This window comes from Streptosporangium sp. NPDC002544, assembly GCF_040295965.1.
GTDB lineage: Bacteria > Actinomycetota > Actinomycetes > Streptosporangiales > Streptosporangiaceae > Streptosporangium.
The window spans coordinates 115,344-173,014 of sequence record NZ_JBEOWJ010000012.1 but is presented as its reverse complement, the minus strand read 5'-3'; the positions used below and the strand labels follow the sequence as shown (position 1 = coordinate 173,014).

At 69.9% G+C, this 57,671-nt stretch carries 51 protein-coding genes and 3 tRNA genes (2 of these 54 cut by a window edge); 26 read left to right on the top strand and 28 right to left on the bottom strand.

Going from position 1 to position 57,671, the window contains the following annotated elements; genetic code table 11:
• Positions 1-1,240: the 5' portion of a transposase family protein gene (locus tag ABT061_RS20455; RefSeq protein WP_350919865.1), read on the bottom strand. It extends 20 nt beyond the left edge of the window; only the first 1,240 of its 1,260 coding nucleotides appear in the window; its start codon is at positions 1,238-1,240; its stop codon lies off the left edge, out of view.
• 265 nt (positions 1,241-1,505) lie between these two features.
• On the opposite strand from ABT061_RS20455, the gene ABT061_RS20450 reads away from it, so the two are divergent.
• The 5 genes from ABT061_RS20450 (at position 1,506) to ABT061_RS20430 (ending at position 4,587) form a co-directional block, all read left to right on the top strand.
• Positions 1,506-2,285, top strand: coding sequence for a helix-turn-helix domain-containing protein (locus ABT061_RS20450; protein ID WP_350919862.1), 780 nt, complete (start codon positions 1,506-1,508; stop codon positions 2,283-2,285).
• Positions 2,276-2,515, top strand: a complete 240-nt coding sequence (locus tag ABT061_RS20445) for a DUF397 domain-containing protein (RefSeq protein WP_350919859.1) — start codon at positions 2,276-2,278, stop codon at positions 2,513-2,515. The genes ABT061_RS20450 and ABT061_RS20445 overlap by 10 nt, the downstream gene beginning before the upstream one ends.
• A gap of 307 nt (positions 2,516-2,822) precedes the next feature.
• Positions 2,823-3,185 (top strand): arsenate reductase family protein, encoded by a 363-nt coding sequence (locus ABT061_RS20440; RefSeq protein WP_350919856.1) that lies wholly within the window; start codon positions 2,823-2,825, stop codon positions 3,183-3,185.
• Positions 3,186-3,403: 218 nt separating this feature from the next.
• Positions 3,404-3,967, top strand: coding sequence for an RNA polymerase sigma factor (locus ABT061_RS20435; protein WP_350919853.1), 564 nt, complete (start codon positions 3,404-3,406; stop codon positions 3,965-3,967).
• A 2-nt stretch (positions 3,968-3,969) separates the two neighbouring features.
• Complete coding sequence (locus ABT061_RS20430) at positions 3,970-4,587, top strand: hypothetical protein (protein ID WP_350919850.1); 618 nt, start codon at positions 3,970-3,972, stop codon at positions 4,585-4,587.
• A gap of 29 nt (positions 4,588-4,616) precedes the next feature.
• Here the strand turns inward: ABT061_RS20430 and ABT061_RS20425 are convergent, their stop codons facing one another.
• From ABT061_RS20425 to ABT061_RS20415, 3 genes are all read right to left on the bottom strand, one after another.
• Positions 4,617-5,402, bottom strand: coding sequence for a nickel/cobalt transporter (locus ABT061_RS20425; protein WP_350919847.1), 786 nt, complete (start codon positions 5,400-5,402; stop codon positions 4,617-4,619).
• Positions 5,399-6,064 carry a hypothetical protein gene (locus tag ABT061_RS20420; RefSeq protein WP_350919844.1) on the bottom strand — a complete coding sequence of 222 codons (666 nt, stop codon included), beginning with the start codon at positions 6,062-6,064 and terminating at the stop codon, positions 5,399-5,401. Before ABT061_RS20420 ends, ABT061_RS20425 begins: the two co-directional genes overlap by 4 nt.
• A gap of 79 nt (positions 6,065-6,143) precedes the next feature.
• Positions 6,144-7,820 carry a purple acid phosphatase family protein gene (locus ABT061_RS20415; RefSeq protein ID WP_350919841.1) on the bottom strand — a complete coding sequence of 559 codons (1,677 nt, stop codon included), beginning with the start codon at positions 7,818-7,820 and terminating at the stop codon, positions 6,144-6,146.
• Positions 7,821-8,173: 353 nt separating this feature from the next.
• Here ABT061_RS20415 and ABT061_RS20410 point away from each other — a divergent pair, with 353 nt between their 5' ends.
• Complete coding sequence (locus tag ABT061_RS20410; protein ID WP_350919838.1) at positions 8,174-8,698, top strand: hypothetical protein; 525 nt, start codon at positions 8,174-8,176, stop codon at positions 8,696-8,698.
• Positions 8,699-8,709: 11 nt separating this feature from the next.
• On the opposite strand, the gene ABT061_RS20405 is transcribed toward ABT061_RS20410, so the two are convergent.
• From ABT061_RS20405 to ABT061_RS20355, 11 genes are all read right to left on the bottom strand, one after another.
• The gene (locus tag ABT061_RS20405; protein WP_350919835.1) at positions 8,710-9,954 is read right to left on the bottom strand and encodes a four-carbon acid sugar kinase family protein; all 1,245 of its coding nucleotides are present in this window, start codon (positions 9,952-9,954) and stop codon (positions 8,710-8,712) included.
• Entirely contained in the window at positions 9,951-11,312 is a 1,362-nt protein-coding gene (gene iscB, locus ABT061_RS20400; RefSeq protein ID WP_350919832.1) for an RNA-guided endonuclease IscB, read from the bottom strand. Before iscB ends, ABT061_RS20405 begins: the two co-directional genes overlap by 4 nt.
• A gap of 327 nt (positions 11,313-11,639) precedes the next feature.
• Positions 11,640-12,650, bottom strand: a complete 1,011-nt coding sequence (locus ABT061_RS20395) for a transketolase family protein (RefSeq protein WP_350919829.1) — start codon at positions 12,648-12,650, stop codon at positions 11,640-11,642.
• The gene (locus tag ABT061_RS20390; RefSeq protein ID WP_350919826.1) at positions 12,647-13,537 is read right to left on the bottom strand and encodes a transketolase; all 891 of its coding nucleotides are present in this window, start codon (positions 13,535-13,537) and stop codon (positions 12,647-12,649) included. The genes ABT061_RS20395 and ABT061_RS20390 overlap by 4 nt, the downstream gene beginning before the upstream one ends.
• Before the next feature lie 19 nt (positions 13,538-13,556).
• Complete coding sequence (locus tag ABT061_RS20385) at positions 13,557-14,876, bottom strand: MFS transporter (protein WP_350919823.1); 1,320 nt, start codon at positions 14,874-14,876, stop codon at positions 13,557-13,559.
• Positions 14,877-14,907: 31 nt separating this feature from the next.
• Complete coding sequence (locus tag ABT061_RS20380) at positions 14,908-15,900, bottom strand: NAD(P)-dependent oxidoreductase (RefSeq protein WP_350919820.1); 993 nt, start codon at positions 15,898-15,900, stop codon at positions 14,908-14,910.
• The gene (locus tag ABT061_RS20375; RefSeq protein ID WP_350919817.1) at positions 15,873-16,565 is read right to left on the bottom strand and encodes a FadR/GntR family transcriptional regulator; all 693 of its coding nucleotides are present in this window, start codon (positions 16,563-16,565) and stop codon (positions 15,873-15,875) included. Before ABT061_RS20375 ends, ABT061_RS20380 begins: the two co-directional genes overlap by 28 nt.
• A 305-nt stretch (positions 16,566-16,870) precedes the next feature.
• Positions 16,871-16,945, bottom strand: a tRNA-Val gene (locus ABT061_RS20370).
• Positions 16,946-16,962: 17 nt separating this feature from the next.
• Positions 16,963-17,033 (bottom strand) — tRNA-Cys (locus tag ABT061_RS20365).
• Between the two features lie 25 nt (positions 17,034-17,058).
• Positions 17,059-17,130 (bottom strand) — tRNA-Gly (locus tag ABT061_RS20360).
• A 113-nt stretch (positions 17,131-17,243) separates the two neighbouring features.
• Positions 17,244-17,897, bottom strand: a complete 654-nt coding sequence (locus tag ABT061_RS20355; RefSeq protein ID WP_350919814.1) for an ACT domain-containing protein — start codon at positions 17,895-17,897, stop codon at positions 17,244-17,246.
• A 92-nt stretch (positions 17,898-17,989) separates the two neighbouring features.
• Between ABT061_RS20355 and dusB the strand changes: the two genes are divergently transcribed.
• The 3 genes from dusB to ABT061_RS20340 all read left to right on the top strand — a co-directional run bounded on the left by dusB (position 17,990) and on the right by ABT061_RS20340 (position 22,204).
• Positions 17,990-19,111 carry a tRNA dihydrouridine synthase DusB gene (dusB, locus tag ABT061_RS20350; RefSeq protein WP_350919811.1) on the top strand — a complete coding sequence of 374 codons (1,122 nt, stop codon included), beginning with the start codon at positions 17,990-17,992 and terminating at the stop codon, positions 19,109-19,111.
• A gap of 217 nt (positions 19,112-19,328) precedes the next feature.
• Complete coding sequence (locus ABT061_RS20345) at positions 19,329-21,251, top strand: TRAP transporter permease (protein WP_350919808.1); 1,923 nt, start codon at positions 19,329-19,331, stop codon at positions 21,249-21,251.
• Complete coding sequence (locus ABT061_RS20340) at positions 21,248-22,204, top strand: TAXI family TRAP transporter solute-binding subunit (protein ID WP_350919805.1); 957 nt, start codon at positions 21,248-21,250, stop codon at positions 22,202-22,204. The genes ABT061_RS20345 and ABT061_RS20340 overlap by 4 nt, the downstream gene beginning before the upstream one ends.
• A gap of 1 nt (position 22,205) precedes the next feature.
• On the opposite strand, the gene ABT061_RS20335 is transcribed toward ABT061_RS20340, so the two are convergent.
• From ABT061_RS20335 to ABT061_RS20325, 3 genes are all read right to left on the bottom strand, one after another.
• Entirely contained in the window at positions 22,206-22,724 is a 519-nt protein-coding gene (locus tag ABT061_RS20335; RefSeq protein ID WP_350919802.1) for a DUF2087 domain-containing protein, read from the bottom strand.
• A 103-nt stretch (positions 22,725-22,827) separates the two neighbouring features.
• Entirely contained in the window at positions 22,828-25,320 is a 2,493-nt protein-coding gene (locus ABT061_RS20330) for a DEAD/DEAH box helicase (RefSeq protein WP_350919799.1), read from the bottom strand.
• A 159-nt stretch (positions 25,321-25,479) separates the two neighbouring features.
• Positions 25,480-26,775, bottom strand: a complete 1,296-nt coding sequence (locus tag ABT061_RS20325) for an acyltransferase family protein (protein WP_350919796.1) — start codon at positions 26,773-26,775, stop codon at positions 25,480-25,482.
• 258 nt (positions 26,776-27,033) lie between these two features.
• Between ABT061_RS20325 and ABT061_RS20320 the strand changes: the two genes are divergently transcribed.
• The 11 genes from ABT061_RS20320 (at position 27,034) to rbsK (ending at position 38,789) form a co-directional block, all read left to right on the top strand.
• On the top strand, positions 27,034-28,284 hold the full coding sequence (locus tag ABT061_RS20320) for a sensor histidine kinase (RefSeq protein ID WP_350919793.1): 1,251 nt from the start codon (positions 27,034-27,036) through the stop codon (positions 28,282-28,284).
• Positions 28,275-28,922, top strand: a complete 648-nt coding sequence (locus tag ABT061_RS20315; protein ID WP_350919790.1) for a response regulator — start codon at positions 28,275-28,277, stop codon at positions 28,920-28,922. The genes ABT061_RS20320 and ABT061_RS20315 overlap by 10 nt, the downstream gene beginning before the upstream one ends.
• Positions 28,923-29,346: 424 nt before the next feature.
• Positions 29,347-30,360, top strand: a complete 1,014-nt coding sequence (locus ABT061_RS20310) for a LacI family DNA-binding transcriptional regulator (RefSeq protein WP_350919788.1) — start codon at positions 29,347-29,349, stop codon at positions 30,358-30,360.
• A complete protein-coding gene (locus ABT061_RS20305) occupies positions 30,357-31,268 on the top strand; it encodes a carbohydrate ABC transporter permease (RefSeq protein ID WP_350919785.1) in 912 nt (303 codons plus the stop codon). The genes ABT061_RS20310 and ABT061_RS20305 overlap by 4 nt, the downstream gene beginning before the upstream one ends.
• A 1-nt stretch (position 31,269) precedes the next feature.
• The gene (locus tag ABT061_RS20300) at positions 31,270-32,088 is read left to right on the top strand and encodes a carbohydrate ABC transporter permease (protein WP_350919783.1); all 819 of its coding nucleotides are present in this window, start codon (positions 31,270-31,272) and stop codon (positions 32,086-32,088) included.
• 26 nt (positions 32,089-32,114) lie between these two features.
• Entirely contained in the window at positions 32,115-33,410 is a 1,296-nt protein-coding gene (locus tag ABT061_RS20295; protein WP_350919780.1) for an ABC transporter substrate-binding protein, read from the top strand.
• The gene (locus ABT061_RS20290; protein ID WP_350919777.1) at positions 33,407-34,369 is read left to right on the top strand and encodes an ADP-ribosylglycohydrolase family protein; all 963 of its coding nucleotides are present in this window, start codon (positions 33,407-33,409) and stop codon (positions 34,367-34,369) included. Before ABT061_RS20295 ends, ABT061_RS20290 begins: the two co-directional genes overlap by 4 nt.
• A 4-nt stretch (positions 34,370-34,373) precedes the next feature.
• The gene (locus ABT061_RS20285) at positions 34,374-35,339 is read left to right on the top strand and encodes an ADP-ribosylglycohydrolase family protein (RefSeq protein ID WP_350919774.1); all 966 of its coding nucleotides are present in this window, start codon (positions 34,374-34,376) and stop codon (positions 35,337-35,339) included.
• Complete coding sequence (locus ABT061_RS20280; RefSeq protein ID WP_350919771.1) at positions 35,336-36,523, top strand: ADP-ribosylglycohydrolase family protein; 1,188 nt, start codon at positions 35,336-35,338, stop codon at positions 36,521-36,523. The genes ABT061_RS20285 and ABT061_RS20280 overlap by 4 nt, the downstream gene beginning before the upstream one ends.
• On the top strand, positions 36,520-37,896 hold the full coding sequence (locus ABT061_RS20275) for an ADP-ribosylglycohydrolase family protein (protein ID WP_350919768.1): 1,377 nt from the start codon (positions 36,520-36,522) through the stop codon (positions 37,894-37,896). The genes ABT061_RS20280 and ABT061_RS20275 overlap by 4 nt, the downstream gene beginning before the upstream one ends.
• Entirely contained in the window at positions 37,893-38,789 is an 897-nt protein-coding gene (gene rbsK, locus ABT061_RS20270; RefSeq protein ID WP_350919765.1) for a ribokinase, read from the top strand. The genes ABT061_RS20275 and rbsK overlap by 4 nt, the downstream gene beginning before the upstream one ends.
• 79 nt (positions 38,790-38,868) lie before the next feature.
• Here rbsK and ABT061_RS20265 read toward each other — a convergent pair whose 3' ends face one another.
• A complete protein-coding gene (locus ABT061_RS20265) occupies positions 38,869-39,270 on the bottom strand; it encodes a GlcG/HbpS family heme-binding protein (RefSeq protein ID WP_350919762.1) in 402 nt (133 codons plus the stop codon).
• Positions 39,271-39,538: 268 nt separating this feature from the next.
• Between ABT061_RS20265 and ABT061_RS20260 the strand changes: the two genes are divergently transcribed.
• Both ABT061_RS20260 and ABT061_RS20255 read left to right on the top strand, forming a co-directional pair.
• A complete protein-coding gene (locus tag ABT061_RS20260) occupies positions 39,539-40,390 on the top strand; it encodes a class I SAM-dependent DNA methyltransferase (RefSeq protein WP_350919759.1) in 852 nt (283 codons plus the stop codon).
• Positions 40,391-40,426: 36 nt separating this feature from the next.
• The gene (locus tag ABT061_RS20255; protein WP_350919756.1) at positions 40,427-41,428 is read left to right on the top strand and encodes a phosphotransferase enzyme family protein; all 1,002 of its coding nucleotides are present in this window, start codon (positions 40,427-40,429) and stop codon (positions 41,426-41,428) included.
• Between the two features lie 294 nt (positions 41,429-41,722).
• Here the strand turns inward: ABT061_RS20255 and ABT061_RS20250 are convergent, their stop codons facing one another.
• Positions 41,723-43,519, bottom strand: coding sequence for a tetratricopeptide repeat protein (locus ABT061_RS20250; RefSeq protein WP_350919753.1), 1,797 nt, complete (start codon positions 43,517-43,519; stop codon positions 41,723-41,725).
• Positions 43,520-43,937: 418 nt separating this feature from the next.
• On the opposite strand from ABT061_RS20250, the gene ABT061_RS20245 reads away from it, so the two are divergent.
• The 4 genes from ABT061_RS20245 (at position 43,938) to ABT061_RS20230 (ending at position 47,031) form a co-directional block, all read left to right on the top strand.
• Positions 43,938-44,624: a class I SAM-dependent methyltransferase gene (locus ABT061_RS20245; protein WP_350919750.1), complete on the top strand. Its 687-nt coding sequence runs from the start codon at positions 43,938-43,940 to the stop codon at positions 44,622-44,624.
• Between the two features lie 12 nt (positions 44,625-44,636).
• On the top strand, positions 44,637-45,569 hold the full coding sequence (locus ABT061_RS20240) for a Ppx/GppA family phosphatase (protein WP_350919747.1): 933 nt from the start codon (positions 44,637-44,639) through the stop codon (positions 45,567-45,569).
• A gap of 37 nt (positions 45,570-45,606) precedes the next feature.
• Positions 45,607-46,425, top strand: a complete 819-nt coding sequence (locus ABT061_RS20235) for a DUF1206 domain-containing protein (RefSeq protein ID WP_350919744.1) — start codon at positions 45,607-45,609, stop codon at positions 46,423-46,425.
• Between the two features lie 165 nt (positions 46,426-46,590).
• Entirely contained in the window at positions 46,591-47,031 is a 441-nt protein-coding gene (locus ABT061_RS20230; RefSeq protein ID WP_350919741.1) for an ATP-binding protein, read from the top strand.
• A gap of 41 nt (positions 47,032-47,072) precedes the next feature.
• On the opposite strand, the gene ABT061_RS20225 is transcribed toward ABT061_RS20230, so the two are convergent.
• The 8 genes from ABT061_RS20225 to ABT061_RS20190 form a co-directional block, all read right to left on the bottom strand.
• A complete protein-coding gene (locus tag ABT061_RS20225; RefSeq protein ID WP_350919738.1) occupies positions 47,073-48,263 on the bottom strand; it encodes a DegT/DnrJ/EryC1/StrS family aminotransferase in 1,191 nt (396 codons plus the stop codon).
• On the bottom strand, positions 48,260-49,351 hold the full coding sequence (locus ABT061_RS20220) for a GNAT family N-acetyltransferase (protein WP_350919735.1): 1,092 nt from the start codon (positions 49,349-49,351) through the stop codon (positions 48,260-48,262). Before ABT061_RS20220 ends, ABT061_RS20225 begins: the two co-directional genes overlap by 4 nt.
• 260 nt (positions 49,352-49,611) lie before the next feature.
• A complete protein-coding gene (locus tag ABT061_RS20215) occupies positions 49,612-50,772 on the bottom strand; it encodes a DegT/DnrJ/EryC1/StrS family aminotransferase (RefSeq protein ID WP_350919732.1) in 1,161 nt (386 codons plus the stop codon).
• A 72-nt stretch (positions 50,773-50,844) separates the two neighbouring features.
• Positions 50,845-52,371, bottom strand: a complete 1,527-nt coding sequence (locus ABT061_RS20210) for a lipopolysaccharide biosynthesis protein (RefSeq protein ID WP_350919729.1) — start codon at positions 52,369-52,371, stop codon at positions 50,845-50,847.
• A gap of 262 nt (positions 52,372-52,633) precedes the next feature.
• Positions 52,634-53,926 (bottom strand): M20/M25/M40 family metallo-hydrolase, encoded by a 1,293-nt coding sequence (locus ABT061_RS20205; RefSeq protein ID WP_350919727.1) that lies wholly within the window; start codon positions 53,924-53,926, stop codon positions 52,634-52,636.
• A gap of 147 nt (positions 53,927-54,073) precedes the next feature.
• The gene (locus ABT061_RS20200; protein ID WP_350919724.1) at positions 54,074-54,457 is read right to left on the bottom strand and encodes a histone-like nucleoid-structuring protein Lsr2; all 384 of its coding nucleotides are present in this window, start codon (positions 54,455-54,457) and stop codon (positions 54,074-54,076) included.
• A 1,173-nt stretch (positions 54,458-55,630) separates the two neighbouring features.
• Entirely contained in the window at positions 55,631-56,743 is a 1,113-nt protein-coding gene (locus ABT061_RS20195) for a DUF5925 domain-containing protein (RefSeq protein WP_350919721.1), read from the bottom strand.
• A 60-nt stretch (positions 56,744-56,803) separates the two neighbouring features.
• On the bottom strand, positions 56,804-57,671 hold the 3' portion of the coding sequence (locus ABT061_RS20190) for a LysR family transcriptional regulator (protein WP_350919718.1). The gene runs 17 nt beyond the window's last position; the window shows 868 of its 885 coding nt (coding positions 18-885); its start codon lies off the right edge, out of view; it ends in the stop codon at positions 56,804-56,806.

Genomic DNA, 57,671 nt, shown 5'->3' with positions numbered 1-57,671 from the left:
CACTCATCTCCTTGAATGCCCTCATTGGACATCGCTCCCGCCGCGAAGGATGACCAGGGCGAACCAGTACGCCCCGACCACGGCGGGCACCGGTTTCAGGTGCCGTTCCGGTCGCAGTAAAGTGCTGCCGCTGGAGATTGGGGTTCAAGCAGTCAAGCCTTCGCCATACCGCGCGGGTCCCCCGACGCGCCGTCCCAGGCACCTGAACCCGGCCGCCGGTTTCCTGGCATGCTCTGGTCCCTTTCGCCTTTCGGCTCCGGGTAAGCCATCGGACCCAGCAGACCTCCCTTCGAGTCTGTCCCGCCCCTGGCGGGGATGCGTCAGAGCGCCTCGTGGCGCACTGGTTACCCTTCACAATGAGGATGTAGTGGGCGTCCAGATGCTGGGTGATCAGGCGGGCGGTGGCCTTGGTGGTGTGCAGCGCGTCCAGGGTCAAGACCGTCCCGGCCACGTTCAGCCGGGCCGGCAGAGCACGGGCGGCGGGTCCCTCCCCGCGCTTGTCGGCGACCTGGCATTGGCCCAGGATTACGCCGTGCTCGTGGCTGATCGCCCCGACCAGGAAGACCCGCCCGCCCTGCTCGGTCCGGGCGCCGCGACAGGCCTTGCCATCCAGGGCGGCGCCGGGCAGCAGCCCGGCCGGGGCAGGATGGGTGACCTGTCGCTGAACTGCGCGCCGCTGCTCACGCTCGACCGGCCCAGGGGTGTGGGGAATCCGCGGCGCCGGCGCCGCCCGGCGCACCACCTCGGCCACATAGCCGCTGATCGCCGTGTCCAGCGCATCGGAGTCCAGGTCGGCCAGGACCCGACGGAAGGTCCGCTCACTGGGCACGACGAACAGGCCGGTGAACGGATCGGGATAGGCGCCCAGCCGCTCCAGCACCGCTTGCGAGGTCCGGGCGGCCCACTGCCAGATCGCCGCGACGCTGTCACCACCGACCACGAGCGTTGCGCACGCCGTCAACGTCAAGATGACCACCAGCGGATGCCGCAGCCCGCAGGCCGAGCGCCGCTCAGGCACGGCCGCCAACCGGCGCATCAACGCTGATTCCACCACGGCCGGATCAGTCGCCAACTCGGTTTCCCGCAACGCCAGGTCGGCGAACTGGTCAAGGCACGGGACGAGACGAGAGCTGGCCAGGGAAGATGGGGACACGAGCGCGACTCCTGCGGCGATCTTCGGATTCGAGACCTGAAAGATCAGCAGAAGTCGCGCTCTTTCGTCTTCCGCCTGGCCAAACACTCAACGTCGGCATACCGCATCAGAACCCGGGAACGCCGGGGCCCTGGGCCTCGTGCGATACCCAATTATTTCCAGCACGAATAGCGAGGGGCTGATGAGTGGTGATACTCGGTCGGCTCCTCGTGCGTCTTGGGAATCTCTTCTTGTTCTCTGAATTCGTATGGCCAGCATGCCGGGAAATGGTTACGCTTGGTAGTCGAATGGTTACCAGATTCGATGGTTGGGGTTCGCGCCGTTGTCGTTGAACTCCGGCAAGGAGGGCATCGTGGTCAACCTCTACACGCCTCAGGCGATATGGGGCCGGGAGTTGAAGCACTACCGGAAGGCGGCGGGCCTCACCCAGGGGCAGCTGGCCGAGATAATCCACTTCAGCGAGTCCCTGATCAGCGGCGTCGAGACCGGCCTGCTCCCGGCCAGCCCGGAATTCGCCGACGCCTGCGACACGGCCCTCGACACTGGCGGCGCCCTCCGCCGCCTCCTTGACTGGAGGAAGGGGCAGCAGATTCCTTCGTGGTTCGGAAAATGGCGAGACAAGGAGCAGGAGGCAATCGCGCTGCGTGCTTACGAACCCCTGGTGTTCCCGGGCCTGCTCCAAACGGAGGGCTATGCTCGCGTGCTGCTGCGCGATGATGAGGCGGCTGTGGAGGCCCGCCTGGATCGCCAGGCCATCCTCGTTCGCGAAGACCCTCAGCCGCCGACATTCCGATGCGTGATCGACGAGGCGGTTCTCTACCGTCCGATCGGTGGTCCCAAGGTGATGCGGGATCAGCTGGAGCATCTCGTGTCGGCGATAACCCACCGGCTGAGCATTCAGGTGGTTCCGCACGGAATGCACTCGGGCTTGATGGGTGGGTTCGCAATCGCCACGCTGGATGGAGGAAACGACATACTGTATGCGGAGACGGCCGTACGAGGTCTCACCACGAATGACCAGGAAGACGTCGCCGTAGCCGTGGAGCGTTTCGAGGCTCTTCGGAGCGAAGCGTTGCCACTGAGTATGTCTATCGATCTCATTCAGAAGGCGGTAGCGGAAAGATGGACCTGAGTAGCGCCAAGTGGTTCAAATCAAGTTTTTCCGGGGACAACGGCGGAAACTGCGTTGAGGTCGCGGAACTCAAGGACATCGCCGACGGCCCTGATCACAAGGCCGAGCACGCTGCCCTGATCGCCGTACGCGATTCCAAGGACCCCGACGGCCCGAAGCTCTTCTTCACCCCCGCCGAGTGGGACGCCTTCGTCAACGGCGTGAAGGCCAGCGAGTTCGACCTCGGCTGAGAGGTCCCCTCCCGGCCGCCTGGACATTCCCTCCTGGCGGCCGGTTGCCTCCCGGAGACGATCCGCGAGGTCAGACGGGTCTCGTACATGCCTGTCACACGTCGCGTTCCAGGTCCGGGCAGGTCACTCGTGCTTGTCCGCGTTCTGGGCGGCGAGTACTTCGATGGTGGTCGTCAGGCCATGCTGCGGCGGAGGTCGCAGCCAGAGAAAGCCTCACACCCGCGTACCCGGTCCGAGGTATCGCTCCACTACGTTTTCCGCGATGGGTTCCTCTTTTCGCCCGCTGTCCGAGCGCAAAGGAAGACGTATGGAAATCTGGATCAACCCCGACTGTTCCAAGTGCCGCTCCGCGCTGTCCGTCCTGGATGCGGAGAAGGCCGAGTACACGGTCCGCCGCTACCTGGAGGACCCGCCCGACGAGCGGGAGCTTCGCGAAGTGCTGACCAGGCTCGGCCTCGAACCCTGGGACATCACCCGGACGGGTGAGAGCGCGGCCATCGAACTCGGCCTGGCCGACTGGCCCCGCACCCCCGAGAGCCGTGACCGCTGGATCCAGGCGCTGGCCACCCATCCGATCCTCATCCAGCGCCCCATCATCACCGCCGACGACGGACCGGCCGTCGTCGCCCGAACCGAGGAGGCCGTCCGTTCGCTGCTTCCACCCCGGTAGGCGCCGGCGGCAGGCCGGTGCGATCGAACACCTCCGGTGACTCAGGGAAGTACGGCCGGGGCGGCATGCCGCCGATGAGCGTGCGCGGACTGGGCGTAGGGCGCGGTCACGCGGGGCGACAGGCCGGGTCGTCAATGGCGTGATGGTCTTCGGGTGAAGCATTTCGGCCTGGCGCGGTAAGTACAGGTGACCGCATACGCCAAGAAAGGCCGACATGCATGACAATCACCCGCGAAGTCATCGAGGCCGATGACGCGACCCTCATCGAGAGGTCGCTGAACGAGCCGGAGGTCTTCGCCGTCCTGTTCGACCGGCATGCGCCGCTCCTGCACCGCTACGTGACCAGGCGCCTGGGACCCGGCGAGGCGGAGGACGTCGTGGCCGACACCTTTCTGGCCGCCTTCCAACGTCGGGGCGATTACGACAGGGGCCGCCCCGACGCCCGCCCGTGGCTGTACGGCATCGCCTCCAACGTGATCGGCAAGCGGCGGCGTACCGAGACGAGCCTCTACCGCGCGTACATCCGCAGCGGCGTGCACCCGGCGGAGATACCAGGCACGCAGGTCGAGGACGGGATCAACACCCTGGCCGTCAACCGACCGCTGGCGCGGGCCCTGCTGGGGCTCAAACGGGCCGATCGCGACGTGCTGCTGCTCGTCGCCTGGGCCGAACTGAGCTACCAGGAGGTCGCCGATGCGCTCGCCATCCCGCTGGGCACCGTCGCTTCGCGACTCAATCGGGCCCGTACCCAGATCCGCCGAACCCTGGAACAAGGAGAATGACGATGGACGCACTGAAAACCATGTGGGAGACCGTTCCGCCGGCCACCCCAGAGGATCTCGCCGGAGCGAGGCGGCGGCTGCTGAACGGGATGCACACCCGGCGGCGCGTCGTCACCGCCCCCCGGCTGCTGGTCGCGGCCGGTGTCGCGGCGGCGGCCACCATCACACCGCTGATCATCGGAACCGGGACCTCCGCGTACGCGGTGACCAAGAGCCCCGACGGCACGATCACGGTGACCGTCAACGAACTGCGCGACCCCACGGGGCTGCAGGCCGATCTGGGCGCGGCCGGCATCAAGGCCGACGTGACGTTCCTGGCCCCGGGCACGCGGTGCACGGACGGTCGATTCGCCAGCGTGGACCCGGCCTACGGCGGGCCGCCCGTCACCGGACCGGACGAGTTGCGTTCGCTCATGAACGAGTTGCGTTCGCCCAAGGTCACCCGGCCGATCTCCATACGGGAGTTCCGGATCTCCCCGAAGTACATCGAGCCGGACGAGACGCTCGTGCTGGAGTTCCGCGACAACCATGACGCACGCGTGCCCTGGCGACTCGGCGCCTGGCTGGCCCAGGCGGGCACGTCCGTGAAGCCGTGCACACCCATCGAGGACGCCGGCTGAGGGGCCGGATGAGGCTCCCCGGCCGGAGGTCAGCCGGTCAAGGTGCCTACCGCCGCGACGAGGTAGAGGCCGCCGGCGGAGGAGACCGCGAGGCCGGCGGCGGCCGGGGCCCAGGCCATCACCGTGGAAGCCAGTGACCACCTGTGGGTTCCGTGGGCCAGCAGGGTGTAGCCCCGGATCGTCACGACGCCCACGCCGGTCAGGGTGAGGGCCATCCCCACGCCGAAGGCGGCGACGAGCGCGACGGCGTCGAAGGCCCGGCCGGTGAGCAGCCCGCTCATCAGGACGACGAACGCCGACGGGGAGGGCAGCAGGCCGCCGGAGAGGGCGAGTGCGACGAGGCCCCGGCGCGACCAGGGATCCGGCCCGTCCTCGACCTGATGCCCGTGCCCGTGGCCGTGCCCGTGGCCATGTCCATGTCCATGTCCATGCTGCGCCTGGCGCCGGCGTCCTCGGAGGTGGCGGTAGGTCAGGTGGATGCCGACGCAGATGGTGACCAGTCCGGCCAGCACCTGCATCCAGGCGGTGACACTCTCCGTGCCGAAACTCGCGGCGCTGCTGAGTCCCACCCAGGCGAACGCCAGCACCAGCACCGAGAAGGTGTGCATCAACGCGACGATGACTCCCAGGCGCAGCGCGTCACGGTAGTTGCCCCGGGTACCGACCAGGTAGGCCGCGGTGACGCTCTTGCCGTGGCCGGGGGCGACCGCGTGCATCGCTCCGGCGACGAGGGCGACGGCGAGGACCGCCCAGAAGACGCCCCTGTTGTCGAAGAGCGAGATGAACCGGCTCTCGAAGCCGCTGAGCTCCGTCATGATCGCGTACCCGTCGTACTCACCCTGCGCCGGGTGCGCAGCATGACGAACGCGCCCGAGCCGGCCAGCAGCACGGCGGCGCCGACGGCGACGCTCGTCGTCTGCCAGGACATGCCGTTCCCCGCCGTGCCGGAGAAGCTCAGACGCTGGGTGCTGACCGCCTCGGTGAAGAGCGTCTGCTTGGGGGTGGCGGGCGTGTCCGCGATGAGCATCGTCCGGTAGGCCGTGTTGAGATCGGTCAGGGCGGCGACCGTCACCTCCACCTCGGTCACCGGGCTCTGGCAGTCGAAGACGAACCGGGCGCCGTCGACGAGCAGCGCCCGGAGTTCCTCCAGCCGGCTCTCGCACGGCCGGCCGGCCTGGGCGACCGTGATCCTCTCCAGCAGGTAGTCACGGAGAGCCGTTGAGCGCTCCAGCTTCTGCTCACCGGTCAGCTCCGTCGAGACGGTGCCGGTGGACGGGTCCTCGAACGCGCCGAGCGACTGGCCGAGCGCGACCCAGTCGTCCTCGGCCGGGAGCCACGAGATGGTCACGTGCGAGCCGTCGACCCCGATCCGTGCGGTGGACGGCGGTCCGAAGGGATGGGCGGCGGCTGGGGTGGCCCAGCCGGCCAGGGCGCCGACGAGCAGCGCGCCCACCAGCGTACGGGCATGGATTTTCAATGCGTTTCCTGTCCGACAAGGCTCCGGCACGTCCTCAAGGACGGGGCCGCCGTGACGGCGGCCCCGTCCCCTGGCGGGTTTACTTCTCGTCGACCGTGACGGCCGGGCTGGTGATCTTCTGGTTGGCGCTGTCCAGGTAGACCACGTAGGTCTCGCCCTTCTTCAGGTTGCTCGGCACCCTGAAGGTGTAGGTCAGACGGCCCAGCTCATCGGCCTCCTGCGTGCCGATCGAGATGTTGTCGTTCCCCTTTCCAGGGTTGCCGTCGCCCGCCTTCTTCATGAAGACGGACACCTGCTCGGCCGGGTCGTAGCCGTACGCGGAGATCGTGAGCTCGCCGCGGTGCTCGACGGCGGTCTTGTCGACGGTGACCTGCTCACCGACGGTGTTCTCCGCGGTACGGACCTCGTTGACGGTGCGCTCGCCCTTGTTGTTCTTCCGGACGACGAAGCCGTCGTGGTGCTCGCCGTTGGCGTACCGGGCCTCGAACGTGATCTTGTCGGCCTCGATGTCGATCAGCTGGTAGAGCTGGGTGTTCTGGCTCTTGCTGACGACCTCGGCGCCGTTTCCGGTCCAGTTCTCGCCGTTGTTGAGGGCGTACATCTTGCCGCCGGAGACGGACACGACGTAGGCGACGCCGTTGTTGACCGTGACCGACTTGCGGGCGGTCGCCACGTTGCCGCGGCCGTAGGAGTGGTCGTGGCCCTGGAGGACCAGGTCCACGCCGTACTTCTCGAACAGCGGGCCCCACTGGCCGCGTACGGCGGGGTTGTTGCGGGTGCCGGTGGTGGAGTAGACGGGGTGGTGGAAGGTCACCACGGTCCACTTGTTCGGGTTGTCCTTGAGCAGACCCTCCAGCCAGGTGGTCTGCGCGGCCATCAGGGTGGTGTTGCTCTGCACGTTGGAGTCCAGGCCGATGAAGCGCACGCCCTGGTAGTCGACGGTGTAGACGGTCTGCTTCAGCTCCGGGTTACCCGGTCCGTTGTCCGGATAGGGGAACTGCGGACGCCAGAAGGTGGACAGGCCGCCGCTGTACTCGTGGTTGCCGGGGATCGAGAGGTTGTTGACCTGGCTGTCGATGAAACCCGCGGCCTTGTACCACTGACCCCACTGCTCCTCGCTGTTCGCGGAGTCGATGAGGTCACCGGCGTTGACGATCATCTTGGCCTGCGGGCGCTCGGCGAACGCCTGGCGGAAGACGCGCGGCACCGCGGAGTCGATGTAGTTCTGCGCGTCGCCGTAGTAGATGAACGAGAACGGCTGGAGGTCGGCCGCCGCGGTGGTGAAGTCGCTCCACTCGGCCCAGTTGGTGCCGTCGCCGACCCGGTAGCTGTAGCGGGTGTTCGGCTTCAGGCCGGTGAACTCAACGGTGTGGTAGATGGAGGCGTACCCCAGCGTGGTGTTGACCGGGGTGGTGCTGATCGCCTTGACGTTGGTGACCGCGCCCGCGGGCGGTACGACCCCGCCGAGCGCGCGCGGGGCCTCGAGGATCTCGGCCTGCGCGGACCCGGCGTCGGTCACGGCCCGCCAGGTGACCTTCTGGCTGGCCGACGGCGTGGTGGTCGGGGTGAGGATGACCCGGTCGGGCATGGGGGAGGGCTTGTGGATATCGGCGGCGGGGTACTTCGGCGGCGCGGCCGCGCCGAACGCCACCGGGCTGAACGCGAGGCCGCTGGCGATCAGCACGCCCGCGCTCACCGCCGTCAGCCTGGTACGCCGGGATCCGGCGGATCGGGGCAGTTTGGCTTTGCCCATCATGAACTCTTCTCCAAGGAGGGATCACATTCCACCGAGGGAGTGCGGTGGACGTCGGTATTGATCCAGAAAAGAAGGACAAAAGCCCATATAGGGCATTACGCCCGGATGAACACCTCATCTCTGGTATCTCTGGCCCCAATCGCACCATTGATGTCGCCGGAAGGCCGTGCGCCCGACATCTTCCGTTGCCCTCGCGTTCGGTGGCGCGCGCCTAACATCGTGCGAGCGGGCTCGGGTGGAAAGGGAACACGTACGCCTGCTTCGCGACCTGCGCCACATGGCACGCGGTTTCGCTGAGGGTTCCTCCTCCCGGACCGAGGCCGAGGCCGAGGCCGCCGAACGGGAGGTATTTGATGACGGGCCCCCGGCAGGCCGGTGACCGGCGGTCCGCCCGCCGCTGGACGCTGCTTCCCGGCTTCGTGCTGCTCGGCGCGCTCTTCCTGCCGCCGTCCACGTCGGGGACGACGGGCCCGGCGGGGCCGACGGTCAAGGACGAGACCTTCATCACCGCGGAGACCGGCGGGCTCCTGCACATCGAGGCGGGGGAGTGTTTCACCGACCCGGCCTACTCCCCGGAGGCGGCCGAGGTCGTCGTGCTCTACACACCCTGCAAGGAGCAGGCGGCCAACCAGTCGTACGGCTTCGTGCACGCCCCCGACGGCGAATGGGATCCGGCCGCGCTGACCACGTTCGCCCGGGAGAGCTGCCGGCGAGGGTTCGACAGCAACTGGAGCGGTGAGTCGGCCTCGAGACTGGATTTCTACCCGGTCATGCCGACCCGGGAGACCTGGGCCGACGGCGACCGCGACGTGATGTGCGTGGTCTACAGCCCCGAAGGCCCGATGAACGGCTCGGCGCTCCCCCTGGCGGGGTGGTGATCGCGGGCCGTCTATATCGCCTCGACGGCCTCCACCAGGACGTCCGGGCCGCCCACGTTGCCCGGCACGACCACGCAGGTCGCGGCGGCCGCGTCGGTGTCCAGGTCCCAGACGGACACTCCCGGCAGCACCTGGCCCCGCACGGTGGCGGCGGCGGCCCGCAGTCCGGTGGCCGTCACCTCGGCCGAGGTGATGCCCCCCTTGGAGACCACCACGCGGGCGGTGTCCGACAGCTCGCGGACCGCCGTCATGAGTGCGGTCATCACCGCCTCACCGTGCGCGAGGGTGTTGTGGCCTTCGTGGCGCACCCGCTCCGAGCTGATCAGCGCGATGCCCTCCCCGGTCAGCGCCCTCCTCGCGTCCGCGACGATGGCGTGACCGGCCGCCGTGCCGTTCCGCAGCGCCGCCTCGGTGCTGATCGTCAGCGCGGTGACGCCATGGCGCCGCTCCAGTTCCGCGAGCTGAGCGGTCGCCCCCGAGGTGTGCGAACCGCAGACCACCAGAACGGGGCCGCGACCGCCGTTCAGCGGCCGCGGCAGCAGACCCCGGCTGACCGCGCCGGCGCACCGGGCGGCCAGCGGCGCCGCGGAACGGACGACCACGGGCCTGCCCCGCTCCCGCGCCGCCAGCAGGCCCCGATGGACCAGATCGATGTCCTCGTCGGTCTCGGCGTCCGGCGCCACCACGGTGCGGCCGGGTGCGGCGAGCAGGGCCGCGGCCACGGCCTCGCCCCGCGAGGAGCGGACCTCCTCGAGCGGCACCGGGAACGCCTCCCTGGCACCGATCTCCCGCACGTACCCGACCAGGTCGCCGTGACGGAAGGAGAAGACCGGGTCGTTGGCGTACTCCGTCAGGTGGGCGGGGGTCGGCACCCCGCCGACCAGGACATGGTGCACCCCGCCGACCGTGGTCCGGCCCCCGTCGGGGAAGGCCGGCAGGAAGAGGATCGGGCTGTCGTCGGTGGTGAACACGTCCGTCTCGGCGAAGACGTGTCCGCGCAGCGTCGAGTCCCCGCGCAGCACGACCTGGATCTCGGTGCCCAGTTCGGCCGAGGCCGTGTCGACCTCGCCGCGGATCCGCCGGCACAGTGCCACCGCCGCGGCCTCGTCGATCGCCCGCGAGTTCGTCTGCAGGTAGACCGAGTCCACCGCGCGCAACGTCTCGGTGAGACGGGCGGCGTCCCAGCGCAGCAGCACCCGGACCCCACTGGCCGACTGGGTGCCGGTGGGGTCGTCATCGAGCACGACGGTCTTCATCGGATACCTCCAGTGTGGAGACCCCCTTCTTCAGGCGGGGGAGGAAACGCGGCACGGTGCCGTGTTTCTGGGTGGGTGGTGTAGCCGTAGCCGTCGGCTCGTTGGAGCAGGTGGATGTGGCGGTGGCCGATGCCCTGTACGGTGCCGTGTCGGGTGGTGATGTTGAAGTTGCCGGTGGTGCGGACCGCGACCCGCCCGGTGTGGACTCCGGCCTTCTTGCCGGTCGGGATGGTCGCGCGGACCAGATCGCCGGTGGCGAACCCCTTGACGTGCTTGGTCCGGGGGAGTCGTAGCCGGGGGAAGCCGTAGCGGTCGGTGCGGGTGCGGGCGTAGGTGCCGCGCCCGGTCGCCTTGACCACCAGGACCGCCGAGGGCCAGGCGGTGACGCCTGCCAGGGGGCCGACGTGCAGCGCGTCCAAGGTGTGCGATTTGGCGGCACCGGTGCGGGAGCGGTTCCACTTCGTGCGGCCACCGGAGGCGGTGTGAACGGACAGGCCGGCCGTTTCCAGGGCCCGCCACAGCGCCCACCGGGTGGCGTTGACCGCCGCCGCGTCGCGCAACGGTGTTTTCGCCTGTTTGAGGATCCTGGAGAGAAGTGCGGGACTGTCCTTGAGGAACACCTCTACCGGAGTGGCGTTCTTGGTCTGGTTACATGGGATGCAGGCCAGGGTGAGGTTGCTGATCCGGTCGGAGCCGCCCTGGCTGCGGGGGTGGATGTGGTCGAGGTTGAGCGGTACGCCGCTGGCGCCGCAGTACGCGCACGCCCGCCCCCACTTGGCCAGCAGGTATTTGCGGACCTCGTACCCGGCGAGGGTGCCCTGCTGATACTCCGCGCCCTCCAACGGTTTGCCCGCCGACAGGGCGTGGGTGTCGAAGGAGACCCGCTCCACGTGGACGGCTGCCACGGGCGCCCACCGGGTCAGCCGCGCCACCCACGACATGGTGGTGTCGACGCGGTGTCGCAGGGATGGCGCGAGCCATCCCTTCGGTTTGGTGCGGTTGAGAAACCGGGGGGCGCGGTAGCGCAGGTTGCGTGACCTGCGGCCCCGGCGCAGTGCGGCCCGCGAGGCGAGCCTGTCGCGGATCAGTGCGCCTCGGTGGTCGAGCTGGATCGCATACCGTCCGGCCCGGCTCCCGTCATGGTCGGTGAACACGGCCAGGCCGGTGTGTTTGGAACCGGGATCGATACCGATCGCGACGCCGTTCACAACGCAGTCGGCCGCTGACCGGTCTTTGAGACGGATAACGAACGGGGTGTGACGCACCACCACCACCGCCCGCCCGGCCGCCAGAAGCCGACGGGCACGGGCAGGATGGCAGGGGTCAAGCGGGTGGCCGTGGCGGTCGAGGACGAACACGGCCGGGTGAACCTCACGGTTCGCTCCCTCAGGCGCCGAAGCGCCCTCGGGGTGACGCCGGTCCGGCGGTGCGGCCGAACCGATCTCCCCTCGCCCAGGTTCCATGCCAGTGCCCGGCGTCGCCGGGAGTCCGTGAGCCGTTTCGTGCCCACCCTCGGGCGTGTCTGCTCCCACGGATTCCAGAGCGGCAGGCTGAGGAAGCACCTGCCGGTGGGTCTGCTCGCTTACATGAAACGTAGCCATCTGGATCACACCTCCAGTTCATGACGGCTAGGGCTGGTCAACGCGGGGCTTCGAAGCGCATCGCTGCGCCTCAAGCCCCCTCCTTCAGGAGGGGGTCGTTGACGCCAGCTCTTCGAGCACCTTGGCGACGACGGTGCCGGTGGCCAGGCCGTACTTCTCGTGCAGGGTGGGCAGGGCGCCGGCGTCCAGGAAGGCGTCGGGGAGGGCGATCGGGACGACCCGCCTGCCGATGCCGGCCCGCACGACCGCCGAGGCGACCGTCTCGAAGAGCCCGCCGACCACCGTGTGGTTCTCCAGCGTGACCACCAGCCGGTCGCTGTCGACCTCGGCGAGGACGGTCTCGGCGTCGAAAGGCTTGATCGTCGGAGTGTGCACCACCGCGACGTCGACATTGTGCCTGGCCAGCTCCTCGGCCGCCTGCAGGGCGCGCATCGTCATCAGGCCGCTTGACACGAACACGACGTCGTTGCCGCCGCGGAGCACGGCCGCCTTGCCGAGCCGGAAGGTGTAGTCGTACTCGTCGAGGACCGTCGGCACCCTGCCGCGCAGCAGGCGCAGGTAGGTCGGGCCGTCGGACGCGGCCAGCTGGGGCACCGCCTGCTCGATGTCGACGGAGTCGCACGGATCGACGATCGTCAGGTTCGGCATGCCGCGGAAGATGGCGATGTCCTCAGTGGCCTGGTGGCTCGGGCCGTACCCCGTGGTCAGGCCGGGCAGGCCACCGATCACGTTCACGTTCAGGTTCGGCTCGGCGATGTCCAGGCACAGGAAGTCGTACGCGCGGCGTGCCGCGAACACCGAGTACGTCGAGGCGAACGGGATGAGGCCGACCTCGGCCATGCCCGCCGCCGCCCCGAGCAGCAACTGCTCGGCCATGCCCATCTGGAAGAACCGCTCGGGGTGGGCCTTGGCGAAGATGTGCATGTCGGTGTACTTGCCCAGGTCCGCGGTGAGTCCCACGACGCGCGGGTCCTGCTCGGCCAGGGCGGCCAGGGCGTGGCCGAAGGGTGAGTTCGCGGTCCTCTGCCCGGGGTCGGCGAATGAGGCGATCATCGCCGAGGTCGTCAGGCGCTTGGCGCCCGTCGCGGTGCTCACAGTGCTTCCACTCCCTCGTACCCGGCCGTCAGCTGCTGACGGCACAGCTCCCACTCGTCCTCGTCGATCCGCATGAAGTGGGCCTTCTCGCGGGTCTCCAGCAGCGGGACGCCCCGGCCGATCCTGGTGTCGCACAGGATCACCGAGGGCCTGCCCTCCGGGCGGGCCTGCTCGGCGGCGGCGTCGAAGGCCGCGAGCAGCGCCTCCACGTCGTTGCCGTCCACCCGCTGGGTGAACCAGCCCGCCGCGACCCATTTCTCCTCGGCCGGCTCGATGCGCATGACCGTCTCGGTCTTCCCGTCGGCCTGCAGGGCGTTCATGTCGACCATCGCGGTCAGCAGGCCCAGCCTGTGGTGGGCGGCGCCCATCGCCGCCTCCCAGGTCGACCCCTCGTCCAGCTCGCCGTCGGACAGGAAGTTGTAGATCCGTGAGTTCGACCCCTGGTGGCGCAGCCCGAGGGCCATGCCGACGGCGACGGTCAGCCCGTGGCCGAGTGATCCTCCGGAGATCTCCATACCGGGTGTGTAGGACGCCATTCCGGACATCGGGAGCCGTGACCCGTCGGAGCCGTAGGTCTCCAGCTCGTCGAGGGGCACGACGCCCGCCTCGGCCAGGGCCGCGTAGAGGGCGATGGCGTAGTGGCCGGTGGAGAGCAGGAACCTGTCGCGCTCGGCCCAGTGCTCGTCGTCCGCCCGGTAGCGGAGCTGGTCGACGTAGGTGACCGCCAGCATGTCGGCGACCCCGAGTGCCTGGCCGACGTAGCCCTGGCCCTGCGCCTCGCCCATGTTCAGGGTGTGGTGACGCATCCGGTAGGCCGCACCGCGCACCCTCTCCGCCCGCGCCGCCGGATCGAGGCGGCCGGCCTGCGGTTCACTGAGTGTGGTCATATCTGTTCTCGTTCTCTCTTCAGATGGTCGCGGCCGTGGTCCTGGACGACGCCGGGGTGCCGACCTTGACCGGAGCGGTCTCCGGGGTGAGGGCGGCGGCGATCGTCGAGACCACGCCGAGCAGCATGAACAGCACCGCCGGGCCGATCCACCCGATGGATCCGTACAGGGCGGTGGCCAGGAAGGGCAGCAGGCCGGCGACCAGCGAGGCGCCGTTGTAGCCGAGGGAGATTCCCGAGGAGCGGACGTCGCGGGGGAACTGCTCGGAGAACCAGGAGGACTCCACGGCGAAGATCGGGTCGTGGCTCAGCAGCAGGCTCAGGGCGACCGCGACGACGACCATGATGACCGCACCGGTGTTGATCATGAGGAACATCGGGATGCCGAACGCGATCGTGAACAGCGACCCGATCAGGAACACCGGTTTGCGGCCGATCCGGTCGGACAGCGCGCCGTACAGCAGGTGACTGGCCAGGCCGAGCGCGGATCCGACGATGGTGCCGATCAGCACGTTCTGCTTGTCGGTCAGCTCGGCGAGCACCACGTACGAGAGCATGAAGCTGGTGGTCACGTAGTATCCGCCGGTCTCCGCGAGCCGCAGAGTCATGATCTTGAGGATCACCCGCCAGTCGCGCCTGATGACGTCCAGTGCCGGAGCCTTGCGGATCTCGTTGTTCTTCTTCATCTCCGCGAAGTCGGGCGACTCGGAGACGCCCATCCGGATGAAGATGCCGACGGCGACCATCACCACGGAGAGCAGGAAGGGCGCCCGCCACACCCAGGAGCCCTCCAGCAGGGCCTCGCTGAGCAGGAACGCGCCGTTGGCCAGCAGCAGCCCGGCCGGGATGCCGATCTGCGGGACCGCGCCGAAGAAGCCGCGGCGGCGTTCGGGGGCGTGTTCGACGGCCATCAGGACGGCTCCGCCCCACTCGGCGCCGAAGCCGATGCCCTGGAGGATCCGCAGCAGGATCAGCAGGATCGGCGCGAGCGCGCCCGCCTGGTCGTAGGTCGGCAGCACGCCCACCAGGACGGTCGCGACGCCCATGAGCACCAGCGACCACATCAGGATCGTCTTGCGGCCGACCCGGTCGCCGTAGTGTCCGGCGAGGTAGCCGCCGAGCGGGCGGAACAGGAAGCCGACGGCGAGCGTGGCGAACGACGCCAGCACGCCGACGAGCTTGTCCTCGGAGTGGAAGAACACCGTGCCGAAGTAGGCGGCCGAGGCGGTGCCGTAGATGAAGAAGTCGTAGCTCTCCACCGCGGTGCCGACCATCGAGGCGAAGGACACCTTTGCCGGGTTGTCCCGGTGAGCACCGGCGACGTTGGATGCAGCGGTCATGTGCCGCTCCTCGCTATCTTAATGATCTTGATCACTGGGGGTGTTCGTAGGTTTCGATGACCCGTGAGTCGTCACGTGTCGAAAGACCCGCGTCGGCGGCCTGCTGGTAGCGGGCCCTGGCGACGTCGAGGAGGGGGGTCTGCGCCCCGGCCGCCCGCGCGGCCTCGTACACGAGGCCGCTGTCCTTGACGAAGATGTTGATCGTGCTGGTGACGTCGACGTCGGTGCCCCGCAGCATGCGCGGCCCGCGGTCGGAGAGCATCCATGATCCGGCGGCTCCCCGCTCCACGAGGGAGAGGACCTTCTCCTTGTCCAGCCCGAGCGTGGACGCGAGAGCGAGGGCTTCGGCCGCCGCCACGATGTGGACCGAGCAGAGGTGCTGGTTGACCACCTTGATGGCCTGACCGTCACCGAGCGCGTCTCCGACCGCTTGGACCGTTCCAAGTCTGTCGAGGACGGGACGGGCGGCCTCGATGTCGGTGGCCGGGCCCGAGGCGAACAGGGTGAGCTCACCGGTCCGGGCCCTGGCCACCCCGCCGGTGACCGGCACGTCGACCACGACCGCGCCGGCCACCTGTAGCCGGGCGCCCTGCTCGCGCACCGCCTCCGGGCCCACCGTGCTCATCACGATCCAGCGCTGACCGGTCACATCCACTGCCAGCGCCTCGGTGACAAGGGCTTCGAGCTGCGCCGGAGTGGCGACCATGACGACCACGAACTCGCTCTTGGGCGCTTCGGAGAACCGGGAGACCGCCCGTACGCCGGCGGCCTCGGCCCGCTCGTGTGCGGCCGGTAGCGGGTCCACCCCGGTGACCGCGTAGCCGGCGGACACCAGTTGGGTCGCCATCGGCAGGCCGATGGCGCCGATACCGACGAAAACGACTGTTGGGTCGCTCATGGACATCCTTCTGTTCTGGGTGATCCGGCCCTGTTTCCGGGCATGGCATGGCCCGCTGCCCGCGCGGGGGTGGCGTGTCGTTGTCGTGTGTGGGAGGCCTAGGGCGAGTGCGTGAGGGAGGACCACACCTCGAAGTGCCTGCGCATCGCGATCCGCGCGCCCTCGCCGTCCCGTTCGCCGATGGCCTCGACGATCCCGTAGTGGACCGTGTCGATGACCCGGGTCTTGCCCGGGGTCAGGGGCTCGCGTTCCACCGCCAGCCGGCGGCGCTCGACGACCTCGCTGCGGAGCACGTGGCTGAGGCCGTCGTGGACAAGGTTGAAGACGGGGTTGTCGACGATCAGGAACAGCCGGTGGTGGAACTTCAGGTCCGCTTCGAGGGCGCGCTCACCGTCGCCGTCGCCGCTGGCCTTGACCATCTCGTCAACGAGTTCGCGCAGGGCGTCGACGTCGTCCGCGGTGGCCAGTCTCGCCGCCGCCTCGGCGACGGACACCTCCAGCATCTTCCGTGCCGACGCGAACTGTTCCTGGCTCAGGTGGCCGAGCTGGACGCCCAGGTCGAAGTAGAGCTGGATGAAACCGGCGTCCGGGGTGCTCAGGTAGGAACCCCTGCCCTGCGTGCGGTCCAGGAAGCCCAGCATCTCCAGCATCGACAACTGCTCGCGCAGGGAGCCCCGGCTGACTTCCAGGGAGGTCACCAGCTCGCGCTCCGTGGGCAGGCGCAGGCGGCCGGTGGCGGGCTCGGGGCTCGCCTGCTCGGCAAGGCTCCGAACCAGGGCTGCCAGATCCATGCCCATCCCCTCTCGTGACTCTTTGGTCGAACCAATTGCATCGAGGTTAAGGTGACGTTGCTTCCAGGTCAACAGATTGGTCAAACCTATTTTCGGGCGGGGTGCTCGGAAGGAGAGGTGGGGCCGTCGGCTGCGACCCTCGCCAAGATCTCTGGGGCGACAACGGTCTCCCCGCGACGTCGGCGCCGGTGCTGACGACAACCCGGAACAGCGGACATCACCCGGAGAAGCCAGAAGGCCGCCAAGGTCCCTGAGCTGGGACTTTGGCGGCCGTTTGATCTGGTCGGCATAGATGCCATTGACGGTGGTGGACGATACAGGGATTGAACCTGTGACCTCTTCCGTGTCAGGGAAGCGCTCTCCCGCTGAGCTAATCGTCCGCATGGGGAAGGACCAGAGGTGGAGACGGGATTTGAACCCGTGTAGACGGCTTTGCAGGCCGTTGCCTCGCCTCTCGGCCACTCCACCGGAGTGAGAGCCCGAAGACCCTTCGAGCGGAAGACGGGATTCGAACCCGCGACCCTCACCTTGGCAAGGTGATGCTCTACCACTGAGCCACTTCCGCGTGTTTCCCCCGGGTTTCGCTCCCGGTGGCGACGAGAGAACTCTAGCGGGTTTTCCGCGCGGTTGCGTAACCGTGCGTTCAGCCGCCCGTCTGGTGACCGTAGGGCGGGTGGCTCAGCCGGTCTGGTGGCGCAACTGACGGACGACGGCGCGTTCCACCGCGGGCAGGGTGAGGAAGATCTCCAGGATGCGGGTGAGGCGGTGCACCTCGATGCGGTGGAAGGCGGGGCCGTCGGCGCGGGCCAGCAGGAAGGTCAGGGCCAGCGGGGGCAGCGGGGCGGCGATCACGTGCAGGCCGGAGTCGAGGGTGAAGGAAGTCGGGCGGGCGGGGGTCTCGGTGGGGAAGGGGACCTGCTCGGGAGCCCGCCAGCTGGAGTGGACGGTCACGCGAGGGATCTTCTCGGTCGCCGCCGCGGCCCAGTCGGCGCTGAACAGCACGGGCATGGAGTCGATCAGGGTGGCCAGCGCCCGATCGCCCGCCGTGGTGATGTATTTGAGGATCTCCAGCTCCGGGTAGGTGCCCGGTGCCTCGCGCGTGCTCCAGACACCCTCGACTGTCACCTCCGGCACGCTCTCCAACCCCTCGACCAGGGTTTCCCTGGGAGCGGAGTCGGGCCAGTAGACGGTGATGTCGTCCAGCGCCCGGCCCTCGCCGCGCTCCAGGACGACCACCTGGGTGATGTCCGCGCCCGCGACGCCGAGGACGCGGGTGACCTTCCCCAGGGAGCCCGGCCGGTCGGGCAGTGCGATCCGCAGTCGCAGTAGCATCCGCGGCCTCCCATGTCACGTCGGGTTACACCAGGTACACCATATCCAGCGGATGATTCGTCCCGCTCGTCGTGGTGCGGTAGAAAAGCCAGGTGGAGTCGTTGAAACTGGGATCGCTGGAGGTGTGGCCGCCGGTCGTCCTCGCCCCGATGGCCGGGATAACCAACACGGCGTTCCGCGCCCTCTGCCGGGAACAGGGCGGCGGCCTGTTCGTCTGCGAAATGATCACGACGCGGGCGCTGGTGGAGCGTAGCCCGAAGACGTTGAAGATGATCCGGTTCGAGCCCGACGAGCGTCCCCGCAGCCTCCAGCTCTACGGGATCGACCCGGTGACGGTCGGCAGGGCCGTCCGCATGATCGCCGAGGAGGACCTGGCCGACCACGTCGATCTCAACTTCGGCTGCCCGGTGCCCAAGGTGACCCGCAAGGGCGGCGGCTCAGCTCTGCCGTACAAGCGGAACCTGCTCCGGGCGATCCTGCGTGAGGCGGTGCGCAACGCCGGGACGCTGCCGGTGACCATGAAGATGCGCAAGGGCATCGACGACGACCACCTGACCTATCTGGACGCCGGGCGGATCGCCGTGGAGGAGGGCGTCTCCGCGATCGCGCTGCACGGCCGCACCGCGATCCAGCACTACGGCGGAACCGCCGACTGGGAGGCGATCGCGCGGCTCAAGGAGAGCGTGCCGGAGATCCCGGTGCTCGGCAACGGCGACATCTGGAGCGCCGACGACGCGCGCCGCATGATGGACGAGACCGGATGCGACGGCGTCGTCGTCGGCCGGGGATGCCTGGGGCGCCCGTGGCTCTTCGCCGACCTGGCGGCCATGTGCGAGGGCGGCGACGAGCGGCGCCGTCCCCGGCTGGGCGAGGTCGCCGCAACCATGGACCGGCACGCCACCCTGCTGACCGAGTGCTTCGAGAGCGAGCCGCACGCCGTGGCCGACTTCCGCAAGCACGTCGGCTGGTATCTCAAGGGTTTCACCGTCGGCTCCGCCCTCCGTCGCCGCCTGGCCACCTCCGAGACCCTGGCCGGCCTGCGGGAGGGGCTCGCCGAACTCGACGCCGACCAGCCCTGGCCCGAGGGCGTGGACGTCCCCCGGGGCAAGACCAATCCGCGCGACCGCGTTCACCTGCCCGCCGGCTGGCTCGACGACCCGTACGACCTCGCGGTCCCCTGCGCCGACGCCGAGACCGACACCTCGGGCGGCTGACCCGCGACTTCCCGGGTGCCGTCGTTGAGGCGGATGGTCGACCATCGGTAGCCGTGCGCCCCGGTCCTGCCGCCTGACGTTCGCTTTCCCACGCCGTTGAGGCAGAGGTCTCCCGCGAGGACGGGCGTGACGCGAATGTGACCTGTCTTGACAGATGAGAGTCAACCTTCTCGGTAATCTGCAGTCGAATATCGCGGCTCACACGTGGAGACGACGGTTGACGAGCACCACATCAGCGGATGAGTTGATCGCGGAGTTCGACGCGGAACGGCCCGCCCGGCGGCTTTCCGGCCGGGTGGCGCAGGCCGTCACGCTGGTCGCCCTCGGCCTGTCGCTGTACGTCCTTTACCGCGCGTTCCGGCCCGGCCCCGTTCTCCCGTACCGGATGCTCTTCCTCGCGGTCGTGCTGCCGCTCACCTTCGTCTGTTACAAGCCTGGGCGGCGGGGCACCGACCGGCCGGGCGCCGGCGACTGGGCGCTCGCCGCGCTGGCGCTCGTGGTCTGCCTCTACCCGCTGGCGGTCTTCGACGACTTCATCCGGCGCGCCTTCGAGCCGACGACCCTCGACGTGGTGGCCGGGGCGGTCATCGTCCTGCTGGTGCTTGAGGCCTGCCGGCGCACCGTCGGCTGGATACTGCCCGCGGTCTGCGTCGGGTTCGCCGCCTACGCCTACTACGGCGGCTACCTGCCCTTCGACTGGGTCGTCGGGCACCGCGGCTACGACATCGACCGGATCGTCGTCTCGTTCGTGATGGGCACCGACGGCGTGTACGGCGTGCCGCTCGACGTGGCGGCCACCTACATCATCCTGTTCACCGTCTACGGCGCCGTCCTCGACCACTCCGGGGCGGGAAAGTTCTTCGTGGACGTCTCGCTGGCCGCGTTCCGCCGCTCGCGCTCGGCGCCGGGCCGCACGGTCACCCTCGCCGGATTCCTGCTCGGCACGGTCAGCGGTTCCGGCGTCGCGACGACGGTGAGCGTGGGCAGCGTCGCCTGGCCGATTCTGCGCCGGGCCGGATACCCGCCCGAGCAGGGTGGGGGAGTGCTCGCGGCGGCGGGCATCGGAGCGATCCTGTCGCCCCCGACTCTCGGCGCCGCGGCGTTCATCATCGCCGAGTACATGCGCGTGAGCTACCTGACGGTGCTGCTTTACGCCACCATTCCCACCCTGCTGTACTACCTGGGCATCTTCCTGGCCATCGAGATGGACGCCCGCAGGTACGGGACGCGGGCGGTCGAGGTGGACGCGCCGAGCCTCTGGCCACTGGTCAGGCGGTTCGGTTACCACTTCAGCTCGCTGTTCGTGATCGTCGTCCTGATGGCGCTCGGCCAGTCGCCGTTCCGCGCCGTGGTGTACGCCACGCTGCTCGCCCTGGTGCTCTCCTTCCTCGACTCCGAGCACGCCCTGACCCCCGGCAGGGCGGCGAGGGCTCTGGCCGCGGGGGCGACCGGGGTGCTGCCGGTCGCGGCGACCTGCGCCGCCGCCGGGCTGATCGTCGCCGTCGTCACGCTCACCGGGCTGGGCCTCAAGGCGAGTTCCCTGATCGTCGGCGCCTCGGGCGGGATCCTCGCCGTCACCGCGCTGCTGTGCGCGGTCGCGGTGCTCGTGCTCGGTCTGGCGGTGCCGGTGACCGCGTCGTTCGTCATCGCCGCGGTCGTCATCGGACCCGCGCTGACGGATCTCGGTGTCAGCCAGGCCGAGGCATACATGTTCATCTTCTACTACGCGGTGCTGTCGGAGGTCAGTCCGCCCACGGCGCTGTCGGCCTTCGCGGCCTCGGCCATCACCGGGGGCAACGCCTACCGGACCATGATGACCACCTGGAAGTACACCCTTCCCGCGTTCCTGGTGCCTTTTGCCTTCGTGCTGACCCCCGGCGGGGCCGGGCTGCTGGCCCAGGGCACGTTCGGGGAGATCCTGGCGGCCACGACGGTCTCGGCGGTGGCGGTCGCCGCGCTGGCCGCCGCCACCGGTGGGCGGCTGCTCGGTCCGGCGGGGCCGGTCGAGCGGGTGCTGTGCGCGGTGGCGGCGATCCTGCTGCTGTTCCTGTCGCCCCTGCCCGCGCTCGCCGGAGCGGTGGTCCTGATCGTGGTCGTCTCCCTCCATCTGGTGACACGCGAACGAGAGGCAGAGCATTGACAGTCAGACGCGGGACCGCCGTCCTGCTGGCGGCGGGGCTGCTGTTCCTGGCCGGCTGTGGCGGAGACAGGTCGGCCGACCAGGCCGTGGGCAAGAGGCTGTCGATCGCCACCGGCAACACCACGGGCGTCTACTACGTCCTCGGCGGGGGCCTGGCCGACCAGATCGGCAAGAACATCCCCGGCTATCAGGCCACGGCTGAGGCGACCGGCGCCTCGGTGGAGAACATCCAGCGGGTCGTCAGGGGCGACTCCGACATCGCCTTCACCCTGGCCGACTCCGCCGCCGACGCCGTCACGGGCAAGGGCGCCTTCACCACGCCCCAGCCGATCCGCGCCGTCGCCCGCCTTTACGACAACCACACGCAGGTGGTCGCCACCACCGGCTCCGGCGTGAAGTCCGTCGCCGACCTCAGGGGCAAGCGGGTCTCCACCGGCTCGCCCAACTCCGGCACCGAGGTGATCGCGCTACGCCTGCTGAAGGCGGCCGGTCTCGACCCGGAGGAGGACGTCACCCGCCAGTCGCTGGGACTGCCGGAGAGCGTGCAGGCGCTCAAGGACGGCGACCTCGACGCCCTGGTCTGGTCGGGCGGCCTGCCGACACCGGGCATCACCGATCTGCTGACCTCGCTCAGGGGCCAGGTCGCCTTCGTGCCGCTGGACGGGGTGCTGCCCGCGATGCGCGCCGAGCACGGCTCGGCGTACGCCCCGGGCACGATCGCCAAGGACGTCTACGACACCCCCTCGGACGTGTCGACCATCTCGGTGCCCAACCTGCTCGTGGTGCACGAGAAGATGGACCCCGCCCTGGTGGAGAGCCTGACGAGGCTGCTCTTCGAGCGCAGAGCGGAGCTGGAGAAGATCCACCCCGTGGCCAGGGAGATCAGCCGCGACAACGCGCGGAAGACCGAGCCGGTGCCCCTGCACGAGGGCGCGAGGAAGTACTACGGCTGATTCAGGCCTCGACGGAGCCGCCGCTGCGCCAGTAGACGTTGTTCTCCCTGCTGAGCATGCCCTCGTCGACCAGGTAACGGCGCAGCGCCGCGTAGTCGTCGTGGAAGGCGCGCAGCGCGACGTTGACCTCCTTCTCCGGGTAGCGGGTCCCCGGTTCGAAGACCTGGGCCACGTAGTCGAGCACGACCAACTGCTTGTCCCGCTTGCTGGGGATCGCCCGCAGCCGCCCCTCGACGAGGAAGGAGCGCAGCACCTTCTCCTCGGGAGAGACCGGGGGCGCGGGCTTGGCCGTGGTGTGCAGCAGCTCGCGGAACCGCTCGCGCCGCACCTGCCACTCGCCGCCCTCACTCCGCACGGCGAGCCCGCCGCGTTCCAGGCGGTCCAGCGCGCGCCTGACCGCCTCCCCGTCGAGGCCGGACTCCTCCTCGGGCTTGCCGCCCAGTGCCAGAGTCGCCAGCACCCGCAGCGTGTCCTCCTGGTAGAGCAGGCCGAGCACCTGCCTGATCGCTTCGTCGCTCATCCCGCCATTCTTGTCGGTTTCCGCGCCATGGACAGCCGGGAGCGAGCCCGGAGGAGTTCCTGCGGATGGCGCCGGCCTCCCCGCCCTCTCCACCCGGAGGTCGTCAGAGGCGGTTCAGGCCGATGACGTGGACCACGGCGCGGCCCTCCTCGTCGGAGGCGGCCAGATCGACCTGGGCGTCGATGCCCCAGTCGCCGTCGCCGGCCGGGTCGGAGACGACCTGGCGGACCCGCCAGAACTCCTTCTCCTCCTCGATGCGGAGCAGGCCGGGGCCCCGGGCGTCCGGGCCGGTGCCGATCTCCTCGTGGTCCTCGTAGTAGGCGTCGAGCGCGGCGCCCCAGTCGACGTCGGGGGCCAGTTGCTCCAGCTCCTGCTCGTTCTCCAGAGCGGCCAGTTCGATCAGGCGGAACATCGCGTTGCGGACCAGCACGCGGAACGCGCGGGTGTTGGCGGTGACCGGCCTGGTGCTCTCCTCCAGGGAGGGCGCCTCCAGCTCCCCGGTCGGATTCTGCAACTGCTCCCACTCGTCCAGAAGGCTGGAGTCGACCTGCCGGACCAGTTCGCCGAGCCACTCGATGAGGTCGACCAGGTCCTCGGTCTTGAGGTGCTCGGGGATGGTCCGCGACAGGGTGCGGTAGGCGTCGGCGAGATAGCGAAGGACCGTGCCCTCGGACCGGGTCAGCTCGTAGAACTGCACGTAGTCGGCGAAGGTCATCGCCCGCTCGTACATGTCGCGGATGACGCTCTTGGGACTCACCGTGTAGTCGCCCACCCAGGGGTGGCCGCGCCGGTAGGTCTCGTACGCGCCCAGCAGCAGGTCGGCCAGCGGCATCGGATAGGTCACTTCGTTGAGGAGCTCCATCCGCTCCTCGTACTCGATGCCGTCGGCCTTCATCTGCGCCACCGCCTCGCCGCGCGCCTTGTTGAGCTGCGCGGACAGGATCTGGCGGGGGTCGTCGAGAATCGATTCGATGATCGAGACCATGTCCAGGGCGTAGTTCGGCGCCTGGATGTCGAGCAGTTCGAGGGTGGCCAGCGCGAAGGTGGAGAGCGCCTGGTTCAGCGCGAAGTCCTCCTGCAGGTCAACGGTCAGGCGGGCCATCCGGCCGTGCTCGTCGGGCTCGTCCAGCTTCTCCACCACGCCGCCGGCCAGCAGTGACCGGTAGATCGCGATGGCCTGGCTGATGTGCCGCCGCTGCCACTTGCGGTCCTCGTGGTTGTCGGTGAGCAGGTGGCGCATGGCCGCGTAGCAGTCGCCTGGCCGGTTGATCACCGCGAGGAGCATGGCGTTGCTGACCTTGAACCGGGAGTTCAGCGGCTCCGGTTCGGCGCTCTGCAGCTTCTCGAAGGTCTCCTCGCTCCAGCCCACGAAGCCCTCCGGGGGCTTCTTGCGGGCGAACCCGCGCCGCCTCTTGGGGTCGTCGCCGATCTTGGCCAGTGCCTTCTCGTTCTCCACCACATGGTCGGGGGCCTGGCAGACGACGTAGCCGATGGTGTCGAATCCGGCCCGCCCGGCCCGCCCGGCGATCTGATGGAACTCGCGGGCGCGCAGCCGCCGTACCTTGTTGCCGTCGTACTTCGACAGCGCGGTGAAGAGCACGGTCCTGATCGGGACGTTGACACCGACGCCGAGCGTGTCGGTGCCGCAGATGACCTTCAGCAGGCCCGCCTGGGCGAGCCGCTCCACCAGGCGGCGGTACTTCGGGAGCATCCCGGCGTGGTGTACGCCGATGCCGTGCCGCACCAGGCGGGAGAGCGCCTTGCCGAACCGGGTGGTGAACCGGAAGTTGCCGATCATGGAGGCGATCGCCTCCTTCTCGGCCTTGGTCGACATGTTGATGCTCATCAGCGCCTGTGCCCGCTCCATGGCCGAGGCCTGGGTGAAGTGGACGACGTAGACCGGGTACTGGTTGGTGGTGAGCATCTCCTCCAGCGTCTCGTGGAGGGGGGTCATCCGGTAGGAGTAGACCAGCGGGACCGGGCGCTCGGTGTTCTTCACCACCGCGGTGGGCCTGCCGGTTCGCCGGGTGAGGTCCTCCTCGAACCTGGTGACGTCGCCCAGTGTCGCCGACATCAGGATGAACTGAACGTTCGGCAGCTCCAGGAGTGGCACCTGCCAGGCCCAGCCGCGGTCGGGCTCGGAGTAGAAGTGGAACTCGTCCATCACCACCTGGCCGATGTCGGCCTGGGCGCCGTCGCGCAGCGCGACGTTGGCGAGGATCTCCGCGGTGCAGCAGATGATCGGCGCCCCGGGGTTCACGCTCGCGTCGCCGGTCATCATCCCGACGTTCTCGGTGCCGAAGACCTCGCACAGGTCGAAGAACTTCTCGGACACCAGTGCCTTGATCGGGGCGGTGTAGAAGGTGCGGACGTCCTTGGTCAGCGCGGTGAAGTGGGCTCCGGCGGCGACCAGGCTCTTGCCCGAGCCGGTTGGGGTGGCCAGGATCAGGTTGTTTCCCGAGACCACCTCGATCAGCGCCTCCTCCTGCGCGGGGTAGAGGGTCAGCCCTCGCTCGGAGTTCCATTCGACGAAGGCGTCGAAGATGGCATCGGGATCGGCGTCGATCTCTTCTGGCAGGCGGTCTACAAGGCTCACAGTCCAATACTGCCGAAGAACTTGTGGTGGTCGAACCGGCTGCGGCAATGGATGGCATTACATTTCGTGTAAAGTATGTAACATTATGTAGTTATGATCACTTTTTTTGGCATAAACAGCTACTAAAAGGACTTGGTGTCGGCTGGAGCGCCGGAGCCGTCAGACGTGCCGCGGGTGATCCGAGGCCGGACGCGGCCCGGGAACGCCCGCCCGTGAGGCGGGTGAGGTGCGAAAGGACGGGCCGGTGAGCGCCAGGCCCGCCACGATCGCGCCCGCCCCGAGCAGGGGAGCCGTCCCCGGGACGAAGCCGATCGCGGTGAGCGTGAGCAGCCCCAGTCCCACCAGCACGATGGCCACGACGATCCTGGCCATCCCCCCGGTGTACGGCCTGCCCGAGGGGGGCGTCTCGAACCGCGCGAGACCCCGTAGCAGCGGCCACATCGCCAGGGTGAGCATGAGCAGCCAGTGCGGCCAGCCGGAGACCCAGGCCGGGGTGCCCGGCTCGGGGGTGGAGACTCCCAGGCCCACCACGACCATCGAGACGATGACGAACAGCGCGCTCATGTGCCACAGATAGAGGGTCATCATCCGGCCGCCGGCCCAGCCGAGCGCCCTCGACACCCCGGGCCACTCCGCGAATGAGACGATCCAGCGGCGCAGCGCCAGCGCCAGTCCGATCTGGCCGACCCCGACCGAGAGCAGCGCGAGCGTGGGCGGTGCCATGTTGGAGACGGCGGCACCCGGCATCCCGATCATGCTGAGCGGGTAGGGGCCGAAGGTCACCAGCGCCGCGGCCAGACCGTACCCGGCCAGCGCCAGGATCCAGGGGCGGCCCAGCCGCCCGTCGGCGTACAGGAAGCCGAGCTGGTGCACCGCCAGCCAGATCAGCACGATGTTGGGGAGGCCTGCCACCTCCAGGCCGCTGGTGAAGCGCAGGAGATCCACCGCCACCGCCCCCGCCGCCAGCGCGGCCGGCACCCGCCAGCCGTACGCCATGTTGAGCCTGAGCATCGGCGGGGTCAGCGCCACCGCGACAAGATAGATCACCAGGAACCAGAGAAGCTGTCCGGCCAGCCGTGAGGCGGTCATGACCGGCTGCTCCGGCACGCCGAGCGTCAGGAGCAGATGGGGGAGGGGCAACCAGACCGCCGCCAGTGGCACCACCGGCCAGGCCAGGCGGCGCAGGCGCGTCGCCAGCCAGGCGGGAGTGGCGTCACCGCGCCGTACGGCGGCGCGCCTGCTGATCGCGCCCGCCGCGCCCCCGGCGAAGAAGACCAGCGGCATCACCTGACTGATCCACGTGATCATCCAGCCGTTCCCGGTGGCCAGCGCGTTGCCGGTGGTGATCCGGCCGTCGGCGAAGGAGAGCACCGGCATGCTCCAGTGCTGGAGCACCACCAGGGCCATGCCGAACACGCGGAGCACGTCGATGAACGGGTCGCGACCGGCGGGCACCGGTGCTGTGCGGGCTGTCGGACGCGTTGCCGGGCTGGGGATCACGGCGGTCAAAGGGGTCTCGATTCTCAGGGAGGGGGAGCGAAAACCTCAGGAAAGGCTGTGTGAAAAGCCTCCCGCCGGGACCGCCGCGGCGCAGTGACGTACGCATCAGTCTTCTCGCCGGATTCCCCCACCGCTGAAGGTAGTGCTGGCCCCACCCCGACAAACGGGTGTGCAGGGTCGTCCGCGGTGGTCCGGCCTCATAACGTTGACGACATGAGAACCCTCCTCCGCCGCATCGGCACCGACACCCGCTACCTGGTCGTGGGATTCCCTCTCTCGGTCATCTGGTTCGCCCTCATGGTGGCCGGTTTCGCCGCGGGGGCGGGTTCGGCCATCACGTTCGTGGGCCTGCCCATCCTCGCGACGACGCTCCTGGTCGCCCGGGGCTTCGCGGACATCGAGCGGCGCTGGCTGCCCGAGGTGCTCGGCCGCCCGGTCGCCAGGCCGAGGTACCGGCCCGCTCCGCAGAGCGCCGGTTGGTTCCGCAGGATGATCAATCCGTTGACCAACGGCCAGTCCTGGCTCGACCTGCTCTACGGCATCGTGGCCTTCCCGATCTCCATCGTCACCTTCGTGTTCGCGGTGGTCTGGTGGGCCGGGACGATCCTCGGCCTCACCTACCCGCTCTACGGGTGGATCGTCTACGCCATCCCCGGCAACGACGGCGGGCTCGGCCCGCTCCTCGGCCTGGGCGGCGCTCTCTGGGTCGAGGTGCTGATCAACACCGTCATCGGCGTGCTGTTCGCGATCACTCTCTCGCCGGTCGTGCGGGGTGCCGCGCTCATCCAGGCCGGGCTCGGCAGGGCCATGCTGACCGGGGTGGCCGAGCTGCACGATCGCATCGACGACCTGGCCGAGGGCCGGGCCGCCGCGGTGTCGGCCGAGGCCAACGCGCTGCGCCGGCTGGAGCGTGACATCCATGACGGGCCGCAGCAGCGCCTGGTCTCCCTGGCCATGGACCTGTCACGGGCACAGCGCCAGATCAGGCGCGATCCGGCGGGAGTCGAGCAGATGCTCGGCCAGGCCATCACCTCCACCCGCGAGACGCTGGACGAGCTGCGTGCCCTCTCGCGCGGCATCGCCCCTCCGATCCTCAGCGACCGCGGCCTGGCCCCCGCGCTCGCCGCGCTCGCCGGGCGCTGCACCGTCCCCGTCGAGCTGGATGTCCAGGTGGAGGGACGATTCCCCGCCGCCGTGGAGAACAGCGTCTACTTCGTCGTCGCGGAAGCCCTAACCAACGTCGCCAAGCACAGCCACGCCACGATCTGCACCGTGACGCTGACCAGGACGGGTGGCTTCCTGATGCTGACAATCGGGGATGATGGGGTCGGCGGCGCACATGTCGCCAAGGGGCATGGCCTGTCCGGTCTCGGTGACCGTCTGAAGGCGGTAGATGGCGAGCTGGTGGTCGATTCACCCGTCGGCGGTCCGACGGTCATAGTGGCGGAGGTTCCGTGCGGGTAGTCGTGGCCGATGACGCGGTGCTCATCAGGGAGGGCCTGATCAGGCTCCTGGAGGAGTTCGGCTGCCAGGTGGTCGCCGCGGTGGGGGACGGCGACCGGCTGGTGGCCGCCGTCGCCGAGCACCGGCCCGACGTCTCGGTGGTGGACGTGCGGATGCCGCCCGGCTTCACGGACGAGGGGCTGCGGGCGGCGGTGGAGGCGCGCCGGAGGGTGCCGGGCGCGCCGGTGCTGATCCTGTCCCAGTACGTGGAGGTCTCCTATGCCGACGACCTGCTCGCCGACGCCAGGGGCGCGGTGGGATACCTGCTCAAGGACCGCGTCGTGGATGTGGACGACTTCATGGCGAGCCTGCGCACCGTCGCGTCCGGCGGCACGGTCTTCGACCCCCAGGTGGTGGCACAGCTGATGGTGCGGCGCCGCCGTGACGACCCCCTCGCCCAGCTCACCCCGCGCGAGCGCGAGGTGCTCGGCCTGATGGCCGAGGGCAGATCCAACCCCGCCATCGGCCGTCAGCTGGTGATCAGCGACGGGGCCGTGGAGAAGCACATCCGCAGTATCTTCGCCAAACTCGGCCTGTACGCCGAGGACGGCGACCAGCATCGCCGCGTCCTCGCGGTCCTGGCCTACCTGCGTTCCTGACCTCGCCGGTCCCGCCCGGCGCACCTCGGCGTCGGTACGGTCACGTCGGATGCCCGCTCGACAGGCTCCGGGCACGCGAGCGGGCACGGCTCGTGACCGTCGCCCACGACTCGGGCCCGGCCACCTGCCATCGGACGACGGTCGGTTCGTCCGTTCCGGATATCCGTTGGCGACGAGCCACGCCACCGGAACTTCCGGGGACGTCCGGGAGCGTCGGGACGTATCCGCCGACCAGGTGGTGCCGCTGTCCCCTGCCCGCAGGCTGGAACGCCGCGACAGCCGGGCCGCCGTCCACCGTGCGTGCTGTTACTTGATCGTGACTTGACGCCCTCTGTCGCGCGCGAGTTACATTCCTCTAATTCCGTAAACGTTTTCAGTAAGTCGTCAAGATCATCGTAATCGTTTACAGAAAGGCGTGGTCTCTGTGAGCGACGGGCCGACGATCACCACGATCGCGGAGCGGGCGGGCGTCTCGATCGCCTCGGTCTCCCGTGTCCTCAACGGTTTGCCGACCCGTGAGAACACCGTGCGCCGGGTGCTCAGCGCGGCTGAGGAACTGGGGTACGTCCCCAACTCGGTGGCCCGGTCGCTGAAGTCGCGCCGGACCAACCAGGTGGCCTTCGCGATGGCGGACATCGGCAACCCGGTCTACCTGGCGATGATCCGTGAGATCCAGCCGGTGCTGAAGGCCGCCGGATACCGTCTCGTGCTGCACTCCACGGACGCGGACGTCGCCGACGAGATCGACGTGCTCCGCAGCCTCGGCGAGCGCTACGTGGACGGGCTGATCATGATCCCGCTCAGGGTGAGTGAGGCGCATCTGAAGGCCATCGAGGCTGCCCGCGCCCCCGTCGTCATCATCGGCTCGGTGCCGGACGGCACGCGGGTGGACAACATCCGCACCGACTCCCGCACCGGCGTACGGCTGGCGCTGGACCACCTCCACTCCCTGGGACGCCGCCGGATCGGGTTCGTCAACGGCCCGCTGGACACGGTCCCCGGTTCGGCCCGGTCCACGGCCTACGCCGAGGCGCTCAGCGCCCTCGGCCTGCCGTATGACGAGAACCTGGTGGAGATCGGTGACTTCTACCGCGCCGAGGGCGCGGCCGCGGTGAGCCGGTTGCTGGCCAGGGCACCCGACCTGGACGCGATCATGTGCGCCAACGATCTGATCGCGCTCGGCGCCCTGGAGGTCCTGCGCCGGAACGGCCGCCGGGTGCCCGAGGACGTGGCGGTGGCCGGCATGGACGACATCGACATGGCCGCGGCCGCCTGGCCCGCCCTGACCAGCGTCTCCCTCGGCTCGGCCGAGCGGGGCAGGGCGGCGGCGGAACTGCTTCTGGACCGGCTGGGCAACGGCGAGCGGGAGCCCAGAGTGGTCACCGTGCCGCCCCGCCTGGTGGTCAGGGCCTCGACCACGGGAGAGGAGACGCCGTGACCCTCACCGCCGACCGGCCGGTCGGGACGGCGAGCCCGAGGAAACCCCGGAAGGGCGGGCGGCAGGGGCGTGAGGCGCTGCTGCTGATGCTGCCCGCGCTGGTGCCCGTGCTGGTGTTCAGCGTGGGGCCGCTGCTCTACGGGATCTTCCTGGCGTTCACCGACGCGCGCTCCGGGCGCAACTCGGTCACCTCGTTCGTCGGGCTGTCGAACTTCGGAGACCTGCTCTCCGACGGGGACTTCTGGGCGTCGTTCCGGATCGGGATGATCTGGGCGGTCTCGGTGACGGTGCTGCAGTTCCTGGCCTCGCTGGGGCTGGCCCTGCTGCTCAACCAGGATCTGCGGTTCCGGGGGTTCGCCCGGGTGCTGGCCATGGTGCCGTGGGCGATGCCGCCGGTGGTCATCGGGCTGATGTGGCGGCTGGTCTACCATCCGGACGCCGGGATCCTCAACGGCATGCTGGGCACCGAGATCGACTGGCTCAACGACTTCTCCATCGCGCTGCCCGCGGTGATCGTCGTCGGGATCTGGACCGGCATGCCGCAGACCACGGTGGTGCTGCTGGCCGGGCTGCAGGGCGTTCCCAAGGAGCTGTACGAGGCGGTCGAGGTGGACGGCGCGGGTGTCTGGCGCAGGTTCTGGAACATCACGCTGCCCCAGCTCCGCCCGGTCATCGTGGCCATCACCTCACTGGACTTCGTCTGGAACATCAACCAGTTCGGGCTGATCTACGTTCTCACGCAGGGCGGCCCGGGAGGCCAGACCCGCCTGCCCATGCTGTTCGCCTACGAGGAGGCCTTCCGGTACGGCTTCTTCGGCTACGCGGCCACCCTGGGCGTGGCGATCGTGATCGTCGTGCTGGCCGTGCTGGGCGCCTACCTCTGGCGGCAGATGCGGGAGGCGAGCTGACATGGGCAAGGCGTTGCGTTATCTGGCCCTGGCCGGCTACATCGTCTTCCTGGCGTTCCCGCTGGTCTGGCTGCTGTCCACGGCACTGAAGACGCCGCAGGAGATGGCGAGCCTGGACCCGACGTGGATCCCGCGCTCACCGACGCCGACCAACTTCGCCGACGCCTTCGCCGAGCAGGACCTGGTCGGCAGCGGGGTGCGCAGCCTCGTCGTCGCGGTGGTCAGCGCGGTGCTCACCGTGATCCTGGCGCTGCCCGCCGCCTACGCGCTGGCCCGCTACCGCTCGCTGGTCAACCGGATCGCGATCGGATGGGTGCTGGTCAGCCAGGTCTTCCCGTTCATCCTGATCATCATCCCGCTGTTCATGGTGCTGCGCAGGCTGGACCTGGTGAACACGCTGCCCGGCCTGACCGTTGTGCACGTCACCTTCACGCTGCCGTTCGCGCTGTGGATGCTCCAGGGATATGTGCGTGCCGTACCGCGTGAGCTGGAGGAGGCCGCCGCGGTGGACGGGGCCGGGCGGGTGCGGTCGTTGCTGAGCGTCGTCGCCCCGCTGCTGGCCCCCGGCGTGGTCGCGACCCTGCTGTTCTCGTTCATCTCCTCCTGGAACGAGTTCCTGTTCGCCTTGATCGTCCTCAAGGACCCGGATGTGGCGACCCTGCCGCTGACGCTGGTGAAGTTCACCGGCGCGGAGGGGGTCGTGCGCCTCGGGCCGCTCGCCGCAGCCTCGCTTCTGGCGACGATCCCGAGCCTGGTGTTCTTCGCGTTCATCCAGCGCCGGCTGAAGTCCGGCCTGATGGCCGGGGCCGTCAAGGGATAGCCCCACCCCCCGATAGGAGAAGTCATATGCGCATGAGGGTCGTGCTGGCCGCAGGCCTCCTCGTTCTGGCCGCCGGATGCGGTTCGGAGTCGCCCGCGGCCGCCCCCGATGAGCCGGTGACGATCAAATTCCAGAGCCTCGCCTGGCAGAAGGAGTCGATCGCCGCGAACAAGGAGCTGGTCGCCGAGTGGAACAAGGCCAACCCCAAGATCCAGGTCGAGTACATCCAGGGAAGCTGGAACAACGTCAACGACCAGCTCGTCACCTCCTTCGAGGCGGGCGACCCCCCGGACGTCATCCATGACGACTCCCCGGCCCTGGCCGGCTTCGCCAACCGCGGCTACCTGCTGGACCTCAAGGACAAGGTTCCGGCCGAGCTGAAGGGCGACATCCCGCAGAGCGCCTGGGACACCGTCACCTTCGGCGACGGCAAGGGCGGGGAGGGCGTGTACGGCGTGCCGTTCCTGCAGGAGTCGCAGGTCATCATCGGAAACAAGAAGCTGCTCGACAAGGCCGGCGTGCGGATCCCGGCCCCGGACAGCCCGTGGACGTGGGACGAGTTCGCCGAGATCTCCAAGAAGCTCACCAAGGGCGACGCCTACGGTGTCGCCTGGCCGATGAAGTCGCCGGTCAACAAGGTGCTCAACCTCGCCCTGAACTTCGGCGGCACCTTCTTCCAGACCGATGCCGGCGGCAAGACGACGGTGAAGGTGGGCGCCGAGGAGCGCGAGGTGCTCCAGCGCATCCACGACCAGCTCCACAAGGACAGGTCCGCCGACCCGTCCGCGCTCGGCATGGGCTCCGCCGAGCCGCTGCCCGGTTTCTACGCCGGCAAGTACGCGATGCTGCCCGCCGGTGTCTACCTGCGCCAGCAGGTCGTGGAGCAGGCGCCGGACGGCTTCGAGTGGATCACCATCCCGCCGCTGAAGGGTGTCACCGCCGAGCAGGGCGCCGTCTCGCAGACGCTGTCGGTCGCCGCGGACAGCAAGTATCCCGAGCAGTCGCTGAAGTTCATCTCCTTCTTCCTCAACGGCTCCAACCAGGTCAAGCTCGCCAAGGGCGACTGGCTGTTGCCGACCTCTGTCAAGGCCGCGGGCGACCCCGCCATGACGACCGAGGAGAACGGCTGGAACGTGGCGACCGCATCGGCCAAGAACCTCGTGGTCGCGCCGTTCCTGAAGGTCAACGGCTTCGACGAGTGGAAGAGCAAGGTGGCCACGCCGGCCCTGCAGCAGTACTTCGCCAACAAGATCACCCTCGACGAGACGGCGAAGAAGCTGGTCGACGAGGGTAACAAGGTGCTGGAGCGGTACAACCAGTGACGTTGACACATCGGGGGCGCGCCCGGGGATGTCTGCTCGGCCTCGCGGCCGGCGACGCCCTCGGGCGGCCGGCGGAGAACCTCTCGCCCGAACAGATCGCCGCCCGCTGGGGGAGGCTGACCGAGATCGACGGCGGCGGCACCGACGACACCGAGTACACCGTCTTCGCGGCCTCCCTGCTCATCCGGCACGGGCACGCGCTGACCTCCCAGGACGTCGTCCAGGCCTACCAGCAGGAGATCATCCCGCTGATCGACGGACCGATGAAGGGCGCGGGCTTCTCCGAGCTCGGCGCCATCCAGGCACTCCGGCAGGGACTCCGGCCACCGCTGACCGGCCAGTGGCACCGCCACGGCTGGTCGGACGGCCTGGCCATGCGCGCCGCACCGTACGGGATCTTCGCCGCGGGTGACCCCGGTGAGGCCGCCCGTCTGGTGGAGGTCGACGGCAGCGTGAGCAACGCGGGGGAGGGCATCCTCGGCGGCCGAGCGGTCGCCGGGGCGGTGGCCGCCGCGATGTCGGGCGCCTCCCCGGACGAGGCGGTCACGGCCGGCCTCGGCGTGATCCCCGAGGACTCGTGGACCGCCCGCAGCGTCAACCGCGCCCGCGAGGCCCTCGGCCCCGGATCCGGCGACGTCGCCGGGCGGCTGCACGAGGCGGTCGTGGTCCGGCACTACCCGTGGACGGACCTGGCTCCCGAAGCCGTCGCCCTCGCCTTCGCCGCCTACCTGATGGGCGAGGGAGAGGTCGAGGAGTCCGTGGTGATCGCGGCGAATCTGGGACGGGACGCCGACACCACCGCGGCCATCGCCGGCGCCCTCGCCGGGGCGGGACGCGGCGAGGCGGCGGTGCCGGAGCGGTGGGCACGGCAGATCGGCCCGGTCGAAGGGCGCTGCCTGCCGGTGACCGCGGGACGGCACGTACTCGACGTGGCCGATCAGCTCGTGGAAGGGAGGTAGGGCGATGATGTCGGGGGACAGGATCCTGGGGGCGTTCGCCGGTCTGGCGATGGGCGACGCGGCGGGATGGCCGTCGTCACGGCACCGGGCGGGGGTGCACGCACCGTGGAGCAGACGCCTCCACCGCGAGCTCGACGCCTTCGCCGAGGAGCATCGGGTGACCACTCTGCCGGTGCCGTTCGCGCTCAACCAGCCGGTCGCGCCGCTGGTGATGGGGCCGTCCGACGACGCCGAATGGCTCGCCTGGACCGTGCTCACCATCGACGAGGACCGTGCGGAGGCGTTCGCCGGTCTGACCGGCAGGGACGACGTCAGGGCGCGGATCTCGGTGCGGACCGCGCTGGACAACCTCGCGCGCGGCCTCGGCCCTCCCGCCAGCGGGCACGACAACCCGCACTTCTTCGACGACGCCGCGACCGTGCGGGCGGTCGCCTTCGGGGCCGCCGGGCTGGACCCCACGGCCGATGCCCAGGTCACCAACGCCGGTGACGGCGTGCTCGGAGCCGTCGCGATGGCGCGGGCGCTCGGCGTCCTGGTGGATGGCGGTCCGATGGGCGAAGCCGTGCGGGCCGCGTTGGAGGCGCTTCCCGATGACACCGTTATCGGCCGTGCGACCCGCACCGCGCTCGCGGTCGCGCGTGAGGCGGGCGATCCGTTCGCGGCGGTGCCCGTGCTGGACGCGGCGCTGTTCGACCACGTCTACAGCTACGGGGTAGCCGCCGCCGAGACGCTCCCGGTGGCTCTCGCGCTGGCGGAGGTCTCAGGCGGCTCGATACGCACCGCCGTACCGGCCGCCGCCTGCCTGGCCGCCGCGGCGGACTCCGCGCCCGCGCTGACCGGCGCGCTGACCGGAGCGTTCACCGGCCACGACGCGCTGCCGCGAGGGTGGAGCACCACCCTGACGGGTTGCTGCCTACCCGAACTGGCGGGAATCGATCTACTGGATATCGCGAGGGGACGGATCGGATGAGTACAGCGGGCAGGGAGGGCACCCCGGCGAGTGCGGGCGAGGGCACGCTTGAGGACAAGGCCGTGGGATGCGTGGCGGGTGCCGCGGTCGGCGACGCCCTCGGCGGCGCCACCGAGGGCTGGACGCCCGAACAGATCCACGAGCGTTACGGCGGGTACGTCGAGGGCCTGGTCCCGCCGTACTTCGAGGACTGGCGGAACGCCCGCCCCATCGCGCCCTACCACAAGGGTGACGGCCACATCACCGACGACACCCTGATGACCCACGCGCTGATCCGGGTCTACGAGCGGGTCGGGGGCCACCTGGACGCCTACGCGGCGGCCGAGCACCTGGTACCGGAGATGATGGGGGAGAAGCGCTGGATCCCGGAACTGGAGGCCGAGACGCTGCTACTGCAGCGGGTCTTCCTGGCGGAGAAGTGGCTGGTGCTGCGGCTGCACTACGGTCATGCGGACCCGCGTGAGGCAGGCGTGGGCAACATCGTCAACTGCGGTGCCGCGATGTACATGGCACCGGTCGGCGTGGTGAACGCCGCCGACCCCGACGCCGCCTACGCCGAGGCGATCGAGCTTGCCGGCGCCCACCAGTCCAGTTACGGCCGGGAGGCGGCCGGGGTGCTCGCCGCCGCGGTGGCCGAGGCCATGCGTCCGGGTGCGACGCCTGACTCGGTGGTCGCCGCCTGCCTGCGGCTGGCACGGGACGGTACCAAGGCGGCCATCGACGCGGTGTGTTCGGTGGCCCGCGGCCTCGGCCACTGGGACGGCTCCTTCGAGACGCTGCGCGCCGCCATGAAGCCCTACGACACGGTCGCCGACACCTACCGTGACCAGGGTCTCGGCGCCCGCCGCCCGAGCCGCCTGCACAGCATCGAGGAACTCCCACTCGCCCTGGCCTTCCTGCTGATCGCCAAGGGCGACTACCGCGACACCGTCCTCGGTGGCGTCAACTACGGCCGCGACGCCGACTCCATCGCCTCCATGGGCGGCGCCGTCGCCGGAGCCCTCGGCGGGCGCGAGGCCGTCCCGGCCGACTGGGTGGAGCAGATCTCCACCGCCAGCCGCATCGACCTTCTCACCCCCGGCCTGAGCCTGGCCCGCGTCGCCCGCCGCATCCATGGCGCGGACCTGGAACGCCGCCGCGCCCACGAGTCCGCCTTCGCCGCCCTCGCCGGGGACGCCGGATGATCAGGCTGACCTGGGTGCAGCCGGAGGACCTGGTCGGCCACGAGCTGCGCCAGGCCGCCGAGGACGGCCGCGAGGTGACGGAGATCGCCGCGCGCTGGCAGGCCGCGGGAGGACACGACGCCCCGGCCCGGGCGGGAGCCTCGCCAGAGGCCCCTCCGGTACGGCTGCGCCGCCTGGCCGAGGACCTGCTCGACGAGCTGGCCGCGATCCCGTCCCCGCTCGCCGAGCCCTCCACGCTGGCCGAGATCGTCAAAGCCTGCCCGAGGTGGCCGTCACAAAGGGGCACGGCCACCTCGGGCACACAGGTCATGGACCGGATGCTCGGCGCGTGGCTCGGCCGGGCGGCGGGCTGCGTGCTGGGCAAGCCGGTGGAGAAGATCCCCCGGGAGGGGATCAGGGCGATCGCCGAGGCGACAGGGAACTGGCCGATCCGGGGATGGTTCACCGCCAGGGGGCTTCCCGCCGAGATCGGCCGGCGCTGGCCGTGGAACCGTCGCAGCGCCGTCAACAGCCTCGCCGAGAACATCGACGGCGTCCCCGAGGACGACGACCTCAACTTCGCGCTGCTCGCCCTGGCCCTGCTGGAGCGGCACGGCCGGGGGTTCAGCACCGACGACGTCGCGCGGCTCTGGCTGGACGAGTTGCCCGGCGGCCGGGTCTTCACCGCCGAGCGCGCCGCCTACCGCAACCTGCTGGCCGGCCTGGAACCGCCCGCCCCCCACGACCCGCGGGCTCTCTCCACGGCGACCTTCCGCAACCCGTTCCGGGAGTGGATCGGTGCGCTGATCAGGGCCGACGTCTACGGCTGGGCCAACCCCGGCGATCCGGCCACGGCCGCGGAGTTCGCCTGGCGCGACGCGCGGCTCAGCCACACCGCCAACGGGATCTACGGCTCCATGTTCGTGGCGGCGATGTGCGCCACGGCGCTGACGGCCTCCTCCGCCGAGGAGGTGGTCGCCGCCGGACTCGCCGTGATCCCGCCGGACTCCCGCCTGGCCGCCGCCGTACGGCAGGCCGCCGAGGACGCGCGCCGGGAACCGGACTTCGAACGGGTCGTCGACCGGCTCCACGCACGCCACGGGGAGCTGCACTGGGTCCACACGATCAACAACGCCGCACTGATCACGGCGGCACTGGTCCACGGCCGGGGTGACTTCACCGCCTCGATCGCCGGCGCCGTGGCGGGCGGCTGGGACACCGACTCGGCGGGGGCGACCGTGGGCTCGATCGTCGGTGCGCTGTGCGGCGCGTCGGGAATCCCGGAGGGGTGGTCGTTGAGGAACCGGCTGTCGAGTAGCATCAGCGGGTTCGACGGCATCGGCCTGGATGAGCTGGCCCGCCGTACGCTGGCCCTGGGGGCGGAGGAATCATGATCTCGGTGTTCGGCAGTGTCAACATGGACCTGGTGGCCTATGTCGATGTCGTACCCGCGCTCGGCGAGACCGTGACCGGTCGCGCCTTCAGCACGGTTCCCGGCGGTAAGGGCGCCAACCAGGCCATCGCCGCCGCGCGGGCGGGTGCCAAGGTGGCCTTCCTCGGGGCCGTGGGTGACGACGACTTCGGGACCGAGATGCGCAGGACGCTCGCCGAGGCGGGCGTCGACGTGACGGACCTGCGCACGGTCCCCGGCCCCTCGGGCATCGCCCAGATCGTGGTGGACGGCGGCGGCGGCAACTCGATCATCGTGGTTCCCGGTGCCAACGGGACCGTGACCGCCCCCACCGAGGCCGAGATCGAGGTCATCTCCCGCTCCGACGTGCTCCTGCTGCAGCTGGAGCTGCCCATCGAGGCGGTCACCGCCGCGGCCAGGGCCGCGCGCGCCGCCGGGACCACGGTGGTCCTCACCCCCGCGCCCGTCCAGCCCCTGCCCGCTGAGCTGCTGGAGGCGGTGGACATCCTGGTGGCCAACGAGCACGAGGCCGTCGCGATCACCGGTCAGGCTGACCACGAGCGCGCCCTGGAGGAGCTGAGGGGCACGGTCGGCTGGGTGATCATCACCCTGGGGGCGCGCGGCGCGCTCACTTCCGCCGGCGACGAGGCCGCCGTGTGGGTCGAGGCGCCCAGGGTGAACGCGGTGGACACCACGGCCGCGGGCGACACCTTCGTGGGCGCCCTCGCCGCGGCCCACGTCGAGGAGCAGCCCGCCGACCGGGCCGTTCGCTTCGCCACCGCGGCGGCGGGCCTGTCCGTCCAGCGCGCGGGTGCCAGCAGCTCGATGCCCACCCGCGCCGAGATCGACCGGAGCCTTACCACGGCCGGTGCCTGACATCCGGCGGGGATTTCCCGGTCAACCTCGGGCGCGGGAGCACTAGCCGCCGCTGAGGGAGGTCTCCGAACATATCCCGCTATGACCTTTCCCAGAGGGCGGCGGCGGCCTCGGCGCATGCCACGTCCTGGCCGATGGTGCCGCCGCTGACGCCGACCGCGCCCACCACCCCGCGGCCGTTGCCGGGCTCCCCGAGCGGGATGCCGCCGCCGAGGCACACGTACCGGTCGCCGGCCAGGCCGTGCAGTTCGCCTCCAGGCAGGACCAGCGGCGCGAGGTCGGCGGTCGGCATGTGGTGGGCCACCGCGGTGTGGGCCTTGCCGGGGGCGAGGACGGGGCCGGAGATCCGCGCGCCGTCCATCCGCTGGAACGCCACCAGATGCCCGCCCGCGTCGACCACCGCGACCGAGATGAGCGCCCCCTCCCGCACGGCCTGCCGCACCGCGGCCTCACACATGCGCAGCGCGAGTTCCAGGTTCACCGGGCTCCTCACCGTTTCGAAGACCGCCGGCTCCGACCGCCGGGTTTGCGGGCGTCGCCGGTCGGGCGATCCGAGGTGTCATAACGATCCGACGCTTGCGTGAGCCTTCCGGAGGACCGGCGCGGGCCGGGACCGTCGCCCGGTGAGATGGGAGAGACCACGAGGCGACATTCCGACGACGCTTACCAAGAGTGACGTTCATCTTACTTCAGGCTACGATCTCGTCACCGGTGGGATATCGAGGTGTCGTCCAGACGTGGGGAGAGACATGCACGGTCACAGCCGCACGCGCATCGTTCACCGGCTCAGGTACGCCCTCGGCCATCCGGGAAGAGTCCCCCGGCACCTGCGACGGGTGACCAGGAACACGTGGCTGCGCCTGAGCACCCGCGACCACGTCGCCTACTACCGGGCCGTCATGAGGTCCGAGACCGCGCGCAGTCCTCGCGGGGCCGTGGGCAGCAGGTCCTACCGGCGCTGGGTCGCCCTGGGGAAGGCGCAGTTCGACTATCTGGTGCGGCACGGTCTGAAACCCGAGCACCGCATGCTGGAGATCGGCTGCGGCAACCTGCGGGCCGGGCGCCTGTTCATCGGCTACCTCGACACCGGAAACTACTACGGTCTCGACATCTCCCCGGAGATCCTGATCGCCGCCCAGGAGACCCTGGTCACCTACGACCTGCGCGACAAACTCCCCCATCTTCTGCCGGTCGCCGACCTGCGCTTCGCCGCGCTGCCCGGCGGGGCGTTCGACGTCGTCCACGCCCACGGCGTCTTCTCCCACTCCCCGCCGCACGTGATCGAGGAGTGCCTGCAAAACGTCGGCCGGATCGTGCGGCCGGGGGGCTGGTTCGACTTCACCTTCGAGCGCACCGAGGGCAGGGAGCACCAGGTCCTGGGCGAGACCTTCTACTACCGGACCGAGACCCTGCTCGACCTGGCCGCCGGATGCGGCCTTCAGGCGACCCTCATGGATGACTGGGAGCGCCTTCCACAGCGGGAGTCCAAGATCCGCATCAGGTTTCCCGGCCCCGGGCCTTCGACGAGGCACGTCGTACGTGACCAGGACCGGGGCGACCTGGACCGCGCGGCCGGGCAGGCGATGTCGGATCTCGGATAGGATCTGGCGCCCTGTGCGACCGAGCTGGAGGAACCGATGCGGGCCCACGACCTGTCCGCCGGAGGCGGCGTGCTGGCCCGTGCGCATGACGTGGCACGTGCGGCGGCGCGGATCCACGGCCTGCCCGACGCCGAGGTCACGCTGATCAACGTGTCGGAGAACGCCACCTACCGGGTGGACGACCCGGCCACGGGGAGGCGCTGCATCCTGCGGGTGCACCGCCTCGGCTACCACTCCATCCCGGCGATCCTGTCCGAGCTGGCCTGGCTGGAGGCGCTCCGCGAGCAGGAGGGGATCCGCACCCCCCGGGTGCTCCAGGCTCCCGGCGGTTCCCGGGTGCTGACCGTCCCCGGCGCGGAGCCCCGAGAGTGCGTCATGTTCGAGTTGCTGCCCGGTGCCGAGCCGTCCCTGGAGAACCCGGTGCCCGGTTTCGAGCGGCTCGGCGCGCTCACGGCGCGGATGCACCGGCACGCGCGCCACTGGTCACGGCCCGAGTGGTTCACCCGCTTCCACTGGGACTACGAGGCGGCCCTCGGTGCCGGGGCGCGATGGGGCCGCTGGCAGGACGGCCTGGGCGTGGGGGCCGAGGCGCGGACCGTGCTGGGGCGGCTGGACAAGGAACTGCGCGAGCGGCTCCACCGCTTCGGCCGGGGGCCGGAGCGCTACGGCCTGATCCACGCCGACCTGCGTTCCGCGAACCTGCTCGTGGCGGGTGAGGGACCGCCCAGCGTCATCGACTTCGACGACTGCGGCTTCGGCTGGCACCTCTACGACCTGGCCGCGGCGGTCAGCTTCATCGAGCACCTTCCCGAGGTTCCCGAACTGGTCGACGCGTGGGTGCGGGGTTATCGGACCGTCCTGGACCTTTCGGCCGAGGACGAGGCGGAGATCTGGACGTTCGTCATGTTCCGCCGCCTGCTGCTGGTCGCCTGGATCGGTACCCATACCGGCGCGGACATCGCCACCGAGCTGGGCTCCGGCTACACCGAGGGCACCTGTGAGCTGGCCGAGCGCTATCTCGGCGGCTCGTTCCGCTGACCCGGTCCGTCCCGTGGTACCCGCGGCGTTCCGGTAGGGGCCGTTCGGCAAAGTGGCGCGCCGTGATCGCGCATCGGGAAATCGTCCCTACCCACCCCTGGGGCGCGACGGGTCCGTGATGGCGAATAGGGCCGGCGTCCGCATCACCGTGTGTGTAACGCGTAATCCGATAATGAGATTTTCGCGATGGGGATTCCGTCTTCCCGGCCTCTGTTTTCCGATCCACTTCGCCGAATCCGGGGTGTTTTCCGGCCGCCTTCGTCTCCGTGGCCGCGGGCGGCGGTCCGGTAGGGGTCAGGATTTCAGCTCGCGCCTGATGTCCTCGTCGTCCGGCGCCAGTTCCAGCGCCCGGGTGAGGTCGGCGACCGCCTCCGTCTCCCGCCCGGCGGCGCGCAGCGCCATCGCCCGGTTGAACAGCAGCGCGGGGTCCGCTCCGGGTTCGAGGGCCCGGGTGAAGTCCGCGACGGCGCCCTCGGGGTCACCGGTCTCGAACGCCAGCAGTCCTCGGTTCGCCCAGGCGGCCGCCAGCGAGGGGGCGAGCTCCAGCGCCCTGTCGAAGGCGGTACGCGCCCTGTCGTAGCGACCCTCCGCCGTCTCCACCTGGCCCAGCGCGCACAGCAGGTACGGGTTGGCCGGATCGATGGCGAGCCCGGCCTCCGCGTCCGCCCTGGCCTTGCCGTACTCACCGAGGGCGGCCAGCAGCCCGGCCCGGTTGGCCAGGCCGTCCACGAACTCCGGGTCCAGCTCCAGCGCGTGGTCCAGGTCGCTGAGCGCACCCCGGTGGTCGCCCCTGGAGAAGCGGATCTCGGCCCGGTTGTAGTAAGGCTCGGGGAAGGGCGGGCCGACCCGCATGGCCGTCTCGTAGTCGTTGATCGCCGCGTCCATCCGGCCCAGCCGGTGCAGCAGGTTGCCCCGGTCGATGTAGTAGTCGGGGTAGACGGGGTCGGCTTCGATCACCGCGTCCAGATCCTCCAGCGCCTCCTCGGGGCGGCCCAGCATCACGGTGAGCTGCGCCCTGTTGGCCAGCAGCACCAGCCGGTGTATCGGGTGCTCGCCGGGACGCAGGTCGCGGTCGGCCAGGGCGACGGCCTCGGAGACCAGCTCCAGTGCCTTGGCGGGGCGGCCTCGCCGTACCTCCACCAGTGCCCGGCCGTTGAGGTCGAACCCCAGCTTGAACGCCCGCTCGCGCGGGTCGGGCAGCAGCGAGGAGATGGCGATCGCCTGGTTCACCAGCGCGAGCGCGGCATCCGGGTCGCGCCGGGCCTGGTCATGGTGGCGTACCTTCAGCATTCCGGTGGCGTAGGCGACCGAGGCGTGCACGGCGGGGGAGACGCTCTCCCGCCTGGCCAGGTCGAACAGGTCCTCGGACTCGTCCTCCCTGCCCAGCGCGGCCAGTGCGGTCGCGGTGCTGTGCAGGAGCCGCCACCAGGTCCCGGTGTCGCCTTCGGGGTCGGCGAGGCGCAGGGCGCGCCCGCCGAGATCCACCACGGCGTCATGGCAGCCCGCGTCCAGGCACCACTGCACCGCGAACAGGAACGCCTCCAGCGCCTTCGACGTGTCGCCGCCGCGCTCGCGGTGGTAGGGGACCGCTCCAAGTCGCGGGCCGATCGTCCCCTCCCGCTCCAGCTCGTCGGCGAGGGCGCCGTGCTCCTCCTCGCTGAGCTGGTCCTCGACGGTGGTCCCCCGGCGGGTCACCACGGTCAGCGACTCCGCGGGGACGCGGCGCCGCAGTACCGTCAGGAGTTCGAGGTCGGTGGGGTCGGCCCGGTCGACGTTCTCGACGACCAGCGTCCGTGGGCCGGTTTCGGCCAGGTGCTCACGGACGAACTCGGCCAGGCCGTTGGCCAGGCGCAGCGTGCGCCGCGGCGCGTGCACCAGGATCCGCTCCGCGCTGGGCAGGCTCGCGGCCACGGAGCGGCGCCGGTCGGGAACCAGGTCCTGCAGGTCGGGGGCCGCCGCGCGCAGCTCGATGTCGTAGCGGGCGACGAGCTCGGGCCGGGCCGTGGGCACCAGGGCGGCGACGAGCGCGCCCCCCGCGGTGTAAGGTCCGCGCAGGTACCGGTCAGCGTCCACCACGAGCGGCGGCGGCACGGGAAGAGACGGGTTTTCTGGCGGTTGGGCTCCCCGACTCACCGGACTCCTCTAAGTCGATTTAGATGATATTCGATGATATATGGCTATGTTGTGCTGGGGGCCGGCGCCCACTGCTGGACGCCGGTACTGCGATTCGTCTCAGCCGACATGCTTGGCACTCGCGGTGCCACTGAGCGTGACGGTGCCAGGTTTGTGAACGATAACGCGCTTCATTGCAGGCCTCTCTCGCGAATAAGAACAAATCGCAAGTATTCGCAATAATCGCCCATATTGACAAGATCTATTTCTTATAGTGGCCGCATCCGGACAGCCCTATGGACAGGTGGCGTGTGGTGGTATCCACGAACGCCTTCGCGGGTCCATGTTCGGCCTGGCCGCTGTGAGCGGCTCTCGCGGGGGATGAGACCCTGATCCGATGGAACAGAGAAGCCGCTGGGCGGACATCGCGGGAGATGACGCCGGGGAGCGGTACGCGGCGAGGTTCGCCAGGCTGGCCGAGTCGGGGGCGGACACGCACGGTGAGGCGCGGTTGTGCGCGGGGCTGCTGCCGCCGGGCGCGCGGGTGCTGGACGCCGGGTGCGGCACCGGGCGGGTGGCGATCCGGCTGGCGGAGCTGGGATACGACTGCGTGGGCGTCGACCTCGACGCGTCCATGCTGGAGGTCGCCCGGCGGACCGCGCCGGAGCTGCCCTGGATCCTGGCCGACCTCAGCGACCTCGGTGACCTCGGCGGCTCCGCGGAGTTCGCGGAGCGGGCCGTGTCCGGCGAGCGGCGCGGGCAGGGTGAGCGCTTCGACATGGTCGTCGCCGCGGGCAACGTCATCCCCCTGCTGGCCCCCGGGACCGAGGCGCGGACCGTCGCCGGGCTCGCGGCACTGCTGCGCCCCGGCGGGCTGCTGGTGAGCGGGTTCGGGCTGGACGCCGCGCACCTCCCACTCGCCTCCGCCACGGTCACCCTGGCCGACTACGACGACTGGTGCCAGGCCTCGGGGCTCGCCCCGCTGCGGCGCCTGGCGACATGGGACGGCGCACCCTACGACGGCGGTGGATACGCGGTGAGTGTTCATGTACGAACCCCCGGCGGGCGAGGCTTTGAGGGGTAGTAGCTTCATCCCATGCGACTGGGCGTTCTCGACATCGGTTCCAACACGGTCCACCTGCTGGTGATGGACGCACATCGGGGGGCCCGGCCGCTGCCAGCGTACTCCCACAAGGAGGAGCTGAGGCTCTCCGAGCACATGGACGAGGGCAACCGCCTGTCGGCACAGGGCGCGACGCGGTTGCGGGAGTTCGTCGAGGAGGCGCTGCGGATCGCCGAGGACAAGGGGGTCGAGGACCTCATGGCCTTCGCGACCTCCGCGATCAGGGAGTCGGTGAACGGTGAGGAGGTCCTCGCCGGGATCAAGGCCGACACGCAGGTCGACATCGAGGTGCTGTCCGGCCAGGACGAGGCGAGGTTGACGTTCCTGGCGGTGCGCCGCTGGTTCGGGTGGTCCTCCGGGCGGCTGCTGGTGCTGGACATCGGCGGCGGGTCGCTGGAGATCGCCTCGGGGATCGACGAGCAGCCCGACGTGGCGGTGTCGCTGCCGCTGGGGGCCGGCCGCCTCACCCGCGACCGCTTCACCGCCGACCCGCCGCCGGCCGACGAGGTGCGGGCACTGCGCAGGTACGTGCGGGCCGAGATCGCCCGCGTGGTGGGCAAGGTGTCGCGGTACGGCCAGGCCGATCACGCGGTGGCGACGTCCAAGACGTTCAGGCAGCTCGCGAGGATCGCCGGCGCGGCGCCCTCGCACGAGGGGGTGAACGTACGCCGGGTGCTCGGGCATGCGGACCTGGTCGGGTGGACCGACCGGCTGGCCAGGATGAGCACGGGGGAGAGGGCCGAGCTGCCCGGGGTGTCGGAGGGGCGGGCGCCGCAACTGCCCGCCGGAGCCATCGTCGCCGACGCCACCATGGACCTGTTCGGCGTGGCCCAGCTGGAGGTGTGCCCGTGGGCGCTGCGCGAGGGGGTCATCCTGCGCAGGCTGGACGCCATGCCCGAGCAGTAAGGTTTATCCGGCCGTCCGCGGGTTAGTGCGCATAGCCATGAACAGCCCTCAGACTCAGGTGGCAGGTGCCGCTCACAGAGCGGCCAACAGTCAGACGCTGGACAGGTTGGCGCGGGTCGGTATGGCCTGCAGGGGAGTCCTCTACGGGCTGATCGGTTTTCTGGCCTTGCAGATCGCCTTCGGCGGTGGAAGTGGGGGTAAGGAGGCCGACAAGACCGGGGCCATCGAGACGGTGGCCGAGCAGCCGTTCGGCATGGTGCTGCTCTGGTTCATGGTCGTCGGTTTCACGGCCCTGGTCCTCTGGCAGCTGTCGGAGGCCGTCATCGGCCGGGGACAGACCAAGGACCGGGTGGAGTCGGCGGCGCGCGCGGTGGTCTACGGGCTGATCGTGGCCACGCTGCTCGGTGTCGTGCTGCGCGGAGACTCGGGAAGCTCAACGGACAGTCAGTCCAAGGACCTCACGGCCAAGCTGATGGAGCTGCCCGCCGGGCAGTTCATCGTGGGCCTGGTCGGTCTGGGGGTCATCGCCCTGGGGGCCTACTGGATCCACAAGGGCTGGAAGAAGAGGTTCCTCCAGGACCTGCGCACCGGCGAGATGCCGCCGAAGGCGCGTGACCTCGCCGAGAAACTCGGCATGGCCGGCTACCTCGCCCGCGGTGTGATCGCCGCGGTCGCCGGTGTCTTCGTCATCCAGGCCGCGATCACCTACGACCCCGACAAGGCCAAGGGCATCGACTCGACGCTGCGCTCGCTGGCCGACACCCCGGCCGGTCCGTGGCTGCTCGGGGTCGTCGCGATCGGCCTGCTGCTGTTCGCGGTCCACTGTTTCTTCGAGGCCCGCTGGCACCGGATGTGACGGGTGAAACCGCACGGTACGGCAGGTGCGGGCATGCAGCTGAAGGCCCGTCTGGCAAGCCCCACCTGTCTATCCGGTAAGTGATCGCATTCCTACTTTTCCGAGACATCTTCCCTTTCGAGCTCCGCGTCTTCCCAAAGGCAGGAACGGTATCGGAGGGGACATATGGACTCGTCGGAGCACGACGGAAGCGAATGGGTTCTCCGCCTTGCGGGTTCCCCGGACCAGGTGGTCAGAGCCCGCCGCCTGGTCTCGATGACCCTGGGGCGAGACCATCCCCTCCACGACGACTGTGTCCTGCTGACCAGTGAGATCGCCACCAACGCGGTGATCCACTCCCGTTCCGGGGACGGTGGGGCGTTCACGGTCACCGTGGCCTACTCGGCGACGGGCGTGCGGGTCTGCGTCCAGGACGAGGGCTCCTCACAGGCTCCCTGCGTCTGCCACGCCTCGGCGGAGGCGACGGGGGGCCGCGGCCTGCCCCTGCTGGAGGCCCTGGCCCATCGCTGGGGCCTGGTCAGGGAGGCGGGGGCCAACAAGGTCTGGTTCGAGCTGGTGCTCGAACTGGCCGGGGTGCGCGCGGGCAGCCTGGCCGGCGCCAGGTGAGAGTCCGGAGCTCCCCCCGAGGGAGGAGGCTCGCGACCTGCTCAGGCGGGCTGTTGCGACGCCGTGAACGGGCGCGTGGCGGGGCGGACGTCGAGTTCGGTCAGCAAGCCGGCCATGCGGGTGGCGCGGAGCGGATCGACGGGCAGGACGTGGCCGGTCCACCAGCGGGCGATCTCCGAGGACGGCCCCTCGGGCACCAGTTCCAGGTAGTCGTCCAGCGGAGGGTCGTAGATGAAGCCGGGCACCACGCCCCGGCTCTCCAGCCGGGCGACCACCTCGTCGCGGTTCTCGACCAGCAGGGGCACCCGCAGCAGCGGCTGCGGCGCCGCGTCGCGGACACCCTCGGCGGCCCAGGGCAGGGTGCGCAGCAGTTCGACCCCGGCCACCCGCCGGTCGCGCTCGCGGTCGATCACCCGGAAGCGGGAGCGCTGGTAGCGGCGGAGCAGCGGCCCCTGGCGCATCCGCCAGTCGTCGAGGTCGATCCGCAGCCAGTGGTCCATGGCGCGCAGGTCTACCGGATCGCCGGTGAGGGCCGCGCGCAGTTCCTTCTCGCGGGGCGGGCAGCGGTGGCCGGTCCACTGGACGAGGCCGAGCGCCTTAAGGGCGTGCCACATCGGCCTGACCAGTCCGGTGCGGTAGATCGTCTCGCGCAGCACGGGCCGCAGCGTGCCGAGCAGCTGGGCGCGCGCCCCGCCGGGGAGCAGCGACTCGTCCCTGGCCCGGGCCAGCTCGGGCAGCGCGGCCGGGTCCCGCGCGGTGAGGAACCCGCCGGACATCGCCCGTCCGTGCTTGGCGAGGCTGAACACCCCGGCGGTGCCGAACGTGCCCGCGGGGCGGCCGTCCACCGTCGTCTGCATGGCGTGTGCCGCGTCGTCGAGGAGGATCACACCGCGCCGGTCGCACTCGGCCCGCAGCTCGGTCACCCGGTCGGGCTGGCCGTACAGGTGCGTGGTGACGACACCGGCCAAGCCGCTCCAGTCGATGTTGGGGACGTCGATGTTGCCGTCGCGCCAGGAGACCGGCGCCATCACCGGTTCCAGCCCGGCGGCCAGCACGATGAACAGCACGGTCTCGCAGTTCGTCGGTGAGATGAGCACCCGGTCGCCGCGTTCGAACCAGTGACGCAGCGCCAGGAGCAGACCGAACCTGGCGGAGGGCACGTGCAGGCACTCCTGGCCGATCCGCTCTCGCATGGCCGCCTCAAGCTCACGGCCGCCGTTCTGCCCGTTCACTGGGCCTTCCCCCGGGTGCGCAGCCGCCCGTACCGTTTCATGGCCCTGTCGGCGGCGCCGTACAGGGCCGGGCTGTCAAGGATGAACCGCCGCACGCGGCGGACCGGTGTGGTGCGTAGCCAGTGCGCCGCCGCGCCGGCCGAACGGCGGCGCACGATGCCCTCGGTGACTGGAACCGTCCTGCTGCACAGTGCGTCCTTGTACTCCGAGCCGTTACTGATGCCGAGGTCCAGCGAGCTGACACCGATCTTCGCGGCGGCCTCGACCATATGCAGGTGCTGGATCAGGCCGGGGGAGTACTTGGCGTAGTCGGGGTCGTAGGCGGGGAACCAGCCGATCATCATCGTGCCGGTGCGCAGCCCGAAGTGGCCCGCGACGGGCCTGCCGTCCGCGTACAGCATGGACAGCGGCCCGGCGAAGTCGGGGGTGTCGACGGCGTGCAGGCGCTCGGTCAGCTCCACGACCCATGACTTGGCGAAGCGGTCGGGGCGGCCCATCCGTTGGTACTGGGCCGATTTCCACTCCCGCAGCAGCCGGAACTGCTCCGCGTCGCGCACCGCGAACTCGGAGGTGATCTCGCCTATGTCGCGGCCCAGCTTCCGTTCCTTGTACAGGGTGCTCTTGACGAACTTCGGAGAGCGTTCGCGCAGCTCGTCGAGGAAGGCCGGGTAGCCATCGGTGAAGTCGAGGACCACGGCCTCCTGCCTGAGCGTCTCGAACGGCTGGAACCAGGGCTGGTGATCGACCATGCAGCCGAACTCCCACACGCTCAGCCCGCACTCCTTGAGCAGGGTGTTGGAGTCGAATTCGGCGCCGGGCACGTGGACCACGCCCTGGGAGAGCGAGACCCATCCGCCCAGGGCGGCGCCCACCCCGCCGCCGTGCCGCTCGAAGGGGAAGAACCCGACGGGCCCGTCCGACTCGGTGATCACCGCCACCCGCGCTTCGGTGTGGACCTCACCCATCGCGATCGTGAAGTCCGGGCTGAGGAAGGGGTTGGCAAGGTGCGCGCTGGAGCGTTGCATCTCGCGCCAGGCCGCGACCTCGCCCGGGCCCAGCTCCGCCGGCCGGATGACGTTGACCCTCATGCAGCTCCTCCCGCCGCGCCGGGGTGACCGGCGACCGTGCCTGCAGTGCGCGTCAACCTACCGTTCACGAGGGGGTGATCCTTTCTCGAAGCCCGGGCTGAGGAACTGAACGTCGTCCTCGGGGTGGAGCACGCGCGATCCGACTGGCCCATGGACATGGGTGGCGTGCGTCACGGAGCGCGGGAACCGTCCCGGAACCGGGCAGCGATCCCCCTGCCGCCGCCCAATGCAGTAAATCTACCTAAATATTGACTTACCTGCTAAGCGATATCGGAGACAGTCGGACTCGGCAGCACCGGGGGAACCCGGGGAGGGGTGGGTGGAATGGCCGGGACGAGCCGTTCGACGACCGGCAGGGCGCGGTGGGCGTAGAGCGGATCGACCGGCAGCACGTGCCGCCCCCACCAGTGCGCGATCTCAGGCTCCGGCGAGGGACTGGTGAACCCGGGCAGGTAGCTGTCGTACGGCGGGTCGTAGAGGTATCCGGTGGCGACCCCGTGTCGCTCCAGCTCGGCGATGGCCTCGTCCCGGCCCGAGACCAGCAGCGGGACCCGGAACAGCGGTTGATCCAGGTGCCGGTGGACGGCCCGCGCCACGCTGGGCAGCGCGGCCAGCGCCGAGACGCCGGCGATCCGCCGCGACCGCTGCCTGGGCAGCGTCCGCAGGCGCCTCGACTGGTACCAGCTTGAGAGGTGGCCGCGCCTGGCCCGATAGTCGTGCAGGTCGGCCTGGACCCAGGAGTCGAACGCCGGCAGCTGCGGCGCGTACTCCAGCGCCCTGACCAGATCCGCCGGGCGCGGGGCGATCCGGTAGCCCTCGCGCTCCTCCTCCATGCCGAACGCGCGCATCGCCCTCAGTGCCGGGCGGACCATGTTCAGGCGCAGCGCGGCGTGCCGGCCCACCGAGGTCAGCACGCTGTGGATCTCCTTCCTGAAGGCACCCGGCTGCAGCAGCCGGTCACGGTCGCGCTCCAGGGTGCGCAGGTCCTCCAGGTGCTCGACCGCGATCACCCCGCCGGAACCCGCTCCGGCGTGCTTGGACAGGCTGAACACGCCCGCCACCCCGAAGGTGCCCAGCGGCCTGCCGTGCACGCTCGTCTCCATCGCGTGCGCGACGTCCTCGATCAGGATCTTGCCCGTGAACGCCGCCACCCGGTCCGGCAGGCCGTACAGGTTGGTGGTCAGCACCGCGTCGACCGTGTCGAGGTCGACGGCGCCCGCGTCGATGTTGCCGTCGTCGGAGGAGAGCGGGGCGATGACCGGGCGCAGCCCGGCGGCGAGCACGAGAAAGAGGATCTCGTCGGCCGACAGCGGCGACATCAGCAACCGCTGGCCGGGGCTGCACCAGTGCCGCAGGGCCAGATACAGGCCCAGACGATTGGAGGGCAGTGGAAGGCAGTGGCGGCCTGTCCGCTTCGCCACAATGTGCTCAGGAGTCACTGGAGACCGTCTATCACGTACGCGATCAAGACTGCAAACAGAGCCACGCCGTCACTAAGCTGCGACAACCTGGGACGCCTTGCCGTGGTTGATCACTCTGCGGATGTTCGGGAGGATCAGTAGCGCGACCAGGAGCTGGCTGCCGAGCATCGCGTAGCCCACCGCGGCGATTCCGAAGAGGGGGAACAGCAGGGCGATCGAGGTGAGGACCAGCACCGCCATCCCGATCTGGATGAGTGCGAGCTTGCGGGCCTCGCTCTGCGCGCGCAGCATGCTGAGGCAGATCTCGATCACCGTCTGGGGGAGCACGGCGATCGCCATCAGGCGGAGCAGCGGCGTGCCCGCCTCGGCGAACCCGGGGCCGAACACGCTCAGGATCAGGGGCGCGCCGACCACGACCACCGCGATGACCGGTCCGACGATCAGGAAGGTGCGGCGCAGCGCGTTGCGCACGCTCTGCGCCAGCTGGGCGGCGTTGAAGGACCCCTCGACCGTCAGGGACACCGCCATGTTGGCCGCCAGCAGCCCGATCATGGAGCCCAGCGTGTGGGCTATCGAGAAGTAGCCGAACGTCGGCGCGTCGTCGAGCCAGCCCGCGATGATGACCGGGACCAGATAGAGGATCAGCAGGATGGAGAACGCGCCGGGGAAGTCTCCGGCCAGGAAACGCCCCACCTCGCGCAGGCGCGGCGGGTTCGCGGCGCTCTCCTCGGTGTTCTTGACGTGCTTGGGGATGATGACGCCGAAGATGAACCAGCTGATCGGGATCAGCGCCATGGCCGTCGGCACGATCCACGAGACGAAGATCCCGCCGAAGAGGCCGCCCTCCGGCAGCGCGACCGCGAGCGCGGCGAGCATGCCCATTTTGACCAGGCCGAACGCCAGGCTGTTGACCGGCACCCAGACGGCCTTGCGCAGCCCGGCCAGGGTCACGTCCTGGAGGGTGAAGACCGTCCAGACGAGAACCGAGACGAGGAAGAACAGTCCGGGGCCGAACCCGGAGAGGTCGGCGTAGACCGCCCCCCACACCGGCAACGTCAGCAGGAACCCCAACGCCGCCACCAGGCCGGTGGCCCCGGCGATCGCGTAGCCGCGCAGGACGAACTCGGCGGTGCGGCGGCCGGCCACCGGGATGAACCTGGCCAGCGCGCCCGCGAAGGCGAGCCCGGTCAGAGAGGCGAACAGCCGCATCGCGCTGATCACGGCCTGGCCCTCACCGAACGCGGCGGCGGTGTACAGGTGCGTGGCGAGGAACCAGTAGCCGAGGCCCAGCACGGCGGTGATCCCGGTATTGATCATCAATGCGTAGCCCTGTAGGAACAGGGGATTTCTCAGATCCTTGCGCAGGCGGTCCATCAGTCCGGCCCTGCGCTCCTCGGTCACTGTCCGGCCCATCGCCTGGTCGCCTCCGTCGCGCGTCACCTCGTCATCATCGGGTGGAGCGCTTGCAGCGACCTTGCCGTCGGCTGCACGCAGGCCGGTGGCCGAGTCCGGTCGCGTCCCCGGCAGGTCCGGCCGGGTGCCCGACGGGGGGGTGCCGCCCTCGTGCCAGGCGGGCAGCCCCGTGCCGCTCTCATTCACCTCGACGCTCCCGATCCGCACCACTTTCCGGGGCGGTGCCGGATGCCCGCCCATCGCTCGCGCGGGATGGTTCGATGGCATTCCCGAGGGGAGTGGGATGGCGCCGCACCAGCGTTCGCGTCTCGTCACGAGATCGGCCGGTCACCGAGGGGTATATGAGAGTCGGCACGTGAGCCATGATGCCCCAGTTTCAGGCGGGCCGTGTCCGGCATGTATCCGGAAGTACCAGGTAGGGCTCGATCGTGATGGGGAGCGCCCTGTTTTATCCGGTATTGGTGCTGCCATCCGCGGGGGAGGCGAGGAGGCGATCCAGGACGCGGACGCCGAACTCCAGGCCCTCGACGGGAACGCGCTCGTCCACGCCGTGGAACATGCCGAAGTAGTCGAGTTCCGGGGTGAGCATCAGCGGGGCGAAGCCGTAACCCCTGATGCCGAGTTTCGCGAAGGACTTGGCGTCCGTGCCGCCGGACATCACGTACGGCACCGGTCGCGCCGCCGGGTCCTCGGCCATCAGGGCCGCGCCGAGCCGCTCGAAGAAGGGCGAGTCCATCGGGGCGGAGGGGGCGTCCTCCAGGTTGACGAACTCCCTCCTCACCCGGGGGCCGAGCAGGCGGTCGATCGTCTCCAGGAACTCCTCACGGCCCCCCGGCAGGAACCGCCCGTCGACGTGGCCCACGGCGGTGCCGGGAACCACGTTGACCTTGTAGCCCGCCTGGAGCATCGTCGGGTTCGCCGAGTTCCGGATCTGTGCCCCGAACAGGGAGCCGATCCGGCCGAGCCGTTCGGCCTCCTCCTCCAGCCGGTCGAGGTCGATGCGCTCGCCGAGGATGTCCGACAGGCTCTCGATCAGCGTCGCCACCTCGGGCGTCAGCCGCACCGGCCAGCGGTGAGAGGCGATCCGGGACATGGCATGGCAGAGCTCGGCCACCGCGTTGTCCACCGGCGGGCGGGAGCCGTGGCCCGCGACGCCGGTCGCGGTGAGTTTCATCCAGGCGGTGCCGCGCTCGCCCACCGCGACCGGGTAGATCCGTGCTCCGGGAGCCTCGACGCTGTAACCGCCGGACTCGCTGATCGCCTCGGTACAGCCGTCGAACAGCTCGCGGTGGTGTCGCACCGCGTATCGCGCGCCGTACTCGCCGGTGGCCTCCTCGTCGGCGAGGAAGGCCAGCACCACGTCCCGCCCAGGCCGTACCCCGCGCCGTGCCCACTCGCGGACCAGGGTGAGCGTCATGGCCAGGGTGCCCTTCATGTCGACCGCGCCCCGGCCCCAGACACAGCCGCCGGAGACCTCCCCGGAGAACGGATGAACCTGCCAGTCGGAGGCGTGGGCGGGGACCACGTCGAGATGGCCGTGGATCAGCAGGGCGTCGGGTGAGTCACCGGGGATCCTGGCGACCACGCTGGTCCTGTGCCTGGCCGACTCGAACACCACCGGTTCGATGCCGGCCTCCGACAACAGGGTGGCGACGTGCTCGGCCGCCGGACGTTCGCCGGGGCCGGGATTGGTGGTGTCGAATCTGATCAGGTCCGAGCAGATCTGTGTGACCTCACTCATCGAAGAACGCCCCCCGGAGACTATGGCCCAAATATAGGACCAAGGGTGCATACCCCTCCGGAGCGCGAAGGGCACCTCGAGGTTCGCCTCATGTACTCCCGGTCGGCTGTGACGCCGCTACCTCCAGGAGGGGCCGGGAGCTGGCCGCTACTGGCCGGATGTGGTCTGCGGGGCCTTCTTGGCCGCCGCCTTGGCCACGCTGGGGTCGCCCGCCGCGAAGGCCTCGGCGACCTTTCCCCCGATGCGCCCGCGCTCACTCACCTCGATTCCGTGGGACTTCGCCCACGCCCGGATCTCGGCGCTCCGCTCGCGGCTGCCGCCGGAACCCTTCGCCCTGCCCTTGCGGCCCAGGGAGGTGCTCGCCTTGCGGGCGGCGGACTGGAAGGGCTTAAGGGCCTCGCGGAGTTTTGTGGCGTTCTTCGCGCTCAGGTCGATCTCGTAGGCGGTCCCGTCCAGGCCGAACGAGACGGTCTCGTCCGCCCGCTTCCCGGTGATGTCATCGGTGAACGTGACGACTTGCTGACGTGCCATTGTGTCACTCCTTAATCTTGGCGCCAGAGTGTGCGGCTGTGAACCCGGCCGACGATGGCTCCCGCGTCTCTTCCCCGGTAGTAAAACTCTAGCCTCTCCTTTCGCTGCCGCGCCGGGAAACCCTGTCCGCCGGAGATCCACTGGCTCAGGTTAATTACCCAAGGCTGAACTCCGGCGTCTCCACGTCATTGGGAAATGCTTCCCGCCGGCGAGGGATTAAAAACGACGGCGGCGCCGGGATCCCCTTGGTGTCTTGTATCCCGGGATCTGTCGGTTGCCCCGGCGGGTTTTCTGGATGGAGGTGTCCGAGCGCTTTGGAGTTTCGTGACCTCCGGGTGGTTTCCACCCTGGTCACCGTGAAAAAAATCGACTTCGGCCACTTGGGGGCGTTCGAGGCCATCGTTCCACTGTCGTTCGTTTCGAGGGCTCCGCCGTGTCGGCTGTGCCGTCCTCCCGGTGTGCGGGTGTGTCCTCCGCCCCGTTTTCGCTGGTCGAGGCGGTTGCCGGGATGAGATCCCGGCGGGGAGCGGCGAGCGGACCGGATCCGCCGGGAGGAGGACGGCGGCGGAGGGGCGCTGTGGGACCCGCTCCGGAGGTTCGTCGGACAATTCACGCATGCCCGGTGTCTGTCACCGAACGTGTTGCAGGATTTCCGTGGGACAAATGACTTCCTCGCGCTCTGGAATGCGGGCCGGGCGTCCCCGGTTTTGCCGGCCGGCTGGATCCGGATGCGTTCGAAGGTGGTCACCGACACGTGGTCGATCACATTGGGGCGTGGTCTCGACACTCTCGGGTGAGGCAAGGCACGCCGCGCGGACCGCATGATTTCGGGCGTCTCGCATTGCGAGCGAGCGGGAGCCGCAGACCCCGTTTGCCCCTTGACCGCCATTGGCCCGTTCCATCGTCCGGGCGGACCAACAAGCGGTGTTCCCCGAATTGTTCGCGTAACGGCCGGAGAGTGATACGGGCATTGCCCGTTCCCTCAAGGGCGGGCGTGTCGTCGCGGCTCGTCCCGTTCCGTTCCGCACGGGTGGGAACCGTGCGCCGCCGAGCCTCACACCATCTCGCCCCGGACGGACGGCGCGGTGCGCCGCCGCGGCCTGTCATGTCTTCTGGTCACGGATGGACGTGCCGGGCCCCGCCGGTCTGCCACACCTCCCGCACGGCGGGAGGTCAGAGGTAGAGGCCGGTGTTCTCGGGGACGGCCGTGGTGCGGCTGAACGCGCCGTCGCGGAGCGCGAAGAGCTCGGCGAGGGTCGCACCGGCCGGAGAGAGCCCTTCGGTGCCGCCGAGCCAGTGGGCGGCCTCGTCGTAGGGGAGAGGACCGATCTCGATCTGGGCGAGGCAGCGGCCCGGGCGGGTGACGGCCGGGTGGAGACGAGCCAGGTCCTCGTTGGTGGTGATGGCCACCAGGACGTCACGGCCCTGGCCGAGGAGCCCGTCGGTCAGGTTGAGCAGGCGTGACAGGCCCTGTCCTGTGGCCTCCTTGGCGCCTGATCTGATCAGCTCGTCGCAGTCCTCCAGCACCAGGAGCCGCCACCGCTTACCATCGTCGTCGTCGTCAAAGCCGACCGCGACCTCCATGAGGTAGCCGGGGGAGTGGAACAGCCGTTCCGGGTCGAGTACGCAGTCGACCTGGCACCACGACCGCCACTCGTGGGCGAGCGTGCGCAGCAGCGTTGTCTTGCCGGTGCCCGGCGGGCCGTGCAGCAGGACCAGCCTGCCGTGCGCGTCGGAGGCGGTGACGGACATCAGTCGCGACAGCCGCTCGCCGACCGACCTGGCGTAGTTGCCGGAGATCTCCGCCCAGGGGGAGGCGGTGATCGGCTTCTCCGAGCGGTGGCCGCCGTGGGATCCCTGCCACCAGAAGCCCATCTCGACGTGGTCGCTCTCGGGAACGGGCTCCTCGGCGTCCTTGATGATCTCGTCGATCACCGAGCGGGCCAGTTCCTCGTCGACCGCGGTCACGCTGACCGTGGCGGTGCGGTTGCGGTGGCGGACCACGCGCAGCGTCCAGCCCTCCCCGCACAGCAGCCGCGAGTCACGGCCGTCCTTCTCGATCGCCGCCCGGAGGAGCGCCCCGGAGGCGGGGGTGAGGGAGGCGTCGGGGCGGACCCGTTCCAGGTTCGCGGTGCACGACCACGGCTGGACCCCGGTGGCGAACGGCGACAGCGCGAGGGCGTCGATCACATCCACCGCGGAGTCGGCGTCGTCGAGCAAGATCCTCATCGGCAGCTCCACCGGGCGGGGCTCCGGGGAGAAGTGGACCTCCTTGAGTACGGACATGGCGGTAATGATCCTCTTGGGGCGTCCGCCGGTCGACGGGTTTTCGCAAGGGGGCCGGACTCAGGGGGCCGCCGGCGGCGCGGGAGCCTCGGGGGCGGTGCGGAGCAGGGCGTCGACCAGGGGGCTCGGCGGGCGGGTCAGCGGGCCGGTGAGGACGAGGGCGCGGGTCAGGGACGGCTTCAGCGGGATCATGACGAGCCCGGGGGTGAGAAGACCGCGGCCGAGGTCGGGAACCGTCGAGACGCCGATACCCGCGGCGATCATGCCGATGAGCGTGCCGAGCTCGCGCACATGCTGGGCCGGAGCGTAGGGGACGCCCGCCAGGGAACACAGGATGCGGGTCTGCGGCTCGCAGCCCCCCTTGGAGACGAGCAGCGGATCCTCCACCAGCTCGGCCATCGTGATGTGTTCCTGACCGGCCAGGGGGTGGTCGGCGCGGACCACCGCGTGGAAGGCGTCGCGGCCCACCACCACATGCGCGGGAGGCGGGGGCACCGGATCGACGAGGACCGCGGCGTCGACGACTCCGGTCTCCAGCCAGGGGGACAGCTCGTCGTCGTCGCCCTCGAAGACCTGCACCTCGACACCGGGGAGCTCCGCGCGCCACGTCCGCATGAGCTGGGGGAGCAGCCCGCAGCAGACCGTGGGCGGGGCGGCGACGCGGACGACTCCGGTGTGCTGCCCCAGATGTGCGGAGACGGCCTCGTCGATGGCGGCGACCGAGGCGAGCGCCGCCTGGGCGTGCGGCAGGATCGTCGTCCCCAGGGCCGTGGGTCCCACGCCTCCGTGCCGCAGCACCAGCGGTGCGCCGAGAGCGCGCTCGAGCGCGGCGAGCGCGTGGGAGACCGCCGACTGGGACATGCCCAGCTCCTCGGCGGCCACGCCGAATCCGCCGTTCGCGATCACGGCGGTGAAGACTCGGAGCTGC

Coding starts and splice junctions, on each gene's coding strand:
- ABT061_RS20445 (WP_350919859.1), top strand. CDS start 2,276: ATGGACCTGAGTAGCGCCAAGTGGTTCAAATCAAGTTTTTCCGGGGAC.
- ABT061_RS20440 (WP_350919856.1), top strand. CDS start 2,823: ATGGAAATCTGGATCAACCCCGACTGTTCCAAGTGCCGCTCCGCGCTG.
- ABT061_RS20435 (WP_350919853.1), top strand. CDS start 3,404: ATGACAATCACCCGCGAAGTCATCGAGGCCGATGACGCGACCCTCATC.
- ABT061_RS20430 (WP_350919850.1), top strand. CDS start 3,970: ATGGACGCACTGAAAACCATGTGGGAGACCGTTCCGCCGGCCACCCCA.
- ABT061_RS20425 (WP_350919847.1), bottom strand. CDS start 5,402: ATGACGGAGCTCAGCGGCTTCGAGAGCCGGTTCATCTCGCTCTTCGAC.
- ABT061_RS20415 (WP_350919841.1), bottom strand. CDS start 7,820: ATGATGGGCAAAGCCAAACTGCCCCGATCCGCCGGATCCCGGCGTACC.
- ABT061_RS20410 (WP_350919838.1), top strand. CDS start 8,174: ATGACGGGCCCCCGGCAGGCCGGTGACCGGCGGTCCGCCCGCCGCTGG.
- ABT061_RS20405 (WP_350919835.1), bottom strand. CDS start 9,954: ATGAAGACCGTCGTGCTCGATGACGACCCCACCGGCACCCAGTCGGCC.
- ABT061_RS20390 (WP_350919826.1), bottom strand. CDS start 13,537: ATGACCACACTCAGTGAACCGCAGGCCGGCCGCCTCGATCCGGCGGCG.
- ABT061_RS20385 (WP_350919823.1), bottom strand. CDS start 14,876: ATGACCGCTGCATCCAACGTCGCCGGTGCTCACCGGGACAACCCGGCA.
- ABT061_RS20375 (WP_350919817.1), bottom strand. CDS start 16,565: ATGGATCTGGCAGCCCTGGTTCGGAGCCTTGCCGAGCAGGCGAGCCCC.
- ABT061_RS20355 (WP_350919814.1), bottom strand. CDS start 17,897: ATGCTACTGCGACTGCGGATCGCACTGCCCGACCGGCCGGGCTCCCTG.
- ABT061_RS20335 (WP_350919802.1), bottom strand. CDS start 22,724: ATGAGCGACGAAGCGATCAGGCAGGTGCTCGGCCTGCTCTACCAGGAG.
- ABT061_RS20320 (WP_350919793.1), top strand. CDS start 27,034: ATGAGAACCCTCCTCCGCCGCATCGGCACCGACACCCGCTACCTGGTC.
- ABT061_RS20300 (WP_350919783.1), top strand. CDS start 31,270: ATGGGCAAGGCGTTGCGTTATCTGGCCCTGGCCGGCTACATCGTCTTC.
- ABT061_RS20295 (WP_350919780.1), top strand. CDS start 32,115: ATGCGCATGAGGGTCGTGCTGGCCGCAGGCCTCCTCGTTCTGGCCGCC.
- ABT061_RS20285 (WP_350919774.1), top strand. CDS start 34,374: ATGATGTCGGGGGACAGGATCCTGGGGGCGTTCGCCGGTCTGGCGATG.
- ABT061_RS20280 (WP_350919771.1), top strand. CDS start 35,336: ATGAGTACAGCGGGCAGGGAGGGCACCCCGGCGAGTGCGGGCGAGGGC.
- ABT061_RS20275 (WP_350919768.1), top strand. CDS start 36,520: ATGATCAGGCTGACCTGGGTGCAGCCGGAGGACCTGGTCGGCCACGAG.
- rbsK (WP_350919765.1), top strand. CDS start 37,893: ATGATCTCGGTGTTCGGCAGTGTCAACATGGACCTGGTGGCCTATGTC.
- ABT061_RS20260 (WP_350919759.1), top strand. CDS start 39,539: ATGCACGGTCACAGCCGCACGCGCATCGTTCACCGGCTCAGGTACGCC.
- ABT061_RS20255 (WP_350919756.1), top strand. CDS start 40,427: ATGCGGGCCCACGACCTGTCCGCCGGAGGCGGCGTGCTGGCCCGTGCG.
- ABT061_RS20245 (WP_350919750.1), top strand. CDS start 43,938: ATGGAACAGAGAAGCCGCTGGGCGGACATCGCGGGAGATGACGCCGGG.
- ABT061_RS20240 (WP_350919747.1), top strand. CDS start 44,637: ATGCGACTGGGCGTTCTCGACATCGGTTCCAACACGGTCCACCTGCTG.
- ABT061_RS20235 (WP_350919744.1), top strand. CDS start 45,607: ATGAACAGCCCTCAGACTCAGGTGGCAGGTGCCGCTCACAGAGCGGCC.
- ABT061_RS20230 (WP_350919741.1), top strand. CDS start 46,591: ATGGACTCGTCGGAGCACGACGGAAGCGAATGGGTTCTCCGCCTTGCG.
- ABT061_RS20220 (WP_350919735.1), bottom strand. CDS start 49,351: ATGAGGGTCAACGTCATCCGGCCGGCGGAGCTGGGCCCGGGCGAGGTC.
- ABT061_RS20205 (WP_350919727.1), bottom strand. CDS start 53,926: ATGAGTGAGGTCACACAGATCTGCTCGGACCTGATCAGATTCGACACC.
- ABT061_RS20200 (WP_350919724.1), bottom strand. CDS start 54,457: ATGGCACGTCAGCAAGTCGTCACGTTCACCGATGACATCACCGGGAAG.
- ABT061_RS20195 (WP_350919721.1), bottom strand. CDS start 56,743: ATGTCCGTACTCAAGGAGGTCCACTTCTCCCCGGAGCCCCGCCCGGTG.